This window comes from Rothia sp. CCM 9419 (genome assembly GCF_048512815.1).
Lineage (GTDB): Bacteria > Actinomycetota > Actinomycetes > Actinomycetales > Micrococcaceae > Rothia.
In genome coordinates this window covers 1-54162 of record NZ_JBLXXY010000010.1, presented here as the reverse complement: position 1 = coordinate 54162, position 54162 = coordinate 1, and the positions used below count along the sequence as shown (strand labels likewise).

The following is a 54162-nucleotide window of genomic DNA, read 5'->3' as shown; positions in this document are numbered from 1 at the left end:
GCGGGCTGAGCGGGCTGAGCGGGCTGAGCGGGCTGAGCGGGCTGAGCGGAAGCTAATGGTGGAGCCGACAACGGCGGGCGCTTCATAGACTGTGCACTGCTCTCACCGGCTGATAAGGCATGTTCAGTACGAGCTGTCGAGCGGCTAGAATTGCCGTCATTCTCCTCGACGAGAGAACCGACACGACGTTCAAGGCGATCTAACCGAGCACCTACGGCACCAATAGATTTCTCTGAAGCCGGCAAAAGAATACGAGCACACAACAACTCTAAGTGAAGCTGAGGTGATGTTGCGCCACTCATCTCGTTAAGCGCATGACTGGTTACATCTGCTGCTCGTGAGAGCTCTGCTGGGCCGAAAGCAGAGGCCTGTTGGCGTAAACGTTCAACCTGATCGGCGCTCATATTCTGAAGGACACTCTCAACAGATCCGTGAACTGCCTGAATAATAATCAAATCACGCAGACGTTCCAACAAATCTTCAACAAATCGGCGGGGATCTTGTCCTGTTTGAATAACACGGTCTACTGCATGGAAAACTTCAGCAGCGTTTGCTTGAGCAAAAGCAAAAATAACATCGTCTAAAAGTCCGCTATGGGTAAATCCTAGTAAAGACGTAGCGACATCATAGGAAATATGTTGTTGCTGAGAACCTGCCATCAACTGATCAAGGATAGATAGACTATCGCGAACAGACCCACCACCGGCACGAACCACCAGTGGGATAACGCCGTCTTCAACCTGCACGTTTTCTTCTTGGCACAGTTGCAATAGGTAGGAAGAGAGAGTGCTTGGGGGAACAAGTCTGAAAGGGTAGTGATGGGTGCGAGAACGAATTGTTCCGAGGACTTTATTCGGTTCGGTCGTCGCAAAAATAAATTTAATGTGCTCTGGTGGTTCTTCAACGATTTTAAGAAGAGCGTTAAACCCTTCGCGAGTGACCATGTGCGCTTCGTCAATGATGAAGATTTTATAGCGGTCACGAACCGGTGCGAAAGTTGCTCGTTCACGTAAATCTCGAGCATGGTCGACGCCACCGTGTGAGGCAGCGTCCATTTCAATGACGTCCAGCGATCCTCCGCCGTGGCGAGAAAGTTCTTTACACGAGTCACAGGCTCCGCAAGGGTTGGGTGTTGGGCCTTCTGCACAGTTGAGGCAGCGCGCGAGGATACGAGCAGACGTTGTTTTACCGCAGCCACGTGGACCCGAGAACAGGTAGGCATGATTGACGCGGTTATTGGTTAGCGCTGTAATGAGTGGTTCGGTGACGTGTTCCTGACCGATAACCTCGTTAAAGGATTCTGGGCGGTAACGGCGATAAAGTGCAGTGCTCACAGCTCAACCCTATACATTCGTGCAATAAAAAAGAATCTTGCACCCTAGTCTAATGAATAGGTCAGTGTTAAGGGTAATTTATCCACGCAGAGCAGAAGATGCTTTGTAAAGCTTGGGCATAAAAAAGGACCCCTTACGCACCCGTCAGAGCTCAGATACCCTTGCTGTCTTCCGACCCTGGGGGAGTTCTCCAAGATAACGCCACGTAAGAGGCTGATACAGAGTCTACCTCATAAAGTCATTGAAAGAAAGCTGACAAGGTGGTGAAGCAAAAAACAGTCAGTGGTGTAGCTAACGAAAAAGTTAGGGGCTAGGAATTGCGAACGTTTAAAAAGTGCGGTAGGCTTTTATCTGTTCGCTTACGTGAAGCTTGAGAAAGCTACGTAGCGTTTGGAGGATTCGCCTAGCGGCCTATGGCGCACGCCTGGAACGCGTGTTGGGTTAACGCCCTCGGGGGTTCAAATCCCCCATCCTCCGCCATAAAAGCAATAAGCTCATCACTACGTATAGTGATGAGCTTATTGCTTTAAATATTTACTGCCTATCTCTTTGGCGTGGAGCGCCGAATGGTAGTCTTCTCTACCTGTTTCACATGTTTATGGGTTTGATTGTGATGACGACAGACTCTGTTGCGCGAGGCTCTAACCCTTTAAGCGTTATGTCTTTTTGTGTCTCATTTTGCGGACAAAGGTAAGTGGTTTACGTAACAATTTTCGATAAGCTCTAGAGCCTTCTAACGTTCTGATATCAAAGTTGTCTGAGAGTTTCTGGCCATTTGTCTGATATTTTCGCAAAAAGTGTCGGATAAGCGAAATGTTATCTGTGGGCTGTTTGGGTGACTGGTGTCCACGGCTAAGTTGCTCTTTAAACTTTACTGTTCAAGAATTTTTTCGATGTTTCAACATCCTACTTTTGGATATTTCAACTAGTAAATAGGGTGTATTTTAGATTTTCTCTTACTTCAAAGAAACACTTAAAAATAGCAATAAAATAGTGAAAAGAAACCTTATATTTTTTCTCTAGGTGATAAGTTCGAGAAAACCAAAACTCCCGAAAATAAAAAGTGTCGTTTTTCTCAAAGCTAAGAATTGGCGAGAGTTTCCTCTAGATAACTGAAAAAATACGAAATCTTTATCGTTGCATTGAATTCTTATGTCGTTTATATTCTTGAACGGTTGCTCGGAGTTGTCTATGATTTTACCTGAGCTTCATTTTTGATGAATCCTCACCAACGGAAACCACACAACGTATATAAGAAAAAGGTAATTATGAGTGTCACTCGCCGTAATTTAGTTAAGTCCGCAGCGTGGGCTGCTCCAGTAGTTGTGGCTACTGCTGCTGTCCCCGCTTATGCAGCATCATTTGATGAACCACACACCAACCCTAACCTTCGCTGGAATGGTAGCTCCTTCGTTAGCCACGATGTTTATGATGATTACCACACTCGAGTCAGCCCAAGTCGTCGCGGTCCCTTTGGTGTTCAATACCAGAACGTCCTTCCAGAAGATACTGTAACCGACTTGAGCATCACCTACTGGCTACCTTACGACTCCTTTACATTCCACCCCGAGGGAGACTCCAGTGCATTCTGGTCAACTCTATCTCGCGACAATACCCGTGAACCTCGCCTAGCGACTCACAATGGTGCGCCTCAGATGGTCTACCCCTACACCACTTACTGGAACGGCGGAAGCAACATCTCTGAAGCTGGTCAAAACCGTGGTGGCGGAACTTACTGGTTCCCACGCTACGAATTCTATAGTGATCAGGGTGACCCCAGTGAATGGCGTGCATACCTTTACCAGATTCGTATGCGTATTAACGGTGGACCTTTGGAAGACAAGAACGGTCTTTTGAGAACTCAGACATTTACACGTTAAATATCTAAAAAGTATAAAAATCTATCGTTTAGATAACAGCATTGTTCCCGCACAATAAATCTTTGCGGGAACAATGCATTTAAAAGAATAGTAAATCATAAAATAATATCTTCTTAAAAATACACGTGGGGTTTGATAAAAAATCTTATCAAACCCCACATGTATATATAAAAAATATATGTTAAGAAACAGCTACTAAGTAAGGGCTCTTTCCGTCCAAACGTACAGGATTTCCAACCTCATCAAAACGAGCGCCTAGACCCATTTGAATAAAACGAATCGTTGAATCAATATGACGTTGACGTGCCTTAGCGTCAGGTGTCTCGTCAGTGCGCTCTGCACTAGAAGAGAGAGAACCATGAATAAGACGAGCCATTTCGCGAATATCGTTCTCTAGAATGTAACCTTGGTCGATAGCTTCTTGAAGTATTTTCCCCAGAACAATCTGCAACGCGGATACGTGCTTGCCTAGTTTTGCGAAAGACTCGGGGGAGAGTACTGAGCGCATTGCTGGCCCCGGTGGCATGTGGTGTAGGGAAAGACGCTCAATTTCTAGGCGGATATATACGGCAAGTTTGTCAATCGGGTTGGTGATACCCTCAAGGCCCTCGTTAAGATCGGAGAGGAACTTGTCCGTTTCGTCCATTGCGTATGCTACAAGTAGCTCACCCATATCTGCAAAATAGTTATAGACTGCGGTGCGTCCAATACCAGCGTTTTTTGCGACGTCGGTCATGGTGAGTCCGGGTAGTCCACGCATATAGAGGAGTCGACCAAAAGAGTCGAGAATGGCACGTTTGGTGTTCTCGCGTTGTGCCGCGTTTGAGGCTGCAGAAATTCTAGGCATAACGCTACTGTATACTAACTTTGCTCAGATAGTGACAAAAACCGGAAAACTGTCAGCGTAATCTCAGAATGCAGAGTAGCTTGAATCACAAAAACACGGGTTTAGTGTAAAAAACGAGCGAATATCGCTACCACGCGGTACATTGACGCTATGACAAAACGACCCTACGCGTTAACCATCGCCGGTAACGAGGCAACCGGCGGAGCAGGCGCACAAGCAGACCTCAAAACATTCCAAGCCCTCGGCGTTTATGGTTCCCTCGCACTTACCTGCATTGTCTCATTCGACCCTAAGAACGACTGGGCACATCGCTTCGTTCCCGTGGACGCTCAGACTGTGCACGACCAATTAGAAGTAGTACACGCAACCTACAATCTTGACGCCGTGAAAATTGGAATGCTCGGCACCGTACCCACCATCGAAACAGTGGCACGCTTCCTTGAAGAACACACCCCTAAAAACCTCGTACTAGACCCCGTACTTATCTGTAAGGGACAAGAACCCGGTGCCGCATTAGATATTGACAACGCTCTTAAAGAAAAAATTCTACCGCTGGCAACTTTCGTCACCCCGAACCACTTTGAATCAATGAGCCTATCTGGTATGGATTCCATCACCACCGTTAAAGAACTAGAGCAAGCAGCGCGCATCATCCACGAAAAGTCTGGCGCAACAGTTCTGGCAAAAGGTTCTATCCGACTCGAAGGTGATAATGCAGTGGACGTCTACTATGACGGAAACACCCTCGAAGTATTAGAAACACCCAAAATTGATGATGGTGCAGTTGTCGCCGGTGCAGGTTGTACCCTTGCCGCTGCCATTACCGGCTACTTGGCGCAAGGAAAAACGCCCCTTGAAGCAGCACAACAGGCGAAAAAGTTTGTGAGTGCCGGTATCGCAGAACGCGTCCGTTCTAACGCGCCCTTTGATGCGCTCTACCAAATCAATCAATAGCACCATCCCTACACAAGCTGCGCTGTAACACTCTTGGAGTGTTTATGACAACATGCAGTATGAGGGTACATCGTAACTTCTGCGGTGACGAATACTATGTATGACCATAAAATTCGTCACCGCAGAAGTTTATCTTCTACCCTGAAGGCACTATACTTCTTCTAGAGAAAATGTCTGGGTGGCAGACGGGCAGCATATCTCAATGACACTCCCTACCTATTTAAGTTCAAGGAGCGACTTTATGCCCGCCACCGCCTCACAACAACACTATGCCCAGCCTTCTCGTACCTACTACGACCTATTACTGTGTGCCTCGGCTATTATTCTTATCCTCTCTAACATTGCTGCCACGAAAGGTGTTGCTTTCGGCAGTGTCCTCACTGACGGCGGTTTCTTCCTCTTTCCCTTGGCTTACATTATTGGGGATGTTCTCTCCGAAATTTATGGTTTTGCGCGCACTCGTAGAGTCATTATTATCTCGTTTCTAGCGGCAGCTTTTGCAAGCCTTAGTTTCTGGATACTCATTAAACTTCCGAGTGCAGACTACTACGAGAACCAACAAGCCTTAGAAGCTGTGCTGGGTCCGGTACCGTTGATTGTTGCTGGCTCTCTTGCTGGATACCTTATTGGCCAGCTACTGAACTCATGGGTTATGGTTGCCATGAAAAAACGTTTTGACGGCAAGTTCCTTGTTGGTCGGCTTGTTGGATCTACCCTAGTAGGCGAACTTGCGGACACTATCATTTTCTGCACGGTTGCTGCACCGATTCTTGGAATTAGTACTTTTGATAATTACCTCAACTATGTTCTTGTCGGCTATTTCTATAAATGTCTTGTCGAACTTGTGCTGATGCCCGTCACTGTTCCGGTGATTTCGTGGTTTAAGAAGAATGAGCCAACTTATCGGAGCGTATCTGAGACGGCTTCTTCGTAGATTCGTAATGCTGTATAGAGAAGATAAGATGTGGCGCATCTAAAAGACCATAATCTGAACAAAACTCCGAAAGAGTGAGCCAAGAGCTGTAGCATATATATCATCCAATATGCATGTATATGCATTACCATCCACACCCATAAGGTACACCCCATGGCTTCTCAACAAGAACCCACCCCAGACGGCGGACTCGAACGCTCACTGAGCCACGGTCAAATGACCATGATTGCCCTCGGACTAGCCGTCGGCACAGGACTATTCCTCGGCTCTGGCGGAGCCATCGCCATTGCCGGCCCAGCCGTCATTATCTCGTACATGATTGGCTCACTCATTGCCGCAATCATCGGCGCTTGTGCCGGCGAAATGGCCGTACGCTATCCCGTTCGTGGTGGCTTTGGCACACTCGCCGGAAAATTCCTCGGCCCCTACGCCGGATACACTACACGATGGGCATATTGGGCGACGACTGTACCTCTCACCGGCGCCGAACTTGTAGCCGTCGGACAATACATGACCTATTGGTACCCCACCGTGCCCCTCTGGATATGGGTTGCCCTCTCAGGGGCAATCATTGTGGGGCTGAACCTCACGAGCGTTAAATCTTTTGGAACACTTGAATTCTTCCTTTCTTCCATCAAAGTTATTGCCGTAATCGTTTTCATCATCTTTGGCTTATTGCTGGTTTTTGTTGGTCTTCCATCAAGCCCCGCAGTTGGTATCCAAAACCTCACCAACGACGGCGGATTCATGCCAAATGGATTGTCCTCAATCTGGCTCGCCTTGGCTATCGTGATGTTCTCCTTCGGCGGTATCGAACTCATCTCTATCTCTGCTGCAGAGGCGAAAGACCCTGTGCGTTCGGTTCGAGCTTCAGCCAAAGCGATGATGTGGCGTCTTGCAACGTTCTATGTACTAGCACTTTTCGTTGTCGTTTCTATCATTCCTTGGCGTGAAGCCTCATCCCTTCACGGAGAGATTGAGACTTCTCCTTTTGTGCTCGTCTTCTCTCAACTGAACATCCCCTATATTGCGGGTATCACTAACTTTGTTGTTCTGATTGCTGCTCTTTCTGGAGCTAATGCCGCCCTTTACGCCGCAACACGGCAGCTTCACGCCTTGGGACACGACCGTATGGCGCCCGCAATTTTTGCGCGAACCACCTCGCAGGGTATTCCGGCACTTGCTTTAGGCGTTTCGATGCTTGGCTCTGTTGTTGCTATTGTGATGGCTATTTCTGGTGTTGGCGGTATTTTCTCGTTGATGATGGCTTTGGTCATTCTCTGCGTCCTTGTTACGTGGACGATGATTCTTCTGAGCTACATCAGCTTTAAACGCGTTGAGGGTAACAGTTCTCCATTCCGTGTATGGGGCGGTTCTGCAACTGCTTCACTAGGTCTAATTGGTGTTTTTGCAACCTTCTTAGCGCTTTTCTTCATTGGTAATATGACCACTTCTGCGATGGTTGGTGTTGGCTTCTTCGCCCTCATCACCGTGGTCTATTTTGCAGGTGTTCGCTCTCGTCAACACGTTGATGACACTGCTTTTGAAGAGGCTCGTTCACATGTTGAGCATTATCAAAACTAGTGGATAACACACTAGACGGTTCGCACCATATTGCACGGTTGATATGAACTATCGCGCATCATATGGTGCGAACCGTAACGTTTTTCTTCTCTTTTTGTTTATCTTCTTCATCTTTTTGAGGGTTCTGTCTATCGTTTGGTAGTTTTGAAAACTCTACGGAGGACGAGGAACTCTCGCATCATAAAGGATATATATTGTGGCAACTTCGGTGACTAGATCTACATTCGAAGATTCTCGAAACCTTAAGCGTTCTTTGACCCATGGTCAGATGACGATGATTGTGTTGGGCTCAGCATTAGGTACGGGGCTTTTCCTTGGCTCTGGTAGCGCTATTGCGTTAGCTGGTCCAGCAGTTATTCTCTCGTATGCTTGTGGCTCTTTGCTTGCTGCCATTATTGGCGGAGCAACGGGGGAGATGGCAGTTCATTCTCCGGTGCGCGGCGGTTTTGGGTCTATCGCTGGTAAGTATCTTGGGCCTTTCGCCGGGTTCTTGACGCGTTGGGCTTATTGGACGTGCACCATGGTCATTACCGGTATTGAGCTCGTTGCGGTGGCCTCTTATCTGAAGTTCTGGTGGCCACAGCTTCCGTTATGGGTTGGCATTGTGGCCTTTGGCGTCCTAATTATCTTGTTGAACATTCGTTCTGTGCATTATTTTGGCGTGATGGAGTTTGCTTTATCGTCGGTGAAAGTGATTGCGCTGAGTGCCTTTATTCTGGTGGGTTTGTGCTTGGTGTTCTTCGGTCTGCCGGGGCATGCTGCTACGGGTATTGCGCATTTGAGCGATGACGGTGGTTTTATGCCGGGCGGTATTAAGTCTGTGTGGCTTTCGTTGGCGATTGTGATGTTTTCTTTTGGCGGTATTGAAATGATTTCTATTTCTGCTGCTGAAGCGAAAAATCCGGCTCGTTCGGTGCGTTCTTCTGCCAAAGCGATGATGTGGCGTCTTGCAACGTTTTATATTCTTTCGTTGTTTGTGGTTGTTTCGGTGATTCCTTGGCGTCAGGCTGCAACGTTTAATGGGGAAGTTGAGGGTTCACCTTTTGTGTTGGTGTTCTCTGAGCTGGGTATTCCTGCGATTGCGACGATTACTAACCTTGTGGTGTTGGTGGCTTCGCTTTCTGCGGCGAATGCAAATCTTTATGCGGGTACTCGTTTGATGCATTCTTTGGCTGCTGATTCTATGGCTCCTCGGATGATGTCTCGTACGAATCGTCAAGGTATTCCTGTTCGGGCGATGTGGCTTTCTACGCTGGGTGTTGTTTTAGCTATTCTTTTGGCAGTGTTTAAACCTGGTGATGCTTTTGGCACGATGATTACGCTGGTTATGGTGAGTGCTTTGACGGTGTGGGTTCTGATTCTTTTGGCGTATCTTGCGTTTAAACGTGTTGAAGGTAATTCGTCTGCGTTTCGTCTTTGGGGCGGTCGTGCGACGGGTGCTCTGGGAATTGTAGGACTTTGTGCCGTATGGTCTGCGCTTTTTGCTACTCAGGGGACGATTGCTCCTGCTACGGTTGGGGTTGCGTATTTTGTGGTTTTGACGATGGTGTATTTTGCGGTGGTACGTAAGGTTCATGTCGTGGATGAGAGTGCGTTTGAGGAGGCTCGGCGTGCTAGTGGGTCTTCTTCAGAGGCTTGATGATTTGTTAAAACTTTTTCTGCACAACTCTTGTATATGAGAATCATTATCGTTTAGACTATAGGTATTAGAACGCGTGATCTTCTCATGCATTCAATGTCTGTGTGTTGCTCAAGGCCCCCGAATCTAAGGGGGCCTTGGCGTTTAATGTCTCGTGTTGAATAACACGCTTCTTCTGAAGTTTACATGAGAACGATTCTCATTTATGCTTGGGTGTATGTCCATCACAGCTATCTCCTCACTGAGCCACTGGGCACGAGACAACGCCCTCAACACCGCACTCAAAGCACTCAAAAATAGCACCGACACTACACCTACCATCCTCAGCTTCGACATCCTCGACCCCGAAGAAAACGCACACCCCGAAAAAATCACCATACGAGTCACCCGAAACCACCACGAGACTACCAAAACCACCGACATCATCCTCAAAAGTAACTGCTCATCCTGCGCAACCACACTCCTCCTCTCCGACTGCCTACAACTATCAGATAACACAGAAGAAACCCTCATCCTCCTACCACCAGGAGTATCCCTCAACACCGTCATCAACGTCGCAGAAAAACTAGAACACCACATACACAGCGCCATCCTCGCCCTCGACATCAGCACCATCGAAGACGAACTCTGGGACAACAAACCCCTCGAACAACGAGGCCTCAACGGCGGCTGCGAAGACGAACGAACTCCCGGAGAATTCATCATCACCGAAATCGCCTGGGCAGACACCGCCATCACCTCAGAAATACCTTTCACCCACAGCACCGACACCGAAAAACACCGCGCCCAAGAACTCCTCGCACACCTCGGAACACACCTAAAAATCATCTCCTGCACAGAAACAACACAACCCATCTGCGGATGCCACCAACGAGAAGACAGCATTCAACGAGCACAAGCCGGACACCTAGGAATCAACACCCAAGAACTCACCCCCATCACCAACGAAACCCCACAACACACACCTATCAACACCGCCATACGCACCGGAAAAAACTTCACCACCGTCGTCCTCACAACCTCCGGAATCCTCCACCACGACAGATTCGCCTCCGCACTACCACACCTAGCAGAAGGCAACTGCCGACTTCGCGGAACACTCTGCATCAACAGCTACGGTTCAGAACGTATCGCCATCGAAGGCATCGGACCCTTCGTCTGGCTCGAACAACAAGGGCAATGGGAACAACAAGAACCACACAACACCATCGCCATCACCGGAGACGACCTCAACCCCACCGAACTCCAAGAACTTCTCAACCAGTGCATTATCACTGGAGAAGAAATAGCAGAAAACCTCCTCAACAGCACCAGCTAACGAGGAACCAACACCCACCCAGAAAAGGAAAAACATGAAAGTTCGTAAATCACTACGCTCACTCAAAAACCTACCCGGAGCACAAGTCGTCCGCAGACGCGGAAAAACCTACGTCATCAACAAGAAAAACCCACGATACAAAGCCCGCCAAGGCTAAAACCCCACCAAAAAGCCCCTGCTGTACCACCCCCAAAAGAACACCAACGAACCACGAGGACACAGCAGGGGCTTACCACCACCTAAAAATAGGCGCCAACTACGAAGAAAGAACCTCCTCCAACTTCGTCAAAGAACCCTTCCACGTAGCAGCCACATCATCATGAACCTGCTCCGGCAACGGACCTACCTCAACCTTCACCGTAATACCTTCACCAACACCAGAAGACGTAATCACCGTACCCGGAACAAAACCAATACGAATACCCATCAAATGATCCGTCGGCTCACCCATCGGCCCAGCAATAGACTCCACCAACTCCAAACCCTCAAGAGAAATCGACTCAAAACGAAGATACACCGGAGCAAAAACATTCAGCTCAGACTCATGCTTCATCGCCAACTGAACACGCCCACCACGCTGAGGCTCAAAAGTCACCGTATCCGGCTGAACTGACCAACCACGCGGCGGATACCACTGCAAAAAGAGATCACGCGAAGTAAACGCAGCCAACAACTCATCAGAACTGACCACAAAATCATGAGAAACACTCACAACCTCATTCTCAGAAACATGATCTAACGGAAAACCCGACACAAAACCTCCAAAAATCAAAAAAAGAATAAACCCTACTCAGGGCGACGATCAGAATAATAATTACCGAGAAACTCATCACGATACGCAAAATAATCACCCTGATTAATCGCCTCACGAGCATCATCAACCATCTTCACAATAAAACGCTCATTATGGATAGATGCCAACGTCGCAGACAAACGCTCCTCAGCCTTAAACAAATGATGAAGATACGCACGAGTGTAATGACCGCAGGTATAACAATCACAACCCTCAAAAATCGGACGAAAATCAGTCTTAAAACGAGCATTCGTCAAATTCATACGCCCATCAGGGGTATACACCGCAGAATTACGGGCAACACGAGTCGGCGAAACACAGTCAAAAGTATCAACACCATTCTCAATACCGGTAAAAATATCGTCCGGCTCAGAAATACCCAAAAGATGACGAGGCTTATTCTCCGGCAACTCCTCAGTACACCAGCGAACAATCGTCCCCAAATTCTCTTTTTCTAAAGCGCCACCAATACCAAAACCATCAAACGGCATCGCACCCAAATCACGACAAGCCTGCCGACGTAAATCCTCATACTGGGCGCCCTGAATAACACCAAATAAAGCCTGATAGGGCTTATCAGAACGCTCAACCGTCAAACGCTCATGCTCAGCAATACAACGCAAAGCCCACAAACGAGTACGCTCTAACGCCTCCTCCTGATAACGACGAGAATTATAAAGCGTCGTCAACTCATCAAAAGCAAACATAATGTCAGCACCAATTTTATGCTGAACCTGCATCGACACCTCAGGCGTAAACCGGTGCATACTGCCATTAATATGAGACTTAAAATTAACGCCATCATCATCAACATGCGCCATACGCTCACGCCCACGAGCAACATCATCATCACCCAACGGGCGCCCATCAACACCGCGAGCCTGCTCAACGGTGCCCATATCAATTACCTTTTTGAACCCAGAACCTAGGCTCATCACCTGAAAACCACCAGAATCGGTAAACGTCGGACCCGACCAATTCATAAAACGGCCAAGACCACCGGCAGCATCAAGAACATCAGGCCCCGGCTGCAAATACAAGTGATACGCATTCGCCAAAAGAGCCTGCGAACCAAGCTCCTTCATCGCCTCAGGTAAAACAGCCTTAACCGTTGCCTTCGTCCCCACCGGAGTAAAAGCAGGAGTATGAATATCACCATGAGGAGTATGAATCACACCAGTTCTACCGCGAAACTCACCACCATTAGCAGCAGTACGCTCAGCAGAAATCTGCTCACGCTCGGCAAGACGCTCACCTAGCTCAAAAGAAAATGTTGGATTAGAAAAATCAGTATTCAGCACGGACACTAGTCTACTCGGTCGCCAGCTACAGACTCCATGACATCCGCATCTGCACACGCTAAGCCGTGCTAACTCACACTCCCCACATCAGACACCAGCACATAACCCTGCTAGGCTTGTTCAAATATTCTGTCACCACACAACCGGCAAAAGAGAGCATGCACACCACACCCCACCCCGCACTAAGCCCCACACAACGTGGAGCAACACTCACCGTCCTCAAACACCCCAAACTCTTACTCATCGAAATACTCGCCGGACTTGTCACCGCGTTAGCGCTCATCCCCGAAGCACTCGCATTCTCCGTCGTCGCCGGAGTAGACCCGCAAGTTGGGCTCTTCGCCTGCTTCACCATGGCAACAACTATCGCCATAACTGGTGGACGTCGCGCCATGATATCCGGCGCAGCAGGATCTACCGCCCTCGTTATCGCACCACTTATGGCAACCCACGGATTGCCCCACCTCATTGCAGCAGTGCTCCTTGCCGGAGTTCTTCAAATACTTCTAGCAGTTTTCGGCGTCGCTAAACTCATGCGTTTTATTCCGCGCCAAGTCATGGTCGGCTTCGTCAACGCGCTCGCTATCCTGATTTTTTCTTCTCAACTGCCACAGCTCATCGACGTGCCTTTTGCCGTCTATCCGCTAGTTGTTGTTGGACTCATCATTGTGTTTGGTCTCCCTAAAATCACCACAACTATTCCAGCGCCTCTCATCGCTATTATTCTTCTCACTGCGGTGACAATATACGCGGGTATTAAAGTGCCTACTGTCGGTGAATATGGTGAGCTTCCACATTCATTGCCGGTATTGAGCGTTATCGACGTACCGCTCACTATAGAAACTCTTAAAACCATTTTCCCTTTTGCGCTTGCTATGGCATTTGTGGGTCTGGTCGAATCCCTCATGACCGCAAAACTAGTCGATGATATTACGGACACTCATTCCAATAAAACCCGTGAATCATGGGGACAGGGCGTGGCGAATATCGTTACTGCAGCCTTTGGCGGTATGGGAGGATGCGCCATGATTGGGCAAACCATGATTAACGTTAAAACAGGTAACGCTCGTTCACGTGTTTCTACTTTCTGTGCAGGAATTTTTGTTTTGGTGCTCTCTGTTGTTCTTGGAGATATCGTTGCGAGAATTCCTATGGCTGCGCTTGTTGCCGTCATGATTCTTGTTGCTATTAGTACATTTAACTGGCATTCCGTACGCTGGAGCACCCTTAAAGCTATGCCACGAGCAGAGACCGCCGTCATGCTGATGACGGTGCTTGTTACTGTCGGTACACATAATCTTGCTCTTGGTGTTGGTATCGGTATTCTTGTTGCGATGGTTCTTTTTGCGAGACGTGTTGCCCATGTGGTCACGGTGGAGCGTGCTGTGCAGGGCGAAGATACTGTAACGTACAGTGTCAATGGCCCGTTGTTTTTCGCCTCATCAAACGACTTGTACTACCAGTTCTCGTATAGTGATGATCCCAAGAATATTGTGATTGATTTGAGTAATTCTCATGTGTGGGATGCTTCTACTGTTTCAGCATTAGATTCCATTATTTTTAAGTATGAGACTCTTGGAAAAACAGCAACAGTTTTTGGTCTCAATGAGATGAGCCACGGAATGAATAACCGTCTTAGCGGAAAACTTGGCTAAAGAGCTACGTAACACCAACTAAAAATACATCGCAGGACCTATTCCTGCGTATTGTGGTTGAAAGCGTCGCAGTAGAATCTAACTCAACTCTACATTTTTGATGATGCATGCAATACTGCATATCACTGTTTGCCACGGGGCTATAGTCGGTACTGACCGATTATAGCCCCGTTTTATTGTTTAAAATTCTTCTAGTGGTGTTCGCAAACATGTACATAATCCAGAGTATTCCGCACAACACAAGTGATGATCTGAAGAACTCGTAAAATAGTAGTGGTGCACCAACTGATGCAAGATAGTCACCTAAATCTGTTCCTTGGACCATACATACTAGCGACCATGCTACTGCAAGAGGTATCTTAAACAGCTGTCGGGTTGAGCGTAGGAGCCATATGATTGAAGGAACAGCCCAGACCCAATGGTGTAACCACGATACTGGTGAGAGCAGGCATGACGCGACTCCAATGATAGAAGCTACAGCTAGATAATCACCTAATTGTAATAGACGCGATGCTGCTATGAACGATATTGATATTACAAAAAGTGAAAGTAAGGCAACTAGTGCACTGTCGTGATTACCAGTCCATCTAGAGATAACACCTTGTATTGAGCTATTCCCCGACGTTGAAAAGTTTTGGCCTAAGTCTACTACTGAAGAGAGGTTAAAGATTTTAGAGGTAAAATATTCCACCGTATTGTGGGGAGTAAAAAGAAAACCTATAATGACTGTTATCAAAAATGAAATAGAAGAATAAATAAAATATTTCCATCTCTTTGAAAATAAGAAAAATGCGATAAATAGCGCGGGGGTCAGTTTAATTCCTGCAGCTATTCCTATTAATATACCTCGGGGGAGCACCTTTATGTTCTTGCGAAGCAAGTCATAAAGACATAAAAAGCATAGTATTATATTTATTTGCCCAAACATAAAGTGCTGAGCTATGATATTAAACGACGAAAACATTAGTGAAAATAAAAATATTTTTATTCCGCTAATATCATTAATAGATATCTTGACTATATAAAACAGTAAAATTGCGTTTAAAAAAGTCCAAGTAAATACACCTAAAGGCTCTGGGAAATATCCTAAGGGATAGAGTATTATGGCAGAGAAAGGTGTGTATACAAAAGGAAGCCCCTGTTCTACATATGTTCCAATAGCGTCATTGTCGTAGATACTTAAACCGTGTTGCAGGAGACTGCTTACATTTTTATAGACCCCGTAATCTACTGGGCTATACCCAATTTGAAAATGTATAAGAGATATTCTGATAGAGGCTATCAATATCCCGTAAGATACTGCGAGTAAAAATGTTTTATGTTTTATATTTCCCATTTATATTTTTGCTTATTGGTTACTGCAAAAGGTGTGATTTGTGATATATTCTTTACCCATGATAACTCCTTGGGTGGGTTTCGGAAGCAATAAAGATGATACAAGTCACTTTAGCATATTATTTTAATTGCCTCTAGATAGAAATTTAAGAATTTTTATAATAACTCTTAGTGTGAGGCGTTCAAAATAACTTTCATCTTGAGGTGGCTCGCAGAATTTGATGCAAAAGGTATCCGTTCTGAGCTGCTTGCGCGGAAGGGTAAGAATACGTCATATGGCGATATGAGCAACCTTTGATTTTAACGTTTGAACAAAATTAGTATGAAATATATTCAGTCAAGATACCTAGTAAGTTCCATATTTGGTGGGTCCAAGCAGAGGTTACTTATAAGAGGGGGTTCTTCTCTTCGGAGTTCGTTCAGGCTTCAGTAGAAGAAGATGAGAAGAGTCAAATCTTAGCTGCCTCATATTCTTCTGGATGCTCCTACTGGAAGAATTGTGAAGACATCTCGAAGAAAACACTCAGCGCGTGACTTCTCAACAAAAGTTACGCGTTGACACTAACAATGCGATGAAAAAATCAACTACTATTTCTGGGTCTTCTTGCCCTTAGTAGAGTGTGAATCTTTCCAGATGTGCCATGCTAGGCTAGCCAAAAAAGTCACCATACCAAAACAATAGGTAACCCAGAACTCTTTTGAAATCCCTGCCCATCCGCTGGTAAAGAGTTCTCCTCCGCTGAGTACTAACGCAATAGGTAATGGCATGAATAATAAAACTGCTATAGTGACAAGAAAAGCAACGAACTTATCCATGTGTTTATCCCCTTTACTTTAGGTGTCCTCACAACATGCTTTAGAAGCCCATCAAGAAAGACCTTATGAGCAGTATCTCTGTCCATAAAATTGCACCTTTTGAAGCGCAAATCATTAATTTTTTATACTACAGTCTTATACAAAACAAAACAACGGGCCATACAAGAAGTTCTCCTATTTCATCTTGTCAAAATACCCCACATCACACTCTCACCCCACCTTCCTTGAAGATAGAACAAAGCTCAAAGAACGTGATTTACAGAATATCCACACAATGACGTTCACCGAGATGATTTTTGTAAGAAAGTACAAATTACTTTTAAAGCACCACTATTCAAAATAAGTGTAAAACTTATTGTTCTAACACCCGTGCAGCAGCCTCAAGAATCATCCACCCCTGAAGCTGAGACGACAGCTCCACCGGAGCACCAGGCACTAACGTTTGCGAAGAATGTTGAAGAATATCCGGAGAGAAAAGAACCACCGGCTCCCCACGAATCTCACGAACATCAATTCCCGCCTCATTAACCGGCAACGTTGGATCAAATTCTCTTCTGCCTTCCCACAAAACTTCTGCTGTATGAACCACTAAATCACCAGCAAGAGAACGAGAAGACTCCCTAACATTGACAGAGAGCGCAACCTGAGCCAAATATCGGACAAGAATACCGGTAAACAGGCCACCATCACCATCTTTGCCTGTGCGAAGAATCCTCAAACGTTCCGTATCAGAAATATCAAAATCCTCTGTAAAATGTTCGACTATTCCCTCAAGCAAAGCGGAAATATGGTCTTGAACTTTATCCGGCAAAGGCATACCCACACCGTGAATTTCAAGAAGAGCCGACAAAATAGGGCCCTGATTATACGAAAAGAGAGAATCTTCTAGTTGAGACTGCTCGGAAAGAATCTTAATACCATCAAGATATGCACGACGCTGTTCATCCCACAAATTCTCTTGAAGCCAATCAACAAGAGCACGCGCCTGATCGTGCTGATGTGCCCGTGCAAAAGCTAGAGCCGCAGGAGCAGTAGCCGGAGTATTTTTAAAATCATGGTCAGTAGACCAAAACATTCCACCACCAAGATGCTCCGTAGCACCTCGACGTAACGCCTTAAAAAGTTGCACCCCCGCATCTTGTGCTGGCATATACCCGCGACCATACAACAACTCAGACAACGCATTCATGCGCCCCACAGCGAGAGCAAGCCACGCCATATCGTCATAGAAAGTATTCGTGTAGAGACCAAAATTTCTAGCCCGAATACCGCGCAAAATCTGTTGAGAACGTTCAAACCATCTCGTCGCCTGTGAAGAATCCATATGTCGATGAGCGCGGAATGACGCATCAAGAGCACAATCCAAGAAATGCGCCTGCCACCAAAAATGCCAATGCGTCAAACGTTCCTTAACCGGACGGCAATCAGGCACCTGAGGAGCCCCCAAAAGAGTACCAGGAATGGATAATGCACGCTGAGCAAAAAAGTGCAATACCGAAGAACCAGCAGTTTCAGCCCGCATGCTCATAGTCTGAGCATACTCAGCTTTTAGCTGGCGACTTTCGGCCTCTGAAATCTCATAACGATGCGACTTACGACTAGGTGCCTGCTCCATATATCTCCTTCAGTGAGAGAAACCCAATAACCGAGTACGAAGAAAAGTCTAAACCTTTACCGTTCCCTCAGTGCTCACCCTAACTATTGCGCTAAAGCCAAAGTTCGTGAACTCGTGACGACAAGATCTTCTCCCGTTAGCGGGTGTCTAAGAGAAATCCTCTTGGCAAGTAACTGTAGCGGTAAATTCTGCTCATCAGGAAACTCATGACACACCGTAGGGTAGAGAGTATCACCAAGAATAGGGGCACCTAAAAGGAGCATATGGGCACGTAACTGGTGAGTTTTACCACTATGAGGTTTCAATCGATACACCCCATAAAGATTACGCGAGTTAGGGGCTACAAGATGAGGATTATGTTCCAGTCTCAGCTGATGAAGCTGATTTGTTGAGTATTGAATACTTCGAACTAACTCAACCTCAGAGAGCGCATTAGGCTCAAGTCCTAGACTCAGACACTGCTGTTCAGAATGCTGAATAACTTGAACCTGCTGACGATTCTTAACGATGTGACTACGCACCACCTGCAATGGGGAACCCGAACCCTCCAACTGAGGAATCAGCGGGGCAACTGCCTCATACTCTTTGACAATGCGGCGGCTCTGAAACAACGTCTGAAAAGGGCCACGGCTCTGCGGAATCTTCGAAAAAACCAAAACACCCGCCGTCGCTCTATCTAAACGATGCACCGGCGAAAGTAACGGATTCTGATGCTGAACCCGCAATTTGGTTAACGCTGTTTGCGCAACAAACATCCCACGAGGAGTGGTGGGTAAAAAATGTGGTTTATCAACAACAAGAATCCACTCATCCTCATAAAGAACAGGAATATCATCAGGTAGTTGAGGCTCTTGGGATAGTTCACGGTAATACCAAATCGTTAGGCCACCCTCAAAAGGAGCGTCTAGAGGTAGGGGCGTACCATCTTCTGTGACAACCTCTCCTTGGCAAAAAAGGCGATTAACAACCTCTGGCGTATCAGGATAAAAACGAGCAATAAGATACTGCGCAATGGTGGGGGTAGGGGTATCTACCCGTGCACGTAAATCTTCGGGAAACTCAGTGGGGAGCTTGAGAGAAATAGGATCAATGCCAAGGCGTTGAGGTAGCGGTTTAACAAGAAGACGCCTGCGACTTCGACCAGCCATAAACACCACACTTTAACATACGAGACACACAAAGAAACAAAAAGATAACACCAACGATAACGCAAAGAACCCCAATAACCCCTTTTATGAGAGGAGAAGAAAAGCTTATGCTTAGTAGAAATTAATTCGTTAGTTCAAGAGGACCATCATGACAACAGAACACTTAGATACCGAAACTCTTCATAAAATCTTTGTGCAACCGCGTACTGCACACCAATTCACTCAACAAGACGTTTCTGACGAACAACTACGTGCAATATATGACCTCACCAAAATGGGTCCAACAGCCTTTAACTCTCAACCTTTGCGGCTGACCTTTTTGAGAAGCACCACTGCCCGAGAACGCCTGCTACCTCATGTTGCACCGTCAAACCAGCCGCAGATTCAGCAAGCACCCGTGAGCGCTATTCTCAGTTTTGATACACAATGGGTTGATAAGTTTGAAAAATTTAACCCGTCCATGGCTCATGCTGCACAAAAGTTCTCACGAGAAGAATCACGCCTTCATTCTGCTGAACAATCAGCAACACTTTCTGCAGGGTATCTCATCACAGCTGTTCGTGCCCTTGGGCTATCTGCTGGGCCAATGACCGGCGCAAACTTCTCTGCTATCAATCAGGAATTCTTCCCTGATGGAAACCAACGTGCCTTCATGATCGTCAACATCGGGTATAGTACGCCAACCCCGTACAAACGAAATCCACGTTTTAGCTTTGAAGAAGTAGCCGAGATTCTCTAGAGCGTCATCGGATTGGTAAGAAACAGACGGTGAGCTGTTTAACCTATGAGGAGCCCGCCCCTACCTGACCGATACTGAGCTGAGTAACAGTATTATCTGAACAAGCTTCTGCTGGGAATTTTAAAACTAATGAGTTCGATGTCCCAGGGATGATGACGCGATAGCCTGCAGCTGTTGTGGGCTGGCACATTTGCTCACTGTAAAGTCCTGCACGGGTTTCTCTGAGGATTGCTGTTACAGACTCATGAGAATGTAAGACTTTACCTGAGCTCGTCCATTCTCCCGCGGGCACTGCACTTGCCCCAATCTGGTGACCATTTGCATCTACATAGTTCACACCTGGGTAACCGCTCAGAGAACACGGAGCTGTGCCAGTATTACTGAACGTCAAACTAATATAGCGAGAGCCAGCAGCACCAGCACCGGGGGCTGCTTGTGCGTCGATACGGATATTTCCATAGTCACAGACAGGTGTACTTGCTGTCATTGGAGCTGTTGAAGCTGGTGCCGGAACAACAGGTTCAGGGTGTGATGCTTCAGGCGTCGTCTTTGACTCACGGTGAGGTTCAGTAGCTACGGGAGGTTCTGGCGGAACCGTAATGACCGTTCCACGTGGAACGGGAGGTTCGCTGTATTCGATGACCTGCGGTTGCTGCGTAAGCTCTGGAGAAGGAACTTGTTCCTGTGCAGGTGCTGATGAGGTTGGGGCATGTCGTGTATCTTCGTCAGTTTTTGGTGCAGAAGAACTTGACGCTGGGGTAGGAGCAGAGCCGGACGCTGTGGAAGATTCTGCTGTCGGGCTTGGGGTAACTACTTTTGGTGTGCCTGTTGGTGCAGGGGCAGGAGAGGATGAAGCGGGGGAGGAGACCTCTGTTTGAGGCGTGGGCGCAGAACTCCGTTGCGGACTATGCGAACACGCGTTGAGTGCAAGTAGCCCGATGGTTAGATAGGGGAGAAATCTTGTGGTGGGGGAACTAAAGATTTTCATATCACATCCCAGGTTTAAGCGTTATCGTCGCGCCGTCCATGCCTTCTGCATATTCTGCTTGGCAGCATAGTCGAGAATATTCGTTGGCGACATCGTCTACCATGTCGAGGAGGTCTTCTTCTGCTTCGGTGCGCTCGCCAGATGCTTCAAAGTGTTCTGGGTCGATGAAGGCGTGGCAGGTTGCGCATGATGCGTTTCCGCCGCAGGTTGCTAGTACTGGGAATTGGTTGGCAAGAAGTGCGTCAAGTAGTGTTTGGTCTTCTTCCCATTCTGCGGAACGGGTTTCTCCGTTTTCGTCGGTGACGTTGATATTGATGCTCATGTGCGGTGTACTCCTTGGGCGTTGTGGGTGAGTTGTGACCTTGTTATCGTGGAACGCTTTTAGGTTAACTATTATTCCTCTTTTATTCTGCACTGTGCGTAGTACGTGTGCGAAAATACGTCATAAATATGATGTGTAGAGTGTTCCTGTATGTTGTTATATGGCAGAAAGCTTGGGATAAAAATAAAACCCGATTCCTAAGAACCGGGTTTTATTTTCTGTGGTGCGCCCGAAGGGATTCGAACCCCCAACCTTCTGATCCGTAGTCAGATGCTCTATCCGTTGAGCTACAGGCGCATGTTTCTCGGCTTGGTTCTGAAACCCTTGCCGTTGCAACAGGTAATACTCTACAGAGTCTTTGGGGTAAAAGACAAATCAAAAATGCGTGACGCTTATCTCATTGCGTGTGAATGGGGTGCTCGAATGGGTGAATGTTTGATTTTTGTCAAAATATTATCCGTTTGACTAGGTTTAACTATTTGGTACGGATAAATCCAACATGCTAAGAGAAAAAACTTGTAATTACACAAACATCACGAAACTCAAACGATACTCTTGGTCTATCACGATGAGGTGAGCAACCTTGGTTGTTTAGCTCCTAAACCTTGCACTGAGCAGTACCGCCTGCACAAAGATTTAGGAGCTTTTGGCGTTTATCGCGCAAAAACCAACACAACCAAGGACCGTTGTTTCAGCACATCGAGGTACTGAGACCATTAACACACTAAAAGGGGAAGCTCCTTATGAGCAACAAACAACAAAACACACAGGACAATGTTCTCAACACAGCTGTACTAGAACAGTTAGAGAATGCACCAACAACATACTCCGACATTATCGACTGGGTTCGAGACGTCGCACAGATGACACAACCTAAAAATATCCACTGGGTTGACGGAAGCGAAGAAGAATACAACCGCTTAGCGTCAGAACTCGTCGAATCCGGAACCTTCGTTCGACTCTCCGACCATGAATTCCCCAACTCCTACGCCGCATTCTCTGACCCCGACGACGTTGCTCGCGTCGAAGAGCGAACCTTCATCTGCTCCGAAACTGAACAAGGAGCAGGCGCAACCAACAACTGGCGCGACCCCGCTCAAATGCGAGAACTCATGAGCAAACTATACGCCGGCTCCATGCGCGGACGCACCATGTACGTTATTCCTTTTGTCATGGGTTCACTCGATGCAACCGAACCAAAATACGGTATTGAAATCACCGACTCTGCCTATGTCGTATGCTCCATGCGCATTATGGCAACTATCGGCACAGCAGTCCTCGATAAACTCTCTGCAACACAAGGGTTCTTCGTCAAAGCGCTTCACAGCGTCGGCGCACCCTTAGAGGACGGTCAAACAGACGTGCCATGGCCATGCAACCCAGAAAAGTACATCGTCCAGTTCCCTGAAACTCGAGAAATTTGGTCTTTCGGCTCTGGCTACGGTGGAAACGCTCTCCTTGGCAAAAAATGCTACGCGCTACGTATCGCATCGGCGATGGGACGTGATGAAGGATGGATGGCAGAACATATGCTTATCCTCAAAGTCACCAATCCCGAACAAAAAACTCACTATCTGGCGGCTGCTTTCCCATCAGCTTGCGGAAAAACAAACTTTGCCATGATGGAACCAACCATCGAAGGCTGGAAAGCTGAAATGATTGGTGACGACATCTCGTGGATTACCTTCAATGACGAAGGTAAACCCCACGTCGTCAACCCTGAAGCAGGAATGTTTGGTGTTGCACCTGGCACCGGCTGGAGCACGAACCCTAACGCAATGCGAGCTATTGCCAAAGGTAACACCATCTTCACCAACGTTGCTCTCACTGACGATAACTCCGTCTGGTGGGAAGGAAAAACTGAGGACGTGCCAGAACACCTCACGGACTGGCGCGGTGAATCATGGACTCCTGATTGTGGGCGTCCGGCAGCTCACCCAAACTCTCGATTCTGCACCCCCATTGAACAAGTCGATATGCTAGCGCCCGAATTTAGCGAACCTGACGGTGTTCCGTTGAGCGCTATTATTTTTGGTGGACGACGTAAAACAACGGTGCCACTTGTCTCTCAAGCGCGCACATGGGAAGAAGGTGTCTTCCGCGGTGCAACACTATCCTCAGAAACTACAGCTGCTGCAAAAGGTGCAGTAGGTGTGGTGCGTCGTGATCCTATGGCGATGTTGCCGTTCATTGGCTACAACGTTAATGACTATTTTGCCCATTGGCTTGCTCTAGGAGAAAAGCATGGCGAAGAGAACATGCCAAAGATTTACTACGTGAACTGGTTCCGCCGTACTCCTGATGGAGGGTTCGCGTGGCCTGGTTTTGGTGAGAATTCTCGTGTTGTTAAATGGATTTTCGACCGTCTTGAAGGAAAAGCTCACGGTGAAGAGACCGCTCTGGGTATTGTTCCGGGCGTAGCAGATATCGACACCGATGGTCTGGATATTACAGAAGACCAATTACGTGCAGCCTTGGCTGTTAACCCTGAGGAATGCCGTGAAGAGCTCGAAAGTATCGATCAGTGGTTAGAAAGCCTAGGGGACGGGCTGCCCGAAGCCATTAAGGTTCAACGTCGTGCTTTTGCAGAACGTATTGGCAAATAATATTGGCACTATCTGATACGTCATATCAGGAACGGCAGTAATGTGTATATACACATTACTGCCGTTTTTTGATGTTTTAAGGGACGCAGTGCAATATAATTACCTAATTGATACTAATTACTATTAGTATCTCTATTTGGGGAAAGTATTCTAAGAATCTGATTGGAAGATTCTTGATGCTTTACATAAGTATTGTCGCCGCATTTTCTTTCGGAGGGTAAGCAACGGTGGAGAACCTGCTCAGCGTTAAAGGGTTAACTAAGAAGCATGATCACCTTCTCGCATTGAAGGGCGCCGATTTTGACGTCGCCAGAGGTGAGGTTCTAGGCTTACTCGGTGAGAACGGCGCTGGAAAATCAACATTAATATCTATTCTTGGTGGCTGGGACGTCGCCACCTCTGGCACCATGACACTCGCCGGAGAACCTTATAACCCTAAAACTCCTGATGAAGCACTTGCTTGTGGTGTTGGGTCTATCCGTCAAAAGTTCAAAGTTGACCCTGAACTTACTGTTGCTCAAGCTATTTTCCGTGCAACATTCCACGCTGATAAATCTGAAGAAGAACAGAACGAGCGTGCACAAAAACTTCTTGATGATGCTGGACTATCTATCAGCCCCACCACAAAGATGGGTGAACTGGTTCGCGCTGAGCAAGCTCTTATCGAGGTTGTTCGTATGGAAGCAGAAGAAACTCAGCTGGTGCTCATGGACGAGGTTGCCGCAACCTTTAACGACTACGAAATCTATCAATTCCATGAGATTACCCGTCGTCTGGTAGCAGAAGGCCGTTCTGTCATTTATATTACGCACCGTCTTGACGAGATTCGTTCTCTAGCAGATCGTGCTGTCATCTTGGACAACGGAATTATCTCTCACGAGATTTCCCCTAATATGATGAGCTCTCAAGAAATTGCATTTAAGATGTTCCACCGTGAGATTCCTATGGGGCAACGTCCTGAAGAATTCTCTGGTGAACACGAAAAGCTACAGGTTGAAGGCCTATGCGGTGCATCTGGTTTCTTGAAAGATGTGACATTCTCCGTTAATAAGGGAGAGGTTCTTGGGCTGACAGGTCTTCGTCGTTCTGGTATTAACGAGGTAGCAGCCGCTCTCGTCGGTGTTGATCAAGAAGCTACTTTTAAGACGCTAAAAATTAATGGTGAAGACGTCACCTTAGGAAGCCCCGAAGCCTCTGTCTCCTACGGTATTGGGTATCTTTCAGACGATGATGATGAGCTAGGCATCGCTAATGAGCGTTCTATCGCAAAGACCCTCATGGAATCTGCTGGTATTGAAAGCAACGCAGAGGGCTTCTTGCATGAGGTGTCTGCTCTTCGTGAGGTTGCTGACCAAATCCAGAAGCTACATATTAAGACCACTAATATTCAAAGTGAAGTCGGCAAGCTCTCTGGCGGTGACCAGCAGAAGGTGGCACTCGCTCGGTGGATGACTACTGACTGTGAGATTCTTATTCTTAACCACCCTACTCGTGGTATTGATGTGAGCGCTAAATCTGAAATTTATAAGATGCTCAAAGAACTCACAGAAAAGGGTACTTCAATTATTCTGATTGGTTCGGATATGTCTGAACTGATTGAGCTGTGTAACCGTATTGCTGTGATGCACGATGGCAAGCTGGTATCTATTCAAAGTAATGAAGAAGCTACTGAAGATACTCTGATGGAAGCTGCTATCGGAGACGACGAGCTTTAAAATATTTTAGGCGCCCCACCTTATCGAGGTGGGGCGCCTAAAATATTTAAAGAATAAGGGTGTATCGCTTCGTGACACGAAGCGATACACCCTTATTTGGTGCCTCTAGAAACAAAGAAGTTTAGAGGGAAATGCGTGAAGCAATGCTGTTGAGCTTGTGACGTGCAAGTGCCAAGTTAGCAGTGTTGCGGTCAAGTACGAGGTAAACGAAAAGACCTGAAGTCTCAGAAGCGTTGAGTACGTTCACGAGGTGGTACTGGCTAGAGAGGGTAATCATAATGTCTTCAATGTTGCCACCAAGGCCGAGGTCGGTCATGGTCTTGAGCTTCGCGCGAACTACGTTGGAGTTACCTGCTGCAGCAACGGTCAAGTCAAAACCGGGGGCACCGCCAGAAGCGAGAGCCATACCAGAAGAAATGTCAACAAGTGCTGCACCGGAAGCGCCCTCGATGGAGAGGAGTTCCTGGATTGAGGATTCTAGAGAGGACATTGAAATCCCTTTCTTAGTTTCGAGTGAAAAGTCTATTGCGTTGTGCCGAACACCCTTGATGTATTGGACATACCCGCCACACGAGGCTCGTACAAATAGATTCACAAAGGAATCTTAAAATGCAAATGCTTTATACATATTACCTCTTGCACAACAAATTAGGGGACACGGTGGGAGTGTCGTTGCTTGAGATAGGAAAACTTTTGACATAAAAAAGGACATTTTTTGGGTTTTATCAGGGTAATAAACACTTCTGCGTCTGAGTGTCAGGGAGTTTTATTCGGGTTTTTCTCTTCTAGCAGATACAGTTTTATTGTCGTCTTTTTGCGCAATGTCTATGGGAGGTGAGCGTATGCGACTTACTGCGTTTTCAGATGTTTCTTTGCGTATTATGATGCTGCTTTCTGGCGCTGAGGGGCATCAGCTCTCTACTCAGGCTATTGCTGAAGGAGTAGGAACTCCTTATCACCATGTGACAAAATCTGTTGCTTTTTTGGCTCATCAGGGGTGGGTGCTTTCGAGTCGAGGGCGCTCAGGGGGCGTAAAGCTTTCTGACGAAGGTAAAAATGTGACGATTGGGCAGTTGTTGCGTCATACTGAGCGAGATAGTCCGATTGTTGAGTGTGAGGGTGCAAAAAGCTCTTGTCCTCTCAATACTGAATGTGATGTGCGTGCTCATTTGGCGCGTGCTCGGCAGGCGTTTTATGAGGTATTGGATCCTGTTGTTATTTCTTCTTTGCCGACGCAGAAGCAATTACAACCGGTTTTTGTTCAGCTAGGTTTATCGCCTTCTGGCAAGTGAGGATAGTATTTTTAGTGTGCTGTGGCAGGTTGTCCCGCGGGAGGGATAACCTGCTTTTTGTTTCCCCCAATGCGTAATTCTTGCATAAAATATGCTAATTTAATAACGGGTTTACACACAACCTGTCACTAAGGAGACATCACATGCTTTCAGAAAAGTCACGCCCCATCATCGAGGCAACCCTAGCAGTCGTCGCAGAACGAATGCCACACATCACCCCAGAGTTCTACCGTCGAATGTTTGCCGCTCGACCAGACCTCATGGACGGAATGTTCTCACGCTCCTCCCAACTCGAAGGAACCCAACCCCAAGCACTCGCCGGTTCCGTCGTCATCTTCGCAGACTACATCTTCAACAATCCCGACAAATACCCCGACGAAGTCCTCTCACGTGTTGCCCACAAACACGCATCCCTCGGACTCCAAGCCGTAGAATATACCACCGTCTACAAATACCTCTTCGAAGCCATCGCAGCAGACCTCGGAGACGCCTGCACCCCCGAAGTAGCTGAAGCATGGAGCGAAGTATACTGGCTCATGGGTAACGCCCTCATCAACATCGAAAAAGGCCTCTACGCTTCCCAAGCAAATGACGTCATGCACGCCCCCTTCCGCCTCATCAAACGTGTAGAAACCGGCGATAACGTCGTCGATATGACTTTTGAAGCAGCTAACGACGTACCCCTCACCCCCGCAAAAGCAGGACAATACGTCAGCCTCATCGCAAAAGCTGAAGATGGACTCAAACAAGCCCGACAATACACCCTGCTACCAGCCGGAGAAAACCAACGCCGTATCGCCAGCAAACTTGACCCCAACGGCGAAATGACAAAAATTCACCACGCACTCAAAGTCGGCGACATCATCCAGCTTTCCAACCCCTACGGCGACATCACCCTCGGCGGGTTCGGAGACAACGGCACTAGCCCCCTCTACCTCTTCTCTGCAGGTATCGGCATCACCCCCATGATTGCTTTCCTCGACGAAATGGTACGCGAAAACTCCACCCGCGAAGTCGTCCTCGTACATAGTGACCGCACCCCCGAAAGCTGGCCACTACGTGAAGAAGCAGAAAAACTCGTCTCTTCACTCCAGAACGGAAAAATTGTGCGATTCTTCGAAGAGTCCCACGACGGAGAACACCAAGGTCGACTAGATATCACCCAACTCGACATCGACCCCAACGCCATGGCATACCTCTGCGGGCCTCTTCCCTTCATGAAGAACGCAAGAAGCCAACTCATCGACGCAGGTATCCCCGGTGTTCGTATCCAATACGAAATCTTTGGACCTGACCAATGGATGCTTCGCGACACCGCCCGCGCAGCACAACACTAATTCTCTTCCCCTAAAAAAGAAGTTGCCCTGACGCTCAAAACGTCAGGGCAACTTCTTCACTTTAATGTGAACAAAACCAACTAATTAGCTAGCACGTACAATGCTAAGAATCTGATCACGAACACGTTCCATCGTCTGCTGATCGGGAGCTTCCAAATTCAAACGCAAGAACGGCTCAGTGTTCGATGGGCGAAGGTTAGCCCACCATCCCTCAGAGCGGTGCTCAAAAGTGGTACCGTCCATGGTTGATACCTCAACAGCATCACCCAACGCTTCAACCACACGAGCAATAGTGGCGTCTTTATCGGCAACCTCAGAGTTAATCTCGCCAGAAGCCACATATGGAGAATACTCCGCCGCAATCTGAGAAAGAGAATTCTCGGAAGAACCAAGAACAGCCAAAACATGCATTGCTGCGAGCATGCCAGTATCAGCGTTGAAGAAATCCTTGAAATAATAGTGAGCAGAATGCTCGCCACCAAAGACACCATTTTCTTCAGCCATAACAGCCTTAATGAAAGAGTGACCCACACGAGTCTTTACGGCGCGAGCGCCCTTCTTCTCCACAAGTTCAGGTACAGCCTTAGACGTAATGAGGTTATAGATAATAACGGGCTCTTCAACGCCTTCAGCTTGAGCACGAGCAATTTCTCGTTCGGCAACAATAGCGGTAATGGCAGAAGGAGAAACCGGTTCACCCTTTTCGTCAACGACGAAGCAACGGTCTGCGTCACCGTCAAAAGCTAGACCAATATCTGCACCGTGTTCTACAACAGCTTTTTGTAAATCAACGAGGTTTGCTGGTTCTAGTGGGTTAGCTGGGTGATTTGGGAAAGTTCCATCGAGCTCAAAATAGAGTGGAACAATTTCTAGAGGTAGACCAGGAAGAATGGAGTTGCCAAGAACTGCTGGGGTGGTCATGCCGCCCATGCCGTTACCTGCATCGACAACAACCTTAAGAGGGCGAATATTCGATAGGTCAACGAGGTTACGTAGATATTCTGAGTAGTCTTTGAGAACATCTTTTTCGCTGACAGAGCCAACATTCTCTACTGAAGGAATAGACCCTTCGTTGAGATAGTCTTGGGCGCGGTCACGAACGTCAAAAAGTCCGGTTTCAGAAGAAATAGGTACGGCACCAGCCTTAGACATTTTCATGCCGTTGTATTCTGCTGGGTTATGGCTTGCGGTGAAGGTAACGCCAGCAGCATTTTCTACACCACACGCAAAGTACAGCTCATCGGTAGAAATAAGGCCAATCTTGATGACGTTTGCCCCACGAGCAGTAGCACCTTCAGCGAACGCTTCGGTGAAGCTTTCGCCAGATGGGCGCATGTCGCTACCTACGAGGACATTCTGACCAGAAAGTTCTAGAACATCAACGAATGCAGCTGCCGTAGCACGGACAGTTTCTTCAGTAATAGTTTCCCCAACGATGCCGCGAACATCGTACGCTTTAAAGGATGCGGTTAGATCAATTGTATTCACGGGGTTATTCTAACTGTTTCTCACAGTAATACCGGACTATTTTCTCAGGGTATGGCTATAAACACTGAAAAATGCTTCTGGCTGATGAAACAATCCCGAGAGTATAGATAAGGATATGATGGACTCTATGGGTGAACTAATACGTTTAGAAAACACAATACAGAACTACGCTTGGGGTTCTTTGACCGCCTTAGCAAAAATGCGAGGAGAAGAAACTCCTTCAACACAACCAGAAGCAGAACTTTGGGTCGGTGCACATAACGCTGCCCCATCATATGTGTTAATTGACGGAGAACGTATAGGTCTTAATACCCTCGTTGAACAAGATCCCAAACGTTTCTTACCTTCTGACTATGAGGGCACAACTTTTCCATTTCTTTTTAAGATTCTTGCTATTGACGCCCCTCTTTCTATTCAAGTCCACCCAACGCCTGAACAAGCGCTCGCAGGATACCATGCCGAAAACGAACAGAATATTCCTCTAGACGCCCCGCATCGAAATTACAAAGATGAGCATTCCAAGCCGGAGACCGTTATTGCTCTATCTGATATGACAATTCTGACCGGTGTACGTCCTGTTGAAGAGTTGCAACATATTGCGCAGGTATTTGACCTTCAGTGGCTTCTACCTCTACTAACAGCACCTAACGATAAAGAACTTCTTGCCGCTATTTTACGTATGGATACAGCTGACGCGAAGCGTCACCTAGAGGTGACGCTATCTCATACTGCTCAATGGTTAGAACAGAACCCTACTGTTGTAGAGGGCGTCCTTTACGATGTTGCACAGTTGATGCAACTTCTTCAGCAGAAGCACCCTGCCGATATTGGGGCGCTGGTTGCGATGGTGATGAACCTTTTGCACTTGCACCCTGGCGATTCTGCGTATACTCCAGACGGGCAAGTTCATGCGTACGTATCAGGTACAGCGATTGAACTGATGAACCCTTCCGATAACGTCATGAGAGCAGGGCTCACCCCCAAGCATATTGATGTTGAAGAGCTCATCCGTATTCTTGCGGTGCAACAGGATGCGCCGGTGGTTCAGCGTGCTCAACCTGATGATGACACTCTTGGGGTGTTTAGCATGTGGGATCCACGATTGAGCGTAACACGCGTTAAACTTTCTCAAGGTCAGAGCGTTTCTTATACCTTTAAAGGTGCTGCTGCAGTGATTGGCACAAGCGGAGAACTGGCGATAAGCACCCCTAACGTTCAGCTCACTCTCGGTGCTACAGAATCACTGTTACATGCTGGCAGCGATACCCCCACCACTATGAGCGGTGTTGGCGAAGCCTACATCGCCGCATACATATAGACTCAGCTACTGAGCCAAAAGAAAGACCCCCATGAATATCATTTTGACTGTTACCGGACACGACCATCAAGGAATTGTGGCAGCTGTTGCCACAGAATTGGCAAAGAATCAGGTAAATATTCTCAATATTTCGCAGACTCTTATGGACGATTATTTCACCATGATTTTGCACGGACGTTTCGATGACGAAACTCAAAGTATCCAAGAACTACAAGAGGCTATGCGCAGTGTAGAAGAGGAACAGCGTCTGAAAATTCGTATTCAATCTGAAGCTATTTTCGACGCAATGCACACCCTCTAGGAGTTTGTGATGGTTTTTGATCGTAACGCTAATATCCTCGAAACTCTGCAAATGATTGAGGAGGATAAGCTTGATATTCGTACGGTAACGATGGGTATTTCTCTGCTGGACTGTGCTGATGCGCAGGCCGAGGTTGCCTGCCAAAAGATTTACCAAAAAATTACTCAACGCGCACAAAAACTTGTTGAAGTTGTTGAGGGCATTGAAGCCGAACTGGGCATTCCCATTATTAATAAACGTATCTCTGTGACCCCTATTTCTTTAGTGGCTGGGGCGAGCGACGCAACGGACTACGTGGAATACGCGAAAGCTTTGGACGCTGCAGCGAAAGCCACTGGGGTAGATTTTATCGGTGGTTTCAGCGCCCTTGTCGATAAAGGTATGACTCCTGCAGATAGCCGTTTGCTTGAGAGTATTCCACGAGCTCTCAACGAAACGGACGTTGTGTGCGCGTCGGTTAATATTGGGTCTTCTCGAGCCGGCATTAATATGAGCGCTGTCGCTAAGATGGGCGAGGTTATTCGTCAAACGGCAGAAGGCTCAGCTCATAAACATGGTTTTGCGTGCTCTAAACTTGTGGTTTTTGCGAATGCTGTATCTGATAATCCTTTTATGGCCGGTGCATTCCACGGTGTACAAGAAGCTGACACCGTTATTTCTGTAGGAGTTTCTGGACCCGGTGTTGTCAAACGTGCTCTTGAACGAGTCCGTGGCGAATCTTTTGACGCATGCGCAGAAGCAGTGAAGAAAGCGGCCTTTAAAATTACTCGTGTTGGGCAGCTCGTCGGAAACCTCGCTGCAGAACGTCTAGGAGTTCAGTTCGGCATCGTTGATTTATCCCTTGCCCCTACCGCCGAGGTGGGGGATTCTGTGGCACATATCCTTGAGGAGATGGGCCTAGAGAGTGTTGGCACACACGGCACAATTGCTGCTTTAGCGTTAGTCAATGATGCTGTGAAAAAAGGTGGCATGATGGCGTGCTCTCATGTGGGTGGGCTATCTGGATCTTTCATCCCAGTATCAGAAGATATTGGCATGATTGAAGCAGCTGCCGCACAGAAAATTACTCTTGATAAGCTCGAAGCGATGACAGCCATTTGTTCTGTCGGTTTAGACATGGTCGCTATTCCCGGTGATACGTCAGCATCTACGATTGCTGCCATGATTGCTGATGAAGCTGCAATAGGTGTCATGAATCATAAGACAACTGCGGTGCGTGTTATTCCTGCTATTGGTCTTGAGGTCGGGCAGATGGTGGAGTTTGGTGGGCTTCTAGGGCGGGCCCCTGTGATGCCCATCCACGCTGAATCTTCTGAACTATTTGCGGCTCGCGGTGGAAGAATTCCTTCTCCTGTTCACGGTTTTAGGAACTAATATGTGTTGAGCGGTTTGCTCACTTTCCCCATATTTAAAGCGGTGGTGTTCTCTCAAAAGATGAGAGAACACCACCGCTTCATACTGCTTGTGAAGAGTTATATATCTTCTTAGTTGAGGTAGAAGATTTTGTCCTTATTCTCAGCCATGTGCTGTGCGTTCCAGTCTGCACCGCCGTCAAGGTTTGCAGCGAGGAATACTGGTGCGCTGATACCTTGTGCCACAAGATTCTCGATAATGCCTGCAGATAGTGAATGCAAGATTGCGGTGGAGGTGACTCCAGATGCAGGGGTGAACTTCTGAGGCACGCCCTCTAGGCTCAGCACTGCGTCTCCTGCATCTACTTGGTTGTCGATGAGGATATCTGCATGGTCTTTGAGTTTGGTTCCGTCGGGTACACGTGAGGTGACGGCTTCGGTGTATTTAGAGGAGGTGAGTCCTACGACGAAAATACCGCGAGCGCGTGCTTCACGTGCTAGCTCTACGGGGAGCGCGTTACGTCCGGAGACGGAGACTACGATGAGGACGTCTCCTTCTTTGAGTGGTGCATTGTTGAGCACTACTTCAGCGTATCCGGGCATCTGTTCCATCTGCGACCCGAGGGTGGTTGGGCGTGTGGTGAGTGCTTCAACACCGGGTGCGTAGAGTGGGTTGATGAGCATGAGTCCGCCGGCACGGTAGACGATGTCTTGTACGGGAAGGCTGGAGTGTGAAGCGCCGAAAGCGAAGATGCGTGCGCCTTGTGCTACGCGTTCTGCGATAGCTTGTGCGGCTTTGTCGATGGTGGGGACTTCTTCTTCACGAATTTTTTCGAGAAGTGAGATGATTTGTTGGTAGTAGCTATCCAGTAGCTGTGACATGATGACCATCCTTTACGATGTATGAGTCGAATGGGGGGGTATGTGATGTGGATTGGGGGAGTGTTCTTAGGCGAGGATGCCGAGAAGTTGTCCAATCCAGTGGATGATGATGCCCGGTACGATGGCGTCAGGAACAGTGAAGCCTAGTCCTGATGCGCCGAGGGCGGGCAGGTCGCCGAAGGCGTTGATGTGGTAGGCGAAAGAGATGAGAATCCAGCCGAGGAATCCCCAGAGGAAGCCTCCTAGCCATGCTGCGGTTCGTCCGCCGGTAGAGTTTGCGAAGATTGCTGCGGTACCGGATGCGAAGAATGCAACGATCATGGAGGGGATTGGTACTGGCCAACCTAGTGCAACGCAGATAACCATGCCGGTGATTTGGCCGATGAGACCTGAGATGAGGCCGATGAGTAGTGCGTTGGGGGCGAAGGCGAAGAGTACAGGAACGTCCAGCGCGGGGATGGCGTTGGGGATAACTTTTTGGGAGATACCTTCGAATGCGGGAACGATTTCGCCGATGAGCATGCGGACACCGTAGAGGAGGATGAGCATACCTGCGGTGAATTGCATGGCCATCATGAAGGAGAAGATGACCCAGCTTTGTCCGTCGGAGATGCCGCCGTCTGCTACGGGTGCTTCGAAGGCGCTTACTCCTGCGGAGCTGACTGCTGCTAGTGCTGAGCCGAGTGAGACAATCATCATGACGATGGAGGTGGATACTGCAACGTCGCGGAAGAATGAGAGTTTCTCGGGGAGTTTGATGTCTTCGGTGGATTTTTCTTTGTTTCCTACGACCATGCCGAGGTATCCGGCGAGGACGTTGAGGAGGGTTTGTCCGTGTGCGAAGCCGACGTCATTTCCGCCGGTGATACGACGGACGAAGGGTTGTGCGATGGCGGGGGCGAATGTCATGTATGCGCCGTCGATGAGGGAGGCGATGATGACGGTCCATACGGGGCCTAGTCCGAGTTGGTAGATGGCGATGGTGAATGCGCCGGCGTGTACCCAGATCATATGTCCGGTGAGGTAGACGTAGTGCCATGGGGTGAATCGTGCGAGGAGTAGGTGCACGATGTAGCCGAAGAGCATGGTGAGACCAATTTGTGAGCCGAGGGCTGCTACTGGTCCGGTTTGTACTGCTGAGACGACGGCTTCGTCGAAGGTGACGAATGTGGTGATGTTGCTGGCGGGGAATGCCATCTCGAACATCTTTTGGATGGGTGCTAGGCCTTGGATGAGGACTGTTGCACCGCCGGCGATGATAAGTAGTGATAGTGCTGTTTTGATGGTGCCGGTGATGACTTCATCGGCTGCTTTTTTCTGTGCGACTAATCCAATGAACGCAATGAATCCGACGATGATTGCGGGGATTTGGATGAGTTGTACGAAAAAGTCAAGGAGAGAGTTCATTGCTTCTACCTCAAGCTATATGGGGAATGGGGAGTGGTGTGGCTAGTTGCCTGCGGTGAAGTCGTTTACTGCGGCGAGTACTTTGGTTTTGACTTCATTTTTGTCGATGAGGTTGTCGATGAGTACGACGATTGCTTTGGTTCCTTCAACGTTTTTTGCCATTCCGGTGGTGGTGACGACGATGTCTGAGGGTTGTGATTTGAAGGAGCCAAGGTCGATGGCTTGTACTTTTGCGTCGATGTTTTCTGCGTTGAGGAGGGTGCGGATTTGGCTTGCGAGCATCATAGAGGTTCCGAGTCCCATGCCGCATACGGTTGCAATTGAAATCATGATGATTATTACCTTTTCTTTGTGTTGTTTTATTGGGTGAAAACTTCCATCAGTTGAATGTCGCTGCTCGCCTGACGGGCCTTTTCGATGAGTTCTTGTTGTCCGAGGACGTCTGCTAGTTCTTGGATTTTTTCCATGTGTCCGTCGGTGCTTTCGGATGCGAAAGAAATGAGGAAGTCGACGGGGTCGTTGTTTTTGCTGCCGAATTTTACGGGGGTAGCTAGTGTGACGACTGCTGTTCCTGCTTTGAGGACTCCGCTGGTTGCTTTTGCGTGGGGCATGGCAATGCCGGGGATGAAGACCATATATGGTCCGAAGTCTTCGACACCTTTGATCATTGCTTCGGTATATTCTTTGGTCGCTATTCCGGCTTCTTCGTAGAGTTCACCAACGATGCTGATGGCTTCTCTCCAGTCTTTTGCTGTGCGTTGGGCTGAAACAACGTCTGGTACGAAGGTCATTGAGACCACCTCATCTTTCTCAACTGTTACACAAGCCATCATAATGATTGAAAATGACTGATGTAAAGCAAGTTGAGTGAACTTTTCGCAAAATAATCAAAATTAGTCACTTTGTTAAATAAAGTGATTTCTGACTTTTAGTAACACGCTTTCCGTGTTAAATGCCGATTTTCTAGGGTAATCTTCTTGGTTTCTAGGGTTTTTGGTGGAGTGTTGGCGAGTAAACGTGGCTGATTGAAAATAATTCTTGTAGACACCAAAAGAATCATATGTAATCATAATTGTGAAAACTTTTGATTAATTGGGTGATGGATTTTGAGAAAAACCCCAACACCAAACACAGAAAGGCCACAACTATGACAACCCCCGGCGCCCACATGAAAGAAGAACTCCTCAGCCAACCACAAACCTGGGCACAAGCACTCGAACTAGACACCTCAGCACTACCCCAAGACGGCACAAAAGTCGCAGCCGTAGGATGCGGAACATCCTGGTTCATGGCACAAAGCTACGCCGCACTACGCGAAAACGAAGGACACGGAATCACCGACGCCTTCACCGCAACCGAAGTACCCACCGAACGCGACTACGACGAATACCTCATCATCTGCCGCTCCGGAACCACCAGCGAAATCATCACCTTCATGGAATCCGTCAAAGGGAAAAAACCCATCACCGTACTTGTCGGAGTCGCAGACTCACCCGTAGCAGAACTAGCAGACCGCGTCATAGACCTCGGCTTCGCCGACGAACAATCCGTCGTACAAACCCGCTTCGCCACCACCGCACTCATGCTCCTCCGCTCCTCCATCCACAGCCGCGACATCTGCCAAAACGCCATCAAAGACTGCGAACGAGCACTATCCGAACCACTAGATCCAGAACTCATCAACGCAGAACAATACTCATTCCTCGGCACCGGCTGGACAGCACCCATCGCCACCGAAGCGGCACTAAAAATGCGTGAATCCTCGCAAAAATGGACAGAATCCTACAACTCCATGGAATACCGACACGGCCCCATCGCTATCGCCTCAAAAGGTCGTATCACCTGGCAATTCGGACAAGCACCAGCAGGCCTTCGCGAACAAGTAGAAGCCACCGGCGCACGCTTCGAAAACCAAGATCTAGACCCCATGGCAGACCTTGCACGCCAACACCTCGTAGCACTCGAAACAGCCCTAGCCAACGAGCTAGACCCCGACCAGCCACGCAACCTCACACGCTCAGTCATCCTCAACTAAACACAAACTGAAGGTAGAGGTAAAAGCCATGAACACATCAGCCGTTGTCGCTATCACGCTCAACCCCGCACTAGACATCACCATCACCATCGAGCACCTCAGCGCAGAATCAACACTACGCATTCCCGCCGCTCAACGTCGCCTCGGAGGTAAAGGACTCAACGTCGCCAACGTCGCCGCCGAACAAGGCTATACGGCCGTGGCTCTAGGGCCCATCTGTCACGAATCTCTCCAAGAGCTTCACCAACGACAAACTGAGCAACGCAACACAACGCACCCCCTCAACGACGGTGTGCACACGGCTTTTACCCCTACCCCCACACCCCTACGTAGCACCTACGCAATACACCAAAAACACGACTCCTCCACCACCATCATCAACGAAAACGGTGCAGAACACCCAACCCACGTGTATGAAGGAATCCTCAACACCCTAGAAGACACCCTCAAACACTATGAGCACTGTGCCGTAACACTCTCTGGTTCTTTCCCACCAGCAGCACCCACCACACTCATCAACGACATCAGCACGCTCTGCCAACGCTACGGCAGCACTTTCATCGTAGATACCTCAGGGAAACACCTCCTCGACGCCGCCCAAGCACACGCCGACTACCTCAAACCCAACTACTCTGAACTTCTCGAAGCCACCCAATCAGACGAACTCTTCACCGCTGTCAAAAAACTTCAAAACCTCGGCGCTCAAAACATCATCGTCTCTTGCGCAGAAGACGGACTGTACTTCATCAACCACCATCAGGCATACCGCGCCAAACTCGCCCAACCACTGCAAGGTAACCCCACCGGCGCCGGAGACGCACTCGTCGCAGCACTCGCCACCGGACTCATCGACAAACTTCCCACCGAAGAACTCCTCCGCCGAGCAATCTGCTGGTCTGCCTCAGCGCTCACACAACCTATCGCCGGAGCTATTGGCACCGAATGGGAATCCCTCAACACCAACATCCTGATGGAAAAAATCCGCTAACCCAAACCTTTATCCCCTGAACACAACCACGACAGGAAAGAAAACCATGCCACAAATCAACACCATCGACCTCGTACGCTCCGCCGACCAAAACCGCAGAGGAATTGGAGCCTTCAACGTCGTCCACCTAGAAACAGCAGAAGCCATCGCACAAGCAGCCGAAACAACAGGCTTACCCGTTATCATGCAGCTAAGCCATAACTGCATCAACTTCCACGGCAACCTCACCCCACTGGGGCAAGCCATGATCGACATCGCACAACTCTCCACCGCAAACATCGCAGTACACCTAGACCACTGCGAATCAGTAGACTTAGCCTGCCAAGCTATCGACCTCGGTTTTAACTCCGTCATGTACGACGGCTCCACCCTACCGTATGAAGAAAACCTCGCCGCCACGGTCAAAGTTGTAGAGTACGCCCACCGCAACGGCGCCAGCGTAGAAGCCGAACTTGGAGAAATCGGAGGCAAAAAAGGCGCCCACACCCCTGGTGTACGCACCGACCCCACCGAAGCACACGAGTTTGTACAAACCACAGGGGTAGACACCCTAGCTGTTGCCGTCGGTAGCGAACACGCCATGACCGAACGCACCGCACGACTAGACCACGAACTCATCACACAATTACGTGAATCTACAGGGGTCCCACTCGTCCTTCACGGATCTTCTGGTGTCAGCGATGAGCAGATTCTCCAAGGAATCCGCTCAGGTATGACTAAAATCAATGTATCAACACACCTTAACAGTTTCTTTACTGAAGCTATTGCACAATACCTTCACCAAAACCCAACAGTTGTGGACTCCCGCAAATACTTGGGTGCTGCACGAGAAGCGTTAAGCGCAGAAGCCGCCCGACTATTGAGCGTCTTCGCCGGTTAAAGTGCGTTGAGAATAACCTCAAATAACTAGCTCATAGTGAATGGAACACGACCGACGATGCGCAGCCAACGACATGCCGAAATACTGGAACTCCTCAACGAACGCCAGTGCCTGAGCGTCAACGAAATTATTGACGCCCTAGACATCTCAGCGGCAACAGCCCGACGAGACCTCGACTACCTCGCCGGCGAAGGTCTTCTGCAACGAACCCGTGGTGGAGCACAAAGTAACCAAAACGTCCTCGCCAGCCCTATGAGCCGTAGAGACTCTTCTCACCTACCACAAAAAACCGCTATCGCACGTGCTGCTATCGAGCATCTACAACCTGGCATGATTATTGGCTTTACAGGAGGTAGCACCGTCGGAGAAGTCGCCCGCGAACTATCACAATGGGTCTACCAACACCAAGATGTTGAACTTACCCCCGCTCAACCTCTTCTGACCGTTGTCACCAACGCCGTAGACATCGCTTATGCGCTCGCCGAGAACTCATGTATCAAAATTGTTCTCATCGGCGGTGAAGTCAACAGCTACTCCTACGAAATCACCGGACCTTTTGCGACCGACATGCTCAAAAACATCTCCCTCGATTTGGCATTTATCGGGGTGAACGGTTTTGACCAGAACGGCCCAGGAACAGTGAACGAATATGAGGCCATGGTGAACTCTGCGATGGCAACACGTGCAGAAAAAACTTTTATTGTTGCTGATTCTTCAAAGTTTGGAAAACGCTCATTCTCTAGTGTGGGCGGAGTCGAAAACATCTCAGAAGTGATTACCGACTCTCAGCTACAACCAGAACTTGCTGAGGAAGTCCAAAACCTCGGCTATAACCTCAAAATTGTTGATTTATAACATTCTAAAGGTGTGAATATATACCATGTCTTCTCTTCTGATTCATTCAGCAACCGTCTACGACGGAACCATTGGCGGCGTTTATCCCGATAGCGCAGTTCTCGTAGAGGACGGAAAAATCACCGATATTCTGAGCACCTCTGAATGGAAGACAAAACAAACCCCTGATACCCGTATTGTTGATGCGCAGGGTGCTCCCGTCGTTCCCGGATATCTTGATATACATCATCATGGCGGGGGAGGGCATGCCTATGATGAGGCAAATCTTGATACTGCACGTGTTGCACTCAACGCCCACCGTCAGCATGGAACAACTCGAAGCGTCTTATCGTTCGTGACGAACTCGATAGAACATATGGCAGGCGCTCTGAACACTTTTCAACAGCTACTCAAAGACGATCAGCAGGTTCTTGGATTCCACGCCGAAGGGCCGTTTCTTCACCCACAACATAAGGGTGCCCACCCCGAAAAACTGCTCAAGGACCCATTAGCTGAAGACGTTGAGAGACTACTTGAAGCTTCAGACGGGCACCTCCGACAGATTACTTTAGCCCCCGAACGTCATGGTGCTTTATCCGCAATACAACGTTTTACGAGTGCTGGAACAGCTGTAGCTGTTGGCCATACAAACGCCACCTATGAGCAAGCTCAGCAAGCTTTTGCTGCAGGCGCTTCACTCCTGACCCACACGTTTAATGGGATGAACGGTATTCACCATCGTGCCCCCGGTCCGGTGATCGCCGCTTTAGAAGAACAATCTGTGTCTCTAGAAGTTATTAATGACGGTATTCATGTCCACCCATCAGTAGTACATACTCTTTTCCGTGAGGCTCCAGAACGTATTGTCTTGGTAACTGATGCGATGTCAGCTGCTTGTAACCCGGATGGCTTGTATATTTTGGGTACTTTAGATGTCAAGGTCGAAAATGGTGTTGCTCGTTTAGTACACGGGGATTCTCTTGCTGGCTCTACTTTGACGATGGACTACGCCGTGCAGCACGCTGTACGTTCTGTTGGTGTGGGATTAGATGTTGCAGTTGCTTCGGCAACGTCTCATGCTGCTCATGCTATTGGTGTGGGGCGAAGCTATGGGCGAATTGCTCCAGGGTATTCGGGAGATATCCTGATTTTGGATGAGCAGACGTTACTTCCAAACCATATTTATGTAGATGGCGTCCCTCAACGATAGTATGTTTGCGTATTTCACCGATGTTTAGCGAACCTCATCGCTGGTAGGTTTGGTAGAAGTCATCGAGATAGTAGCAATTTCTCGTGCTCCTTGACCGAACGCGAAACTGCATATTGTTGAGGTGATAAAAATGACGCCAGCTAAAACCATTGCCCATTGAGGACCTAACCTATCCGATAACGGGCCAACGAGTGAATTTCCGATGAGCATTCCGCCGGTCATGACAACTGTCATAAGAGAAAACAATCGCCCTTGAAACTCTTCTGGTGCAGATTGAACAAATACTAAGTTGCCAACAACTTCTTCTGGGCCATACGCAAGACCCCATATGAACCATAAGATGCAAAACATCAGAAATTGGGGTTCAAAGCCCATCAGCATATTGGTGAGTCCGTATATTGTTCCAGATGCTAGAAGCCAGGATCGTGCTCCTCCTCGGAACTTCATTTTGCCAGCGATTATAGAACTAGAAATCGTTGCTACACCATAGCAAGCTGACGCAATCCCAAACTCAAAACTGGTTAGCCCTAAATTTTCGCTCACGTATGGAACTGCAGAAAGAACACCAATAGGAACTGCTGCCATTGAGAAGAACCAGAAAATATACAGGGTCTTTAATGCTGGGATATTTCTGGCTATCTCAATGCCCGCTTTGACCATGTCGATATTCTTTTGGCCTTGATGTTTTTCGGCCCGATTTTTATAGTCTGTATCAAAATTTTTGATGGTGTATATGAGCAAAGCATATACACCATAGAGAATGCCACAGATGACAAGTGTGTGCGAAGCGCCGATAAAACCTACTAAAGCGCCACCTATCACGGGGCTAACTGATTGCATGAAGAATGAGACACCGGCTCTTTTACCGATAAAATCTTGATAGTTCTCTCCAAAGATCAGAGGCAGGCTAGAGTACATCGCAGGCCGTTCTAATGCACCTACGCTAGAAGAAATAAAAGAGATAACCATCATCGCAAAAACACCGGCAGAAGCCCATGTCAGAGGCAACGTTATTAATAGAATAGATTGCAGAATGTTAGAGTAAGCAATGATTTTTTGCCTGTTGAGCTTCTCAACTTGTGGAGAGCCTAATATTCCTACAAGAATTGCAGGAATAGCACCAGAGACTGCAACTAGAGACGCCGATGAGAGCCTTCCTGTTGCTGTATACACCAGAAACGGAGATGCTATTGTTTTTATTCCCTCAGACGCTTCTGAAAGCATGAGAGCAGATAAAATTCTATACTCTAAAAATTTAGAAGATTTGCATGTAACGGCCATTGGTCTTCACTCGAGACTTCTTTTCCTATAACACGGTTGACTATCGTTGAATAAAGGAACACATCATCGCTTCAAAAGCGAGTTTTGCGCTAGCATTCGTTGAAATACGTTTACGTGTTAGCGTCAAAGTATCTAAATGTCCGAGTGCCTGTTCTGGGCTCATTCGTTGCGCATAATCATGTAATTCTGCGGTGAGGTGAGTATTAATCAGTGCAGAACCAGTACCAAGCTGTATCGTTAGCACATCTCTAAATACTGTCTGTAAATCAATCAGAAAACGGTCTAGCGTGTCGGTAGCCATTCGCCGACTACGACGTTTTTGCTCTTCTTCTAACTGACGAATCTGAGCTTTAACATTGGGTGTTATTTTTTCGTCTTCTGTTATTCCAAGAGTTCTCAAAAGTTCTTGTAATTCTCGTTCATGTCGTTCTTTTGACGTATGATCAGCTTCTTCTTGAGCGATGTTTACTAGCTCTTGAGCAGCATGCATTGCTGCTGGAACAGACGAGAGAAAAATAGGCATACGAACTACCTGTTCACGGCGTTGACGTGCTTTATCTGATCGTGCAAGATGGCGGGCAACCCCAATATGTCCTTGTGCTAATGACGCACAATGACGGGCAAGAGCTTCGGGGTATCCCTCAACACCAGCAAGGAGTTTAACCACTTCTTCCCGATCCGGTACTCGTAGGGTGACAGGCCTACAACGAGAACGAATCGTCACCAGAACATCAACGGGGGAGGGTGCACAAAGAATCCAGATGGTGTGTTCTGGCGGTTCTTCAATAGCTTTGAGAAGAACGTTAGATGTTCTTTCTGGCATCCTATCAGCATCTTCGACGATGATAATGCGCCAGCGACCTACCGCAGGTCTATCTTGAGCTTTGGTGACGAGTTCTCGTGCTTGCTCAATTTTGATGCTGATATTTTCAGTAGAAAAGTGCGTCAAATCTGCGTGGGTGCCACGTAAAACGCTATGGCAGGTTTTGCATACACCACATCCGCGCAGCTGAGTATTGGGTTCTTCGCAGAGTAAGGATGCTGCAAAAGCTCGTGCGGCGGTTGAGCGCCCTGAACCGGGTGGTCCGGTGAAAAGCCAAGCATGTGTAGGGCGTTCTAATTGTGCTTGTTGACGGAGTTGCTCTACGACTTCTGGCTGCCCGATAAGTGTGTCCCAGATACTCATCCTTGCTCCTGAATATGTCGGATGAGGTGGTCATAGATATTTTGGTGCATCTGTTCAATATCTTGTTGCGCATCAATACACACATAATGGTGTGTTTTTGCAGAAGCAGAATGCGGTAAATCGTTGAAAGCTTGCTGTATTTTTTGGTGGAAGCTATCTGGCTCTGCTTCTAGACGGTCTTGCTGCCCGCGACGATGAGTGCGTTGTCGGCTTTTTTCTAAGGGCAGGTCGAGAAGGAACGTAATATCTGGGTGCAGGTTTTCAGTGGCCCAGAGTGAAAGGTTTGTGATGTTTTCTTGGCCAAGTTCTCGCCCGATACCTTGATAGACAGCTGAGGAATCAATGTATCGGTCACATAGCACAATTTTACCTTCTGCTAAGGCTGGACGGATAAGCTGTTGAGCATGCGCAGCACGTGATGCAGCAAAGATGAGCGCTTCGGTCCGTGCGTCAATGGCTGTTTCAGTATGTTCGAGGACAAGCTGACGCAGTTTCTCTCCTATGGGGGTGCCTCCCGGCTCACGGGTGCATATAACATCGTAGTTTTCTTGGCGTAGCCGTTGCTCTAGAAGCTTGACTTGGGTAGATTTACCAGCACCATCGCCACCTTCAAAGACAACGAATATGCCGTTACCTAGATGTCCTGTTGCGTGGTGCTGTGCACTATAGTTTAGAGATTCGCTCACGCTTATAAGAGTATCAAAGCAATAGAAATAGGTACTTAGCTCAAAAGTGTCTTCTGCGGTAAGTAATAGAAATGTTTTCTGCTGTTAAAAAGTGTACGTACTATCGTGGATGGTTATGTTCAGCGTAGTCTAATGGGTATGAGTACAGCAAAAGACATTTCTTCAGCAACATATGTGGTGAGTGCCGGCCGTCCAGCCCCAGAACACGATGCACCGGTAAACCCTCCTGTTATTTTTTCTTCGACGTATCGCGGTGCAGGCACTGTAGACCCTGAACACGACAAAGTGTATGCACGCTTTGACAATCCCACATGGAACGGGTTTGAAGAAGTCGTCGCTGGTATTGAGGGTGCATCTCTGCCTGGGCTTGTCTTTTCGTCAGGAATGGCAGCTATATCTGCGGTTATGGATCTAGTTCCTGCTGGTGCAACAATCCTGATTCCACGTCACGTATACATGAGCTCAGCAACAATCGCTGAAGACTTGCAACGCCGTGGTGTTGCTGAGGTGATTCGCTTAGATATTGAGAATACTCAAGAAGTGATTGATGCTTTAGAGAGAGTCTCTCAAAAATATGATTTAGCTGGAAAAACTCCTCATTATTCTGCTCCTGAAGCGCTTTTATGGTTAGAGAGTCCCACTAACCCGATGCTAGAAGTCGCTGATTTACCCACGATTTTGAGTGCTGCTCAACGGCTTGGCGTACTTTCTGCGGTGGATAATACCTTTTCAACAGGTTTAGTTCAGCAACCTTTAGCTTTGGGCGCTGATGTGGTGGTTCATTCTGCAACGAAGTATTTATCAGGGCATTCTGATGTTCTTTTAGGCATTGCGGTCACTTCTCATCAGCCGTTACGGGAAGCTATTTTGCGTTATCGTACGCTACATGGCGCTATTGCTGGGCCAATGGAAGCATGGCTAGCGTTGAGGGGTATTCGTACATTGTCTTTACGTATGGAACGCTCTATGGATAATGCGCTGGAGCTGGCTCAGCGTTTGAGTGAGCATCCTGTTGTCGCACAGGTGCGTTATCCGGGGCTTCCGGAGGATGCTGGGTATGAGCGCGCTCGCCAGCAGATGAATGGTTTTGGTGCTGTACTGTGTATTGTTCTTGACGCTGATGCGGTGCAGACTCAGCAGGTGGTGGAGCGTTTGCGGTTGTGGACTCCTGCAACGAGTTTGGGTGGTGTGGAGTCCTTGGTGGAGCGTCGCCGTCGTCATCCGTCGGAGCCAGAGAGCATTCCTGAGTCGTTGATTCGTTTATCCGTGGGGATTGAGCATGTTGATGATTTATATGCTGATTTGTGTGAAGCTCTTGATGTTTTAGTCAAATGATAGGCTGTGTTGTATGAGTCCTCTATCTATTGTTGTGTATTTTCAGTGGGGCGTATCTGCTCTTTTCGCTTTAGTCGTTGCTGGTTTGTCTTTATGGGCGTTGTTAGATGCTGTTCGAGCTACGGACTGTGCTTATCAAAGCGCTTTTAAGCGGACTAAAACTTTTTGGGTCGCCTTAACGGGTGGTAGTGTCTTGGCTTCTGCTCTGGCTCTTTTGACCTTGTCTCAAGGTGGTGTCCCTAATTTGTTCTTCCAGCTTTTTGCGGCTATTGCGGCTGGCGTGTTTTTGGCTGATGTTCGTCCGGTTGTTACGGTGCGTCGCAATAAAGACTATTAAACACAACTAAACGCAAAAAGATTCTGAGGGGTTTATGGTGTGCTGTTATCGCGCATCATAAACCCCTCTATTGTGCATTGATTAGTGCATTTATAAGATTTCTTGTGTTTTTTCTTGATGTTCGTCGCGTATTTTCCAGAACTTTTAGGGATTTTTAAGTGGGAATACCTTTGCATGTGTGGATAGTAGTGGAACAATGGAGATATGACTTACAAACTAGTATTACTCCGTCACGGCCAGTCCGAATGGAACGAACTCAACCTCTTTACCGGTTGGGTGGATGTTAACCTCACCGAACAGGGCCGAGCAGAAGCTCAACGCGGTGGCCAAATGCTCAAAGAGCGCAATATCCTTCCCGATGTTGTTCACACCTCTCTACAACGTCGCGCTATCAATACCGCAAACCTCGCTCTTGACGCTGCAGATCGTCTGTGGATTCCTGTCAAACGCAACTGGCGTTTGAACGAGCGTCACTACGGTGCTCTACAGGGCAAAAACAAATCCGAAACTCTCGAAAAATACGGCGAAGAGCAGTTCATGACATGGCGTCGTTCTTATGACGTTCCGCCTCCTGCCCTCGACGATAACGACGAGTACTCTCAGGCGAACGATCCTCGTTATGCTGATATCGAGAACGCTCCTCGCACCGAATGCCTCAAGGACGTTCTAGAGCGTATGCTTCCTTACTGGGAATCAGACATTAAACCAGACCTAGCTTCTGGTAAGACTGTTCTCGTTGCAGCTCACGGTAACTCCTTGCGTTCTTTGGTCAAGCATCTTGAAGGTATCTCTGACGAAGACATCGCTGGTTTGAACATTCCTACTGGCATTCCGCTGTACTACGAGTTGGACGAGAATTTCCAACCGCTTAAAGCTGGTGAATATCTTGATCCTGCTGCTGCAGCTGAAGCAATTAAGGCTGTTGCTAACCAAGGCAAAAAATAATATCTAGATTGTTTTCTTCGGCGTCTCTAGCTTGTCTAGGGGCGCCGTCGTTTTATCTGGAAGGGAAATTGCAGGTGAACATTCATCTTTTGATGTTCTTCTAGTTTTCCTTCTACGTCTGTTAAGAATAAGCTGGTGTCTGTGGACCCTATCCTCATTGCTCTAATTTTTATTATGGTTGGTCTTGCAATTGGTGTCTTGAGCATGTGGGCTGTCACTAAAAGTGACCGTGAACGTGCGCAATGGGCGGATATTGAAGAGCCAAGTATTCAAGACGGTGCTGCCGAAGTGCTCGCCGTAATTGGTCGCGCCTATGTGGTGGTTGATGCTGTTGACGGTGTGGTTCAAGCTTCACCCGGTGCATACGCTTTAGGGCTGGTCCGTGGGCACACCATCGTGTGTGAAGAGATGATTGAGATGATTCGTCAGGCTCGTAGCGGTGGTACTATCGCAGAACGTGAAATATCTTTAATCCGTGGAGTAACGACTAAGAGTACTCTTGTCATTGATTTACGTGTTGCTCCTTTGCGTGATGAATATATTTTGGTTCTTGCCGATGACCGCACCGAAATCGCTCGAGTTCAAACCATTCGTAATGACTTTGTTGCCAACGTCTCTCATGAACTTAAAACACCTGTTGGTGCTATTGGGTTGATGGCAGAGGCCATCGAATCGTCTTCAGACGACCCAGAATCAGTAGAGTATTTTTCACAACGGTTACAGAAAGAGTCTCGTCGTTTAGCTTCTTTGGTTCAAGATGTTATTGAGCTTTCTCGGTTGCAGTCTGCTGATGTGGTGCGTCAATCTCAGCTTGTTGACGTCAACGACCTAATAACCGGTGCCATTGATAGAAACCGTATTACTGCTGAGGGTAAAAATATCACGTTGAGTTCTCAAGGGTGGGCGAAGCATTTGGTGCACGGAGACCCTGAGCTTTTAGGTACTGCGTTACGTAACCTCATTGAGAACGCTATCCGTTATTCTCCTGAATCAACGCATGTGACGGTTTCTGTTCGTCAGGATGAAGAGAATATTTATATCTCTGTGACGGACGAGGGTAATGGTATCGCTCGCGAGGAACAAGACCGTATCTTTGAGCGTTTTTATCGTATTGATCCTGCTCGTTCTCGTCAGACCGGCGGCACTGGCTTGGGGCTAAGTATTGTCAAGCACGTGATGGCTCAGCATGGTGGCGAGGTATCTCTTGAGTCAGAGGTTGGGCAAGGATCTACGTTTACGATGTCTTTGCCGATGGTTGATGAACAAACTGAGCATGACTTATTGGGGTCAGAGAGCGTCACCTCCGCGCCGTAGACGAGGTGTGCTCGTACAATTTTTGTAGAGGCTCAAACATTGTTGAGAGCTATATTTTCTGAATGTAAAGGACATAACTATATGGCTAGGATCTTGGTTGTTGAAGATGAAGAAGCCTTGAGCGAGCCTCTGGCCTTTTTGCTAGGCCGTGAGGGGTTCGACGTTCAGGTCGTTGATAACGGTATTGACGCTGTTGTTGAGTTTGAACGTAATGGTGCAGATCTTGTTCTTCTTGATGTCATGCTTCCTGGTCAGTCGGGTATGGAAGTATGCAAGCAACTACGTGCCCAGTCTTCTGTTCCTATCATTATGCTCACTGCTAAAGACAGTGAGATTGATAAGGTACTTGGTTTAGAGCTTGGCGCTGATGACTATGTGACGAAGCCTTATTCTTCTCGTGAGCTTATTGCTCGTGTTCGCGCGGTGTTGCGTCGTCAAGGTGACGGTGAGGAGTTAGAAGCTTCTAGCGCTGTCGAAGTTGGTCCTGTGCGTATGGACGTTGAACGGCACGTTGTCACTGTTGACGGTGAGACGGTAACAATGCCGTTGAAGGAATTTGAGCTTCTGGAGATGCTCTTACGTAACGCTGGTCGAGTTTTGACACGTTCTCAGCTGATTGACCGTGTATGGGGCTCAGATTATGTGGGGGATACGAAGACTCTTGACGTGCATATTAAGCGTATTCGTTCAAAGATTGAGCCAGATCCTTCAACCCCCCGTTATGTTGTGACGGTGCGTGGCTTGGGCTATAAGTTTGAGTCTTAGGTTTTACGGTTTAATAGGCAGATAAAAAAGCTGGTGGGCACTCACTGTGATGTGAATGCCCACCAGCTTTTTATGACAGAAGTGGTGCCGTGTTTTAGTGTCCGCTAGATTCTGCTGGTGTTGCGCTTGCGCTAGACATTGTGGCATTGGGAACGAATGGTTTGTACTCTGGTAGTGTTCCGTCAAGTACGGGAATGTTTACCGGTTCGCTATTTCCGTTGGAGCTGACTTTTACGTCAAGTAGCATGAGTCCAGGGTTAGCACCAGCTGGGTCGATGATGAGTTTGTGGGATTCATCTTCTAAACGAATTTCTTTGCCTGCTGGTACGGTGATGTTTTCTGCACCGGCAGGGAAGTTGATGGTGACGGTAGCGTCTTCTTTGCCGTTGTTGAGGATAGTTCCGAGAACTCGCCCGTCAGCGTCTGCTGATTCTGCGATTACCATAATGTTACGTACGGCAATGTCTCCTACGTTTGCTGATACGCCGTCAGAGGGTGAGTATTGGAATGTTGTTGGCTGGGTGTAGATGTATCCACAGCCGGTTGTGGTGAGCGCTGCAAGTGCGATGGTGGTGCAAGCGGCTGCACGTTTGAGCGTGGAGGAGACGGCAAACTTCACGGCATGAACTCCTTGATGGTTACGAAGCATAATCGTTGTGCTGAGGTAAATGTGTGTGTCTCAATACAACTGAAAATATTAGGGTCTTTCGTATACAGTCTAACGGTTTAACGACGGAACGTCTGTATCTGCTCAATGGAGGGCGGATGAAAAGGCGGATAAATGCTAAATATAAGGTTTTTGTGGCTTAAAAATTACTTCTGGTGGTTCTTAAATCTTCCCATGATAGACTAGTTAAGCTGAAAGGGGTTTATCCATATGCTTTTTGAGGTTGGCGAAACCGTCGTTTACCCTCACCACGGTGCTGCAACAATCGAAGAAATTAAGATGCGCACTATTCGTGGTGAAGAAAAAATGTATTTAAAACTCAAGGTTGCTCAGGGCGACCTTGTGATTGAGGTACCTGCTGAGAACGTTGATATGGTGGGTATGCGTGATGTCGTTGACGAACGCGGCTTGCAAGAAGTTATTGACGTGCTGCAGGCTCAAGATACTGAAGAAGCCGCAAACTGGTCTCGTCGTTATAAAGCGAATGTTGAGAAACTTGCTTCCGGCGACGTGATTAAGGTTGCTGAGGTCGTTCGTGACTTATGGCGTCGTGAGAACGACCGTGGTCTTTCTGCTGGTGAGAAACGTATGCTCGCTAAAGCTCGTCAGATTCTTTCGTCCGAGGTCGCTTTGGCTAAAGATATTGACGAACAATCTGCTGAGAAAGAACTCGATAAAATTCTCGAAGACGTCTAAAAATCTAGAATATTTATTCTTTTCTATCCGGTAGGCTCATGGCTGTGATTAATACCGATAGTTTTTCTCAGATGGCGGACGACGTTACTGGAACATCTCCAGTAGCGTCGTTCGCCGTCGTCATTCTTGCCGCTGGTTCTGGTACTCGTCTTGGATACGGTATCCCTAAAGCTGCTGTTCAACATTCTGGCAAGACCTTATTAGAGTGGGCTCTAGCTGGCGTTGATGCTTCTGGTGTTGCTTCACGTATCGTTGTTACTGTTCCGACCGATGATACTGCTCTGACGAACATTGCTGCTAACTATGGTGCTCTTACAGTGTCTGGCGGGTCAAGCCGTGCTGAGTCTGTTGCTTTAGCATTATCTGCTTTAGACAATGCTCCCGTGCGTTCTGGCTTTTCTTCTGACGCTCCTTCTCACGTGCTCATCCACGATGCGGCACGAAGTTTTACACCTGTTGAGGTGTTTCATCGGGTCTGCCAGTCATTATCTTCAGGGCAGGCTGCCGTCATTCCCGTTCTTCCGGTTGTCGATACGATTAAGACGGTAGATGCAGACGGTTACGTGCGTTCTACTGTGCAGCGTTCTGTGTTGCGTTCTGTTCAGACTCCGCAAGGTTTCCATTTCAAAACGTTATTGGGCGCATACCGGCAGGCTGAAGAACAAGGTTTAAGCGATGAGATTACCGATGACGCTTCTGTTGCTGAAATGTGCGGTATCCCCGTAAAAACTGTTCTTGGAGATTTCCGTTCACTAAAAATTACTGTTGCTGAGGATTTGGCGTTAGCTTCAGCGTTAAAACTTGCAGATGAGTTATCTGCTGTTTCAGAGAAAGATTGATGTCTAGAATGATAATTCCTCGTACTGGGATTGGTATTGACGTTCATGCTTTTAGCACAGACCCTCAGACACCACTGTGGATTGCTGGGCTGTTGTGGGATGGAGAAGTTGGGCTATCGGGTCATTCTGATGGTGACGTTGTGGCTCACGCTGCTGCTGACGCTCTTTTTTCTGCTAGCGGTACGGGGGATTTAGGGTCAAATTTTGGGGTCGACCGTCCGGAACTCAAAGGTGCTTCTGGCATTTTCTTGTTGGAGGAAGCTGCACGGATTGTGCGTTCTTCTGGTTTTGAGATTGGTAATATTGCGGTTCAGCTGGTAGGCAACCGTCCCAAGTTTTCTCCTCGTCGTCAGGAGGCTCATGACGTTCTTTCGAAGGCGGTTGGCGCACCGGTAACGGTTACTGCTACGACAACTGATAGCTTGGGGCTAACAGGTCGAGGTGAAGGCATTGCCGCTATTGCTACAGCATTGGTGTATCCGTCTTCTTCCGTTGCAGATAAAGAGTAACGGGTAGTAACTACTCACACTTATCGCGGGGTGTCGTTGGTTAAAACGTGCGCCTTTGCTCAGCTTTGCATAGACTAAGGGAGTGACTTTGCGTTTTTACGATACTGCTACTGCTTCTATTCGAGATTTTGTTCCTGTCCGCCCCGGACATGCGTCGCTTTATTATTGTGGTGCGACGGTTCAGGGCGCCCCTCATATTGGGCATGTGCGTTCTGCCTTGGTTTTTGACCAGCTGTCTCGGTGGCTTCGCTACCGTGGTTATCAGGTGACAACGGTTCGTAATGTCACTGATATTGACGATAAGATTCTTGTGAACTCTGCGCGCTCTTTTGAGGAGGGTTATGAGGGCGAGTACCCTTGTGAGCCTTGGTGGGCTTTAGCATATCGTTACGAGAAAGTTTTTGCGCAGGCTTATGATGCTCTTGGTATTGACCCACCAACCTATGAGCCTCGAGCGACGGGGCATATTCCGCAGATGTTTGCCTTGATTGAGCGGTTGATTGCTGCCGGCCATGCGTATCCTGCGTTGGATGATTCTGGTGACGTATATTTTGATGTTCGTTCGTGGCCTAGCTATGGTGCGTTGACTCATCAGCATATTGATGACATGCAAGATGCAGCTGATGCTGATCCTCGCGGTAAGCGTGACCCTCGTGATTTTGCGCTGTGGAAGGGCTACAAAGCGGGTGAGCCGGAATCTGCTTCGTGGGATTCTCCGTGGGGCCGTGGTCGTCCAGGCTGGCATTTGGAATGCTCTGCCATGGCTGGCCGTTATCTTGGTTCTCATTTTGATTTTCATGGTGGCGGTTTAGATTTACGTTTCCCTCATCATGAGAATGAGTTGGCGCAGTCTACTGCTGCTGGTGATGCTTTCGCGAATTTCTGGCTTCATAATGGTCTGGTCACTTATGAGGGTGAGAAGATGTCGAAGTCTATCGGCAATACGGTTTCTCCTGAGCAGATGCTTCAGAGTGCGCGGGCTCTTGCTGTTCGTTATTATTTGGGTCAGGCTCATTATCGTTCAGTGCTTGATTATCGTCCGACGTCATTGGAAGAGGCTACGGCTTCGGTAGAACGTATTGAGGCGTTTCTTGCTGCAACTGTTTCTGAGCATCGTTTGGGTGAGGTTCCTGAAGAGTTTGCTCAGGCAATGGACGATGATTTGAACATTCCTCGTGCACTAGCTGTTGTTCATGAGTATGTTCGTGCCGGTAATTCTGCTCTTGCTCAGGGTGAGGATGTTTCTTCTATCGTTGTTGCTGTTTATACGATGGTTGATGTTTTGGGTCTTCGTTCGTTGATGAGTTTTTCTGCCTCTGGTCAGGGTTCTTCGGCTGCTGCTGAGGTTGCGTTGGACTCGTTGATTCAGGGCATGTTGTCTGAGCGTTCTGTTGCTCGGGAACAAAAAGATTGGGCACGCGCTGATGAGATTCGTGATGCTCTTTCTGCTGCTGGTGTGACGATTAAGGACGGGGCTTCAGGTTCTACTTGGTCGTTGTCGTAGTTTTTAGTTTTGGTATAGATATGTTCTCTGCTTGTCTCAGGGCGCATATATTGGATATATAGATGTGAAGTCGTAGAGGTTTCTACGCAGGATATTGAGGAATAGTTATGGCTAAGGCTGGGCGTCGTCCTGGAGCGACGACAAAGAAAAAGGGTCCTACTAAGGGAACCGGTGGTAAGAACCGTAAGTCTCTTGAGGGTAAGGGGCCTACTCCTAAGGCGGAGGATCGTCCGTATCATAAGGCGTATAAGATGAAGCGTGCGGCTGAGCGTCGTCAGGTTGGTTTGCATTCTCGTCCGCAGCCTCGTTTGGGTGGTAAGCGTACGAGCGAGGAGTTAGTGACTGGTCGTAATGCGGTGTTGGAAGCGTTGAAGACGGATATTCCGGCGAAGCATTTGTATGTGATGAGTCGTATTGATGCTGATGAGCGTGTTCGTGAGATTATGACGTTGGCGAATAAGGCTGATTTGCCGATGCTTGAGATTTCTCGTGGTGAGTTGGATCGTTTGACGGAGGGTTCTGTTCATCAGGGTATTGCTTTGCAGATTCCTCCGTATAAGTATCCTGATGCTACGGATTTGGTTTTGTCGGTAATGGAGTCTCATCATGCTGGTGAACTTTCTTCTGCTCCTCTTTTTGTCGCGTTGGATGGTATTACCGATCCTCGTAATTTGGGTGCGATTATTCGTAGTGTTTCGGCGTTCTCTGGTGATGGTGTGATTATTCCTGAGCGTCGCTCTGCTGCTGTGACTGCTTCTGCTTGGAAGACTTCTGCTGGTGCTGCTGCTCGTATTCCTGTTGCGATGGCTACGAATTTGACTCGTGTTGTTCAGCAGGCGAAAGATGCTGGTGTTTTTGTCGTTGGTCTTGATGGTGGTGGAGACATTCTTCTTCCTGAGTTAGAGCTTGCTTCTGAGCCGTTGATGATTGTTGTTGGTTCTGAGGGTAAGGGTCTGTCTCGTTTGGTGACGGAGAACTGTGATCAGATTGTTTCTATTCCTATTGATTCTGCGATGGAGTCGTTGAATGCGTCGATGGCGGTGGGTATTTCTTTGTATGAGGTATCTCGTCGTCGTGCGTTGAGCAGCTAGTGGTGAGCTGTTTGAGCCGGTTATTTCTTCTTGTATGAGGGGAGGTAGCCGGCTTTTTTGTGTATTTTGGGTGCTTTGAGAACTTTTTTTAAATCTTTTTTGTGTGTTGTTTTGTGGTCTGACGTGGGGTTTTGGTGTTTTACATGGGTGTAAGTAATCT

Annotated in this window: 51 protein-coding genes, 2 tRNA genes and 1 other RNA gene; 32 read left to right on the top strand and 22 right to left on the bottom strand. The window is 48.0% G+C overall.

Going from position 1 to position 54162, the window contains the following annotated elements:
- A partial coding sequence (locus tag ACN08W_RS08290) for a DNA polymerase III subunit gamma and tau (RefSeq protein WP_419109245.1) occupies positions 1–1334 on the bottom strand: 1334 nt, incomplete at its 3' end.
- Between the two features lie 121 nt (positions 1335–1455).
- An RNA gene (ffs, locus tag ACN08W_RS08285) (signal recognition particle sRNA small type) lies at positions 1456–1552 on the bottom strand.
- A 174-nt stretch (positions 1553–1726) separates the two neighbouring features.
- Here ffs and ACN08W_RS08280 point away from each other — a divergent pair.
- Together ACN08W_RS08280 and ACN08W_RS08275 are read left to right on the top strand one after the other, a co-directional pair.
- A tRNA-Ser gene (locus ACN08W_RS08280) sits at positions 1727–1814 on the top strand.
- A gap of 788 nt (positions 1815–2602) precedes the next feature.
- Positions 2603–3214 carry a hypothetical protein gene (locus tag ACN08W_RS08275; RefSeq protein ID WP_419109244.1) on the top strand — a complete coding sequence of 204 codons (612 nt, stop codon included), beginning with the start codon at positions 2603–2605 and terminating at the stop codon, positions 3212–3214.
- Positions 3215–3395: 181 nt separating this feature from the next.
- On the opposite strand, the gene ACN08W_RS08270 is transcribed toward ACN08W_RS08275, so the two are convergent.
- Positions 3396–4061 (bottom strand): TetR/AcrR family transcriptional regulator, encoded by a 666-nt coding sequence (locus ACN08W_RS08270; RefSeq protein ID WP_419103822.1) that lies wholly within the window; start codon positions 4059–4061, stop codon positions 3396–3398.
- Between the two features lie 150 nt (positions 4062–4211).
- Here ACN08W_RS08270 and ACN08W_RS08265 point away from each other — a divergent pair, with 150 nt between their 5' ends.
- From ACN08W_RS08265 to ykgO, 6 genes are all read left to right on the top strand, one after another.
- A complete protein-coding gene (locus ACN08W_RS08265) occupies positions 4212–5015 on the top strand; it encodes a hydroxymethylpyrimidine/phosphomethylpyrimidine kinase (protein WP_419107457.1) in 804 nt (267 codons plus the stop codon).
- A gap of 241 nt (positions 5016–5256) precedes the next feature.
- On the top strand, positions 5257–5949 hold the full coding sequence (locus ACN08W_RS08260) for a queuosine precursor transporter (protein ID WP_419109243.1): 693 nt from the start codon (positions 5257–5259) through the stop codon (positions 5947–5949).
- Positions 5950–6102: 153 nt separating this feature from the next.
- A complete protein-coding gene (locus tag ACN08W_RS08255; RefSeq protein WP_419106231.1) occupies positions 6103–7533 on the top strand; it encodes an amino acid permease in 1431 nt (476 codons plus the stop codon).
- A 268-nt stretch (positions 7534–7801) separates the two neighbouring features.
- A complete protein-coding gene (locus tag ACN08W_RS08250; RefSeq protein ID WP_419107468.1) occupies positions 7802–9172 on the top strand; it encodes an amino acid permease in 1371 nt (456 codons plus the stop codon).
- A gap of 217 nt (positions 9173–9389) precedes the next feature.
- Positions 9390–10490, top strand: coding sequence for a GTP-binding protein (locus ACN08W_RS08245; RefSeq protein WP_419103818.1), 1101 nt, complete (start codon positions 9390–9392; stop codon positions 10488–10490).
- Between the two features lie 34 nt (positions 10491–10524).
- On the top strand, positions 10525–10647 hold the full coding sequence (gene ykgO, locus ACN08W_RS08240; RefSeq protein ID WP_419102357.1) for a type B 50S ribosomal protein L36: 123 nt from the start codon (positions 10525–10527) through the stop codon (positions 10645–10647).
- Between the two features lie 99 nt (positions 10648–10746).
- Here ykgO and ACN08W_RS08235 read toward each other — a convergent pair whose 3' ends face one another.
- A complete protein-coding gene (locus tag ACN08W_RS08235; protein WP_419107455.1) occupies positions 10747–11202 on the bottom strand; it encodes a hypothetical protein in 456 nt (151 codons plus the stop codon).
- Positions 11203–11276: 74 nt separating this feature from the next.
- On the bottom strand, positions 11277–12581 hold the full coding sequence (tgt, locus tag ACN08W_RS08230) for a tRNA guanosine(34) transglycosylase Tgt (protein ID WP_419103831.1): 1305 nt from the start codon (positions 12579–12581) through the stop codon (positions 11277–11279).
- A gap of 161 nt (positions 12582–12742) precedes the next feature.
- Between tgt and ACN08W_RS08225 the strand changes: the two genes are divergently transcribed.
- Positions 12743–14239 carry a SulP family inorganic anion transporter gene (locus ACN08W_RS08225; protein WP_419109242.1) on the top strand — a complete coding sequence of 499 codons (1497 nt, stop codon included), beginning with the start codon at positions 12743–12745 and terminating at the stop codon, positions 14237–14239.
- Between the two features lie 160 nt (positions 14240–14399).
- Here the strand turns inward: ACN08W_RS08225 and ACN08W_RS08220 are convergent, their stop codons facing one another.
- The 4 genes from ACN08W_RS08220 to ACN08W_RS08205 all read right to left on the bottom strand — a co-directional run bounded on the left by ACN08W_RS08220 (position 14400) and on the right by ACN08W_RS08205 (position 19153).
- Positions 14400–15575 (bottom strand): glycosyltransferase 87 family protein, encoded by a 1176-nt coding sequence (locus ACN08W_RS08220; protein WP_419107454.1) that lies wholly within the window; start codon positions 15573–15575, stop codon positions 14400–14402.
- A gap of 587 nt (positions 15576–16162) precedes the next feature.
- Positions 16163–16390, bottom strand: coding sequence for a hypothetical protein (locus ACN08W_RS08215; RefSeq protein WP_419109241.1), 228 nt, complete (start codon positions 16388–16390; stop codon positions 16163–16165).
- A gap of 352 nt (positions 16391–16742) precedes the next feature.
- Positions 16743–18005: a glycoside hydrolase family 76 protein gene (locus ACN08W_RS08210; RefSeq protein WP_419107451.1), complete on the bottom strand. Its 1263-nt coding sequence runs from the start codon at positions 18003–18005 to the stop codon at positions 16743–16745.
- An 83-nt stretch (positions 18006–18088) separates the two neighbouring features.
- The gene (locus ACN08W_RS08205; protein WP_419109240.1) at positions 18089–19153 is read right to left on the bottom strand and encodes a pseudouridine synthase; all 1065 of its coding nucleotides are present in this window, start codon (positions 19151–19153) and stop codon (positions 18089–18091) included.
- A gap of 148 nt (positions 19154–19301) precedes the next feature.
- Here ACN08W_RS08205 and ACN08W_RS08200 point away from each other — a divergent pair, with 148 nt between their 5' ends.
- Positions 19302–19892: a malonic semialdehyde reductase gene (locus ACN08W_RS08200; protein ID WP_419107449.1), complete on the top strand. Its 591-nt coding sequence runs from the start codon at positions 19302–19304 to the stop codon at positions 19890–19892.
- Positions 19893–19935: 43 nt separating this feature from the next.
- Here ACN08W_RS08200 and ACN08W_RS08195 read toward each other — a convergent pair whose 3' ends face one another.
- The 3 genes from ACN08W_RS08195 to ACN08W_RS08185 form a co-directional block, all read right to left on the bottom strand.
- Positions 19936–20880 (bottom strand): DUF4232 domain-containing protein, encoded by a 945-nt coding sequence (locus ACN08W_RS08195; RefSeq protein WP_419109239.1) that lies wholly within the window; start codon positions 20878–20880, stop codon positions 19936–19938.
- Position 20881: 1 nt separating this feature from the next.
- Positions 20882–21202 carry a 2Fe-2S iron-sulfur cluster-binding protein gene (locus ACN08W_RS08190; RefSeq protein WP_419102365.1) on the bottom strand — a complete coding sequence of 107 codons (321 nt, stop codon included), beginning with the start codon at positions 21200–21202 and terminating at the stop codon, positions 20882–20884.
- Between the two features lie 221 nt (positions 21203–21423).
- Positions 21424–21499, bottom strand: a tRNA-Arg gene (locus tag ACN08W_RS08185).
- 446 nt (positions 21500–21945) lie between these two features.
- On the opposite strand from ACN08W_RS08185, the gene ACN08W_RS08180 reads away from it, so the two are divergent.
- Together ACN08W_RS08180 and ACN08W_RS08175 are read left to right on the top strand one after the other, a co-directional pair.
- On the top strand, positions 21946–23808 hold the full coding sequence (locus ACN08W_RS08180) for a phosphoenolpyruvate carboxykinase (GTP) (protein WP_419109238.1): 1863 nt from the start codon (positions 21946–21948) through the stop codon (positions 23806–23808).
- Between the two features lie 227 nt (positions 23809–24035).
- Positions 24036–25523 (top strand): sugar ABC transporter ATP-binding protein, encoded by a 1488-nt coding sequence (locus ACN08W_RS08175; RefSeq protein WP_419103807.1) that lies wholly within the window; start codon positions 24036–24038, stop codon positions 25521–25523.
- Positions 25524–25644: 121 nt separating this feature from the next.
- Here the strand turns inward: ACN08W_RS08175 and ACN08W_RS08170 are convergent, their stop codons facing one another.
- On the bottom strand, positions 25645–26013 hold the full coding sequence (locus ACN08W_RS08170) for a hypothetical protein (protein ID WP_419102368.1): 369 nt from the start codon (positions 26011–26013) through the stop codon (positions 25645–25647).
- A 352-nt stretch (positions 26014–26365) separates the two neighbouring features.
- Between ACN08W_RS08170 and ACN08W_RS08165 the strand changes: the two genes are divergently transcribed.
- Together ACN08W_RS08165 and ACN08W_RS08160 are read left to right on the top strand one after the other, a co-directional pair.
- A complete protein-coding gene (locus ACN08W_RS08165; RefSeq protein WP_419103806.1) occupies positions 26366–26815 on the top strand; it encodes an RrF2 family transcriptional regulator in 450 nt (149 codons plus the stop codon).
- Between the two features lie 143 nt (positions 26816–26958).
- Positions 26959–28152 carry a globin domain-containing protein gene (locus ACN08W_RS08160; protein WP_419103805.1) on the top strand — a complete coding sequence of 398 codons (1194 nt, stop codon included), beginning with the start codon at positions 26959–26961 and terminating at the stop codon, positions 28150–28152.
- A gap of 84 nt (positions 28153–28236) precedes the next feature.
- On the opposite strand, the gene ACN08W_RS08155 is transcribed toward ACN08W_RS08160, so the two are convergent.
- Positions 28237–29640 carry a phosphomannomutase/phosphoglucomutase gene (locus tag ACN08W_RS08155; RefSeq protein WP_419109237.1) on the bottom strand — a complete coding sequence of 468 codons (1404 nt, stop codon included), beginning with the start codon at positions 29638–29640 and terminating at the stop codon, positions 28237–28239.
- 127 nt (positions 29641–29767) lie between these two features.
- Between ACN08W_RS08155 and manA the strand changes: the two genes are divergently transcribed.
- From manA to ACN08W_RS08140, 3 genes are read left to right on the top strand one after another with little or no spacing between them, the layout of a single operon-like run.
- The gene (manA, locus tag ACN08W_RS08150; RefSeq protein WP_419109236.1) at positions 29768–30958 is read left to right on the top strand and encodes a mannose-6-phosphate isomerase, class I; all 1191 of its coding nucleotides are present in this window, start codon (positions 29768–29770) and stop codon (positions 30956–30958) included.
- A gap of 31 nt (positions 30959–30989) precedes the next feature.
- Positions 30990–31259, top strand: a complete 270-nt coding sequence (locus tag ACN08W_RS08145) for an ACT domain-containing protein (protein ID WP_419103802.1) — start codon at positions 30990–30992, stop codon at positions 31257–31259.
- Between the two features lie 9 nt (positions 31260–31268).
- Positions 31269–32633, top strand: coding sequence for a PFL family protein (locus tag ACN08W_RS08140; RefSeq protein ID WP_419107443.1), 1365 nt, complete (start codon positions 31269–31271; stop codon positions 32631–32633).
- A 110-nt stretch (positions 32634–32743) separates the two neighbouring features.
- Here ACN08W_RS08140 and ACN08W_RS08135 read toward each other — a convergent pair whose 3' ends face one another.
- From ACN08W_RS08135 to ACN08W_RS08120, 4 genes are all read right to left on the bottom strand, one after another.
- Positions 32744–33493, bottom strand: a complete 750-nt coding sequence (locus ACN08W_RS08135; protein WP_419107442.1) for a sugar isomerase domain-containing protein — start codon at positions 33491–33493, stop codon at positions 32744–32746.
- 66 nt (positions 33494–33559) lie between these two features.
- Positions 33560–34900, bottom strand: a complete 1341-nt coding sequence (locus ACN08W_RS08130; protein ID WP_419102376.1) for a PTS ascorbate transporter subunit IIC — start codon at positions 34898–34900, stop codon at positions 33560–33562.
- A gap of 42 nt (positions 34901–34942) precedes the next feature.
- The gene (locus ACN08W_RS08125) at positions 34943–35230 is read right to left on the bottom strand and encodes a PTS sugar transporter subunit IIB (protein WP_419103799.1); all 288 of its coding nucleotides are present in this window, start codon (positions 35228–35230) and stop codon (positions 34943–34945) included.
- Positions 35231–35259: 29 nt separating this feature from the next.
- The gene (locus ACN08W_RS08120; RefSeq protein ID WP_419109235.1) at positions 35260–35691 is read right to left on the bottom strand and encodes a PTS sugar transporter subunit IIA; all 432 of its coding nucleotides are present in this window, start codon (positions 35689–35691) and stop codon (positions 35260–35262) included.
- A 356-nt stretch (positions 35692–36047) separates the two neighbouring features.
- On the opposite strand from ACN08W_RS08120, the gene ACN08W_RS08115 reads away from it, so the two are divergent.
- From ACN08W_RS08115 to nagA, 5 genes are read left to right on the top strand one after another with little or no spacing between them, the layout of a single operon-like run.
- Positions 36048–36935: an SIS domain-containing protein gene (locus ACN08W_RS08115; RefSeq protein ID WP_419103797.1), complete on the top strand. Its 888-nt coding sequence runs from the start codon at positions 36048–36050 to the stop codon at positions 36933–36935.
- 28 nt (positions 36936–36963) lie between these two features.
- Positions 36964–37923 carry a 1-phosphofructokinase family hexose kinase gene (locus ACN08W_RS08110; RefSeq protein WP_419109234.1) on the top strand — a complete coding sequence of 320 codons (960 nt, stop codon included), beginning with the start codon at positions 36964–36966 and terminating at the stop codon, positions 37921–37923.
- Between the two features lie 46 nt (positions 37924–37969).
- Positions 37970–38803 (top strand): class II fructose-bisphosphate aldolase, encoded by an 834-nt coding sequence (locus ACN08W_RS08105; protein WP_419109233.1) that lies wholly within the window; start codon positions 37970–37972, stop codon positions 38801–38803.
- A 57-nt stretch (positions 38804–38860) separates the two neighbouring features.
- Positions 38861–39658: a DeoR/GlpR family DNA-binding transcription regulator gene (locus ACN08W_RS08100; protein ID WP_419107437.1), complete on the top strand. Its 798-nt coding sequence runs from the start codon at positions 38861–38863 to the stop codon at positions 39656–39658.
- Positions 39659–39683: 25 nt separating this feature from the next.
- Positions 39684–40847: an N-acetylglucosamine-6-phosphate deacetylase gene (gene nagA / locus ACN08W_RS08095; RefSeq protein ID WP_419103793.1), complete on the top strand. Its 1164-nt coding sequence runs from the start codon at positions 39684–39686 to the stop codon at positions 40845–40847.
- 24 nt (positions 40848–40871) lie between these two features.
- Here nagA and ACN08W_RS08090 read toward each other — a convergent pair whose 3' ends face one another.
- The 3 genes from ACN08W_RS08090 to tmk all read right to left on the bottom strand — a co-directional run bounded on the left by ACN08W_RS08090 (position 40872) and on the right by tmk (position 44000).
- Positions 40872–42071: an MFS transporter gene (locus ACN08W_RS08090; RefSeq protein ID WP_419109232.1), complete on the bottom strand. Its 1200-nt coding sequence runs from the start codon at positions 42069–42071 to the stop codon at positions 40872–40874.
- A 97-nt stretch (positions 42072–42168) separates the two neighbouring features.
- Positions 42169–43314 carry a DNA polymerase III subunit delta' gene (locus ACN08W_RS08085; protein ID WP_419103791.1) on the bottom strand — a complete coding sequence of 382 codons (1146 nt, stop codon included), beginning with the start codon at positions 43312–43314 and terminating at the stop codon, positions 42169–42171.
- On the bottom strand, positions 43311–44000 hold the full coding sequence (gene tmk, locus ACN08W_RS08080) for a dTMP kinase (RefSeq protein WP_419107435.1): 690 nt from the start codon (positions 43998–44000) through the stop codon (positions 43311–43313). The genes ACN08W_RS08085 and tmk overlap by 4 nt, the downstream gene beginning before the upstream one ends.
- 138 nt (positions 44001–44138) lie before the next feature.
- On the opposite strand from tmk, the gene ACN08W_RS08075 reads away from it, so the two are divergent.
- The 5 genes from ACN08W_RS08075 (at position 44139) to ACN08W_RS08055 (ending at position 48696) form a co-directional block, all read left to right on the top strand.
- A complete protein-coding gene (locus ACN08W_RS08075; protein ID WP_419107434.1) occupies positions 44139–45335 on the top strand; it encodes a trans-sulfuration enzyme family protein in 1197 nt (398 codons plus the stop codon).
- Between the two features lie 13 nt (positions 45336–45348).
- Positions 45349–45672 (top strand): DUF2516 family protein, encoded by a 324-nt coding sequence (locus ACN08W_RS08070; RefSeq protein ID WP_419109231.1) that lies wholly within the window; start codon positions 45349–45351, stop codon positions 45670–45672.
- 204 nt (positions 45673–45876) lie between these two features.
- Positions 45877–46617 (top strand): phosphoglyceromutase, encoded by a 741-nt coding sequence (locus ACN08W_RS08065; RefSeq protein WP_419103787.1) that lies wholly within the window; start codon positions 45877–45879, stop codon positions 46615–46617.
- A gap of 135 nt (positions 46618–46752) precedes the next feature.
- Positions 46753–47931: a sensor histidine kinase gene (locus ACN08W_RS08060; RefSeq protein ID WP_419103786.1), complete on the top strand. Its 1179-nt coding sequence runs from the start codon at positions 46753–46755 to the stop codon at positions 47929–47931.
- Positions 47932–48012: 81 nt separating this feature from the next.
- Positions 48013–48696, top strand: coding sequence for a winged helix-turn-helix domain-containing protein (locus ACN08W_RS08055; RefSeq protein WP_419109230.1), 684 nt, complete (start codon positions 48013–48015; stop codon positions 48694–48696).
- 94 nt (positions 48697–48790) lie between these two features.
- On the opposite strand, the gene ACN08W_RS08050 is transcribed toward ACN08W_RS08055, so the two are convergent.
- Positions 48791–49315, bottom strand: a complete 525-nt coding sequence (locus ACN08W_RS08050) for a hypothetical protein (RefSeq protein ID WP_419107433.1) — start codon at positions 49313–49315, stop codon at positions 48791–48793.
- 258 nt (positions 49316–49573) lie between these two features.
- Here ACN08W_RS08050 and ACN08W_RS08045 point away from each other — a divergent pair, with 258 nt between their 5' ends.
- From ACN08W_RS08045 to rlmB, 5 genes are all read left to right on the top strand, one after another.
- A complete protein-coding gene (locus ACN08W_RS08045) occupies positions 49574–50059 on the top strand; it encodes a CarD family transcriptional regulator (protein ID WP_419102392.1) in 486 nt (161 codons plus the stop codon).
- Between the two features lie 44 nt (positions 50060–50103).
- On the top strand, positions 50104–50898 hold the full coding sequence (ispD, locus tag ACN08W_RS08040; protein ID WP_419109229.1) for a 2-C-methyl-D-erythritol 4-phosphate cytidylyltransferase: 795 nt from the start codon (positions 50104–50106) through the stop codon (positions 50896–50898).
- Between the two features lie 8 nt (positions 50899–50906).
- Complete coding sequence (gene ispF / locus ACN08W_RS08035) at positions 50907–51407, top strand: 2-C-methyl-D-erythritol 2,4-cyclodiphosphate synthase (protein WP_419109246.1); 501 nt, start codon at positions 50907–50909, stop codon at positions 51405–51407.
- Between the two features lie 82 nt (positions 51408–51489).
- On the top strand, positions 51490–52911 hold the full coding sequence (gene cysS / locus ACN08W_RS08030) for a cysteine--tRNA ligase (protein ID WP_419109228.1): 1422 nt from the start codon (positions 51490–51492) through the stop codon (positions 52909–52911).
- Positions 52912–53018: 107 nt separating this feature from the next.
- Entirely contained in the window at positions 53019–54002 is a 984-nt protein-coding gene (gene rlmB, locus ACN08W_RS08025; RefSeq protein WP_419103781.1) for a 23S rRNA (guanosine(2251)-2'-O)-methyltransferase RlmB, read from the top strand.
- The last annotated feature ends 160 nt before the right edge of the window (positions 54003–54162 follow it).

What these genes read in the sequence shown, in the direction of transcription:
- ACN08W_RS08275 (WP_419109244.1), top strand. Translation starts at nt 2,603, where the DNA reads ATGAGTGTCACTCGCCGTAATTTAGTTAAGTCCGCAGCGTGGGCTGCT.
- ACN08W_RS08270 (WP_419103822.1), bottom strand. Translation starts at nt 4,061, where the DNA reads ATGCCTAGAATTTCTGCAGCCTCAAACGCGGCACAACGCGAGAACACC.
- ACN08W_RS08265 (WP_419107457.1), top strand. Translation starts at nt 4,212, where the DNA reads ATGACAAAACGACCCTACGCGTTAACCATCGCCGGTAACGAGGCAACC.
- ACN08W_RS08260 (WP_419109243.1), top strand. Translation starts at nt 5,257, where the DNA reads ATGCCCGCCACCGCCTCACAACAACACTATGCCCAGCCTTCTCGTACC.
- ACN08W_RS08255 (WP_419106231.1), top strand. Translation starts at nt 6,103, where the DNA reads ATGGCTTCTCAACAAGAACCCACCCCAGACGGCGGACTCGAACGCTCA.
- ACN08W_RS08250 (WP_419107468.1), top strand. Translation starts at nt 7,802, where the DNA reads ATGACGATGATTGTGTTGGGCTCAGCATTAGGTACGGGGCTTTTCCTT.
- ACN08W_RS08245 (WP_419103818.1), top strand. Translation starts at nt 9,390, where the DNA reads ATGTCCATCACAGCTATCTCCTCACTGAGCCACTGGGCACGAGACAAC.
- ykgO (WP_419102357.1), top strand. Translation starts at nt 10,525, where the DNA reads ATGAAAGTTCGTAAATCACTACGCTCACTCAAAAACCTACCCGGAGCA.
- ACN08W_RS08225 (WP_419109242.1), top strand. Translation starts at nt 12,743, where the DNA reads ATGCACACCACACCCCACCCCGCACTAAGCCCCACACAACGTGGAGCA.
- ACN08W_RS08220 (WP_419107454.1), bottom strand. Translation starts at nt 15,575, where the DNA reads ATGGGAAATATAAAACATAAAACATTTTTACTCGCAGTATCTTACGGG.
- ACN08W_RS08215 (WP_419109241.1), bottom strand. Translation starts at nt 16,390, where the DNA reads ATGGATAAGTTCGTTGCTTTTCTTGTCACTATAGCAGTTTTATTATTC.
- ACN08W_RS08210 (WP_419107451.1), bottom strand. Translation starts at nt 18,005, where the DNA reads ATGGAGCAGGCACCTAGTCGTAAGTCGCATCGTTATGAGATTTCAGAG.
- ACN08W_RS08205 (WP_419109240.1), bottom strand. Translation starts at nt 19,153, where the DNA reads ATGGCTGGTCGAAGTCGCAGGCGTCTTCTTGTTAAACCGCTACCTCAA.
- ACN08W_RS08200 (WP_419107449.1), top strand. Translation starts at nt 19,302, where the DNA reads ATGACAACAGAACACTTAGATACCGAAACTCTTCATAAAATCTTTGTG.
- ACN08W_RS08195 (WP_419109239.1), bottom strand. Translation starts at nt 20,880, where the DNA reads ATGAAAATCTTTAGTTCCCCCACCACAAGATTTCTCCCCTATCTAACC.
- ACN08W_RS08190 (WP_419102365.1), bottom strand. Translation starts at nt 21,202, where the DNA reads ATGAGCATCAATATCAACGTCACCGACGAAAACGGAGAAACCCGTTCC.
- ACN08W_RS08180 (WP_419109238.1), top strand. Translation starts at nt 21,946, where the DNA reads ATGAGCAACAAACAACAAAACACACAGGACAATGTTCTCAACACAGCT.
- ACN08W_RS08170 (WP_419102368.1), bottom strand. Translation starts at nt 26,013, where the DNA reads ATGTCCTCTCTAGAATCCTCAATCCAGGAACTCCTCTCCATCGAGGGC.
- ACN08W_RS08165 (WP_419103806.1), top strand. Translation starts at nt 26,366, where the DNA reads ATGCGACTTACTGCGTTTTCAGATGTTTCTTTGCGTATTATGATGCTG.
- ACN08W_RS08160 (WP_419103805.1), top strand. Translation starts at nt 26,959, where the DNA reads ATGCTTTCAGAAAAGTCACGCCCCATCATCGAGGCAACCCTAGCAGTC.
- manA (WP_419109236.1), top strand. Translation starts at nt 29,768, where the DNA reads ATGGGTGAACTAATACGTTTAGAAAACACAATACAGAACTACGCTTGG.
- ACN08W_RS08145 (WP_419103802.1), top strand. Translation starts at nt 30,990, where the DNA reads ATGAATATCATTTTGACTGTTACCGGACACGACCATCAAGGAATTGTG.
- ACN08W_RS08140 (WP_419107443.1), top strand. Translation starts at nt 31,269, where the DNA reads ATGGTTTTTGATCGTAACGCTAATATCCTCGAAACTCTGCAAATGATT.
- ACN08W_RS08135 (WP_419107442.1), bottom strand. Translation starts at nt 33,493, where the DNA reads ATGTCACAGCTACTGGATAGCTACTACCAACAAATCATCTCACTTCTC.
- ACN08W_RS08130 (WP_419102376.1), bottom strand. Translation starts at nt 34,900, where the DNA reads ATGAACTCTCTCCTTGACTTTTTCGTACAACTCATCCAAATCCCCGCA.
- ACN08W_RS08125 (WP_419103799.1), bottom strand. Translation starts at nt 35,230, where the DNA reads ATGATTTCAATTGCAACCGTATGCGGCATGGGACTCGGAACCTCTATG.
- ACN08W_RS08120 (WP_419109235.1), bottom strand. Translation starts at nt 35,691, where the DNA reads ATGACCTTCGTACCAGACGTTGTTTCAGCCCAACGCACAGCAAAAGAC.
- ACN08W_RS08115 (WP_419103797.1), top strand. Translation starts at nt 36,048, where the DNA reads ATGACAACCCCCGGCGCCCACATGAAAGAAGAACTCCTCAGCCAACCA.
- ACN08W_RS08110 (WP_419109234.1), top strand. Translation starts at nt 36,964, where the DNA reads ATGAACACATCAGCCGTTGTCGCTATCACGCTCAACCCCGCACTAGAC.
- ACN08W_RS08105 (WP_419109233.1), top strand. Translation starts at nt 37,970, where the DNA reads ATGCCACAAATCAACACCATCGACCTCGTACGCTCCGCCGACCAAAAC.
- ACN08W_RS08100 (WP_419107437.1), top strand. Translation starts at nt 38,861, where the DNA reads ATGCGCAGCCAACGACATGCCGAAATACTGGAACTCCTCAACGAACGC.
- nagA (WP_419103793.1), top strand. Translation starts at nt 39,684, where the DNA reads ATGTCTTCTCTTCTGATTCATTCAGCAACCGTCTACGACGGAACCATT.
- ACN08W_RS08090 (WP_419109232.1), bottom strand. Translation starts at nt 42,071, where the DNA reads ATGCTTTCAGAAGCGTCTGAGGGAATAAAAACAATAGCATCTCCGTTT.
- ACN08W_RS08085 (WP_419103791.1), bottom strand. Translation starts at nt 43,314, where the DNA reads ATGAGTATCTGGGACACACTTATCGGGCAGCCAGAAGTCGTAGAGCAA.
- ACN08W_RS08075 (WP_419107434.1), top strand. Translation starts at nt 44,139, where the DNA reads ATGAGTACAGCAAAAGACATTTCTTCAGCAACATATGTGGTGAGTGCC.
- ACN08W_RS08070 (WP_419109231.1), top strand. Translation starts at nt 45,349, where the DNA reads ATGAGTCCTCTATCTATTGTTGTGTATTTTCAGTGGGGCGTATCTGCT.
- ACN08W_RS08065 (WP_419103787.1), top strand. Translation starts at nt 45,877, where the DNA reads ATGACTTACAAACTAGTATTACTCCGTCACGGCCAGTCCGAATGGAAC.
- ACN08W_RS08055 (WP_419109230.1), top strand. Translation starts at nt 48,013, where the DNA reads ATGGCTAGGATCTTGGTTGTTGAAGATGAAGAAGCCTTGAGCGAGCCT.
- ACN08W_RS08045 (WP_419102392.1), top strand. Translation starts at nt 49,574, where the DNA reads ATGCTTTTTGAGGTTGGCGAAACCGTCGTTTACCCTCACCACGGTGCT.
- ispF (WP_419109246.1), top strand. Translation starts at nt 50,907, where the DNA reads ATGATAATTCCTCGTACTGGGATTGGTATTGACGTTCATGCTTTTAGC.
- rlmB (WP_419103781.1), top strand. Translation starts at nt 53,019, where the DNA reads ATGGCTAAGGCTGGGCGTCGTCCTGGAGCGACGACAAAGAAAAAGGGT.